At 66.7% G+C, this 50647-nt stretch carries 50 protein-coding genes (1 of these 50 running past the window's edge); 26 read left to right on the top strand and 24 right to left on the bottom strand.

Features of this window, described 5'->3' with window-relative positions; translation table 11 throughout:
* Window positions 1–26: 26 nt before the first annotated feature.
* Window positions 27–209 (bottom strand): hypothetical protein, encoded by a 183-nt coding sequence (locus tag ACFXHA_RS44760; RefSeq protein WP_379367438.1) that lies wholly within the window; start codon window positions 207–209, stop codon window positions 27–29.
* Window positions 210–459: 250 nt separating this feature from the next.
* Here ACFXHA_RS44760 and ACFXHA_RS44755 point away from each other — a divergent pair, with 250 nt between their 5' ends.
* Together ACFXHA_RS44755 and ACFXHA_RS44750 are read left to right on the top strand one after the other, a co-directional pair.
* On the top strand, window positions 460–1323 hold the full coding sequence (locus ACFXHA_RS44755) for a helix-turn-helix domain-containing protein (RefSeq protein ID WP_379367436.1): 864 nt from the start codon (window positions 460–462) through the stop codon (window positions 1321–1323).
* Between the two features lie 9 nt (window positions 1324–1332).
* Window positions 1333–1668: a DUF397 domain-containing protein gene (locus tag ACFXHA_RS44750; protein ID WP_379367434.1), complete on the top strand. Its 336-nt coding sequence runs from the start codon at window positions 1333–1335 to the stop codon at window positions 1666–1668.
* Between the two features lie 14 nt (window positions 1669–1682).
* Here the strand turns inward: ACFXHA_RS44750 and ACFXHA_RS44745 are convergent, their stop codons facing one another.
* On the bottom strand, window positions 1683–2720 hold the full coding sequence (locus tag ACFXHA_RS44745) for a polyprenyl synthetase family protein (RefSeq protein WP_379367432.1): 1038 nt from the start codon (window positions 2718–2720) through the stop codon (window positions 1683–1685).
* A gap of 190 nt (window positions 2721–2910) precedes the next feature.
* Between ACFXHA_RS44745 and ACFXHA_RS44740 the strand changes: the two genes are divergently transcribed.
* From ACFXHA_RS44740 to mtnK, 7 genes are all read left to right on the top strand, one after another.
* Window positions 2911–4263: a cytochrome P450 gene (locus ACFXHA_RS44740; RefSeq protein WP_379367430.1), complete on the top strand. Its 1353-nt coding sequence runs from the start codon at window positions 2911–2913 to the stop codon at window positions 4261–4263.
* A gap of 7 nt (window positions 4264–4270) precedes the next feature.
* Window positions 4271–5290: a terpene synthase family protein gene (locus ACFXHA_RS44735; protein WP_379367429.1), complete on the top strand. Its 1020-nt coding sequence runs from the start codon at window positions 4271–4273 to the stop codon at window positions 5288–5290.
* 25 nt (window positions 5291–5315) lie between these two features.
* Window positions 5316–5804, top strand: coding sequence for a DinB family protein (locus tag ACFXHA_RS44730; RefSeq protein ID WP_379367427.1), 489 nt, complete (start codon window positions 5316–5318; stop codon window positions 5802–5804).
* Window positions 5805–5920: 116 nt separating this feature from the next.
* The gene (locus ACFXHA_RS44725) at window positions 5921–7012 is read left to right on the top strand and encodes a substrate-binding domain-containing protein (RefSeq protein ID WP_379367425.1); all 1092 of its coding nucleotides are present in this window, start codon (window positions 5921–5923) and stop codon (window positions 7010–7012) included.
* Window positions 6999–8528 (top strand): sugar ABC transporter ATP-binding protein, encoded by a 1530-nt coding sequence (locus ACFXHA_RS44720; RefSeq protein ID WP_379367423.1) that lies wholly within the window; start codon window positions 6999–7001, stop codon window positions 8526–8528. The genes ACFXHA_RS44725 and ACFXHA_RS44720 overlap by 14 nt, the downstream gene beginning before the upstream one ends.
* Complete coding sequence (locus ACFXHA_RS44715) at window positions 8525–9556, top strand: ABC transporter permease (RefSeq protein ID WP_379367422.1); 1032 nt, start codon at window positions 8525–8527, stop codon at window positions 9554–9556. Before ACFXHA_RS44720 ends, ACFXHA_RS44715 begins: the two co-directional genes overlap by 4 nt.
* Window positions 9553–10734, top strand: a complete 1182-nt coding sequence (mtnK, locus tag ACFXHA_RS44710) for an S-methyl-5-thioribose kinase (RefSeq protein WP_379367420.1) — start codon at window positions 9553–9555, stop codon at window positions 10732–10734. The genes ACFXHA_RS44715 and mtnK overlap by 4 nt, the downstream gene beginning before the upstream one ends.
* A 4-nt stretch (window positions 10735–10738) precedes the next feature.
* On the opposite strand, the gene ACFXHA_RS44705 is transcribed toward mtnK, so the two are convergent.
* A complete protein-coding gene (locus ACFXHA_RS44705; protein WP_379367418.1) occupies window positions 10739–11164 on the bottom strand; it encodes a hypothetical protein in 426 nt (141 codons plus the stop codon).
* Between the two features lie 231 nt (window positions 11165–11395).
* Between ACFXHA_RS44705 and ACFXHA_RS44700 the strand changes: the two genes are divergently transcribed.
* Window positions 11396–12217 carry a glycosyltransferase gene (locus ACFXHA_RS44700; RefSeq protein WP_379367417.1) on the top strand — a complete coding sequence of 274 codons (822 nt, stop codon included), beginning with the start codon at window positions 11396–11398 and terminating at the stop codon, window positions 12215–12217.
* A 10-nt stretch (window positions 12218–12227) separates the two neighbouring features.
* On the opposite strand, the gene ACFXHA_RS44695 is transcribed toward ACFXHA_RS44700, so the two are convergent.
* The 7 genes from ACFXHA_RS44695 to ACFXHA_RS44665 form a co-directional block, all read right to left on the bottom strand.
* On the bottom strand, window positions 12228–12959 hold the full coding sequence (locus ACFXHA_RS44695; protein ID WP_379367415.1) for a hypothetical protein: 732 nt from the start codon (window positions 12957–12959) through the stop codon (window positions 12228–12230).
* A 120-nt stretch (window positions 12960–13079) separates the two neighbouring features.
* Entirely contained in the window at window positions 13080–14033 is a 954-nt protein-coding gene (locus ACFXHA_RS44690; protein WP_379367413.1) for a phosphodiesterase, read from the bottom strand.
* 177 nt (window positions 14034–14210) lie between these two features.
* Window positions 14211–15629, bottom strand: a complete 1419-nt coding sequence (locus ACFXHA_RS44685; RefSeq protein WP_379367411.1) for an MATE family efflux transporter — start codon at window positions 15627–15629, stop codon at window positions 14211–14213.
* Window positions 15626–16954: a cysteine synthase family protein gene (locus ACFXHA_RS44680; protein WP_379367409.1), complete on the bottom strand. Its 1329-nt coding sequence runs from the start codon at window positions 16952–16954 to the stop codon at window positions 15626–15628. Before ACFXHA_RS44680 ends, ACFXHA_RS44685 begins: the two co-directional genes overlap by 4 nt.
* Window positions 16955–16988: 34 nt before the next feature.
* A complete protein-coding gene (locus ACFXHA_RS44675) occupies window positions 16989–18362 on the bottom strand; it encodes a Y4yA family PLP-dependent enzyme (RefSeq protein WP_379367407.1) in 1374 nt (457 codons plus the stop codon).
* Window positions 18363–18524: 162 nt separating this feature from the next.
* A complete protein-coding gene (locus ACFXHA_RS44670) occupies window positions 18525–19487 on the bottom strand; it encodes an ornithine cyclodeaminase family protein (RefSeq protein WP_379367446.1) in 963 nt (320 codons plus the stop codon).
* 23 nt (window positions 19488–19510) lie between these two features.
* Window positions 19511–20494: a TauD/TfdA family dioxygenase gene (locus tag ACFXHA_RS44665; protein ID WP_379367405.1), complete on the bottom strand. Its 984-nt coding sequence runs from the start codon at window positions 20492–20494 to the stop codon at window positions 19511–19513.
* Window positions 20495–20832: 338 nt separating this feature from the next.
* Here ACFXHA_RS44665 and ACFXHA_RS44660 point away from each other — a divergent pair, with 338 nt between their 5' ends.
* From ACFXHA_RS44660 to ACFXHA_RS44635, 6 genes are all read left to right on the top strand, one after another.
* Window positions 20833–21564: a lytic transglycosylase domain-containing protein gene (locus ACFXHA_RS44660; protein WP_379367403.1), complete on the top strand. Its 732-nt coding sequence runs from the start codon at window positions 20833–20835 to the stop codon at window positions 21562–21564.
* A gap of 144 nt (window positions 21565–21708) precedes the next feature.
* Window positions 21709–22995: a phosphopyruvate hydratase gene (eno, locus tag ACFXHA_RS44655; protein WP_379367401.1), complete on the top strand. Its 1287-nt coding sequence runs from the start codon at window positions 21709–21711 to the stop codon at window positions 22993–22995.
* A gap of 51 nt (window positions 22996–23046) precedes the next feature.
* Window positions 23047–23679 (top strand): septum formation initiator family protein, encoded by a 633-nt coding sequence (locus ACFXHA_RS44650; protein WP_379367400.1) that lies wholly within the window; start codon window positions 23047–23049, stop codon window positions 23677–23679.
* Window positions 23676–24224 carry a DUF501 domain-containing protein gene (locus ACFXHA_RS44645; protein ID WP_379367398.1) on the top strand — a complete coding sequence of 183 codons (549 nt, stop codon included), beginning with the start codon at window positions 23676–23678 and terminating at the stop codon, window positions 24222–24224. Before ACFXHA_RS44650 ends, ACFXHA_RS44645 begins: the two co-directional genes overlap by 4 nt.
* A 31-nt stretch (window positions 24225–24255) precedes the next feature.
* Window positions 24256–25272 (top strand): exopolyphosphatase, encoded by a 1017-nt coding sequence (locus ACFXHA_RS44640; protein ID WP_379367396.1) that lies wholly within the window; start codon window positions 24256–24258, stop codon window positions 25270–25272.
* 133 nt (window positions 25273–25405) lie between these two features.
* Complete coding sequence (locus ACFXHA_RS44635; RefSeq protein ID WP_379367394.1) at window positions 25406–26872, top strand: peptide MFS transporter; 1467 nt, start codon at window positions 25406–25408, stop codon at window positions 26870–26872.
* Between the two features lie 24 nt (window positions 26873–26896).
* Here the strand turns inward: ACFXHA_RS44635 and ACFXHA_RS44630 are convergent, their stop codons facing one another.
* Entirely contained in the window at window positions 26897–27337 is a 441-nt protein-coding gene (locus ACFXHA_RS44630) for a hypothetical protein (protein WP_379367393.1), read from the bottom strand.
* Window positions 27338–27522: 185 nt separating this feature from the next.
* Here ACFXHA_RS44630 and ACFXHA_RS44625 point away from each other — a divergent pair, with 185 nt between their 5' ends.
* On the top strand, window positions 27523–27891 hold the full coding sequence (locus ACFXHA_RS44625; RefSeq protein ID WP_379367391.1) for a nuclear transport factor 2 family protein: 369 nt from the start codon (window positions 27523–27525) through the stop codon (window positions 27889–27891).
* 9 nt (window positions 27892–27900) lie between these two features.
* Here ACFXHA_RS44625 and ACFXHA_RS44620 read toward each other — a convergent pair whose 3' ends face one another.
* Window positions 27901–30666 carry an AAA family ATPase gene (locus tag ACFXHA_RS44620; protein WP_379367389.1) on the bottom strand — a complete coding sequence of 922 codons (2766 nt, stop codon included), beginning with the start codon at window positions 30664–30666 and terminating at the stop codon, window positions 27901–27903.
* A gap of 304 nt (window positions 30667–30970) precedes the next feature.
* Here ACFXHA_RS44620 and ACFXHA_RS44615 point away from each other — a divergent pair, with 304 nt between their 5' ends.
* Window positions 30971–32449, top strand: a complete 1479-nt coding sequence (locus tag ACFXHA_RS44615) for an MDR family MFS transporter (protein ID WP_379367387.1) — start codon at window positions 30971–30973, stop codon at window positions 32447–32449.
* A 55-nt stretch (window positions 32450–32504) separates the two neighbouring features.
* Here ACFXHA_RS44615 and ACFXHA_RS44610 read toward each other — a convergent pair whose 3' ends face one another.
* Window positions 32505–33260, bottom strand: a complete 756-nt coding sequence (locus tag ACFXHA_RS44610) for a sulfite exporter TauE/SafE family protein (protein WP_379367385.1) — start codon at window positions 33258–33260, stop codon at window positions 32505–32507.
* Between the two features lie 172 nt (window positions 33261–33432).
* Between ACFXHA_RS44610 and ACFXHA_RS44605 the strand changes: the two genes are divergently transcribed.
* Complete coding sequence (locus tag ACFXHA_RS44605) at window positions 33433–33849, top strand: nuclear transport factor 2 family protein (protein ID WP_379367383.1); 417 nt, start codon at window positions 33433–33435, stop codon at window positions 33847–33849.
* Window positions 33850–33869: 20 nt separating this feature from the next.
* Here ACFXHA_RS44605 and ACFXHA_RS44600 read toward each other — a convergent pair whose 3' ends face one another.
* From ACFXHA_RS44600 to ACFXHA_RS44590, 3 genes are all read right to left on the bottom strand, one after another.
* The gene (locus ACFXHA_RS44600; protein WP_379367381.1) at window positions 33870–34253 is read right to left on the bottom strand and encodes a DUF805 domain-containing protein; all 384 of its coding nucleotides are present in this window, start codon (window positions 34251–34253) and stop codon (window positions 33870–33872) included.
* Window positions 34254–34330: 77 nt separating this feature from the next.
* A complete protein-coding gene (locus ACFXHA_RS44595) occupies window positions 34331–34768 on the bottom strand; it encodes a hypothetical protein (RefSeq protein ID WP_379367379.1) in 438 nt (145 codons plus the stop codon).
* 119 nt (window positions 34769–34887) lie between these two features.
* Entirely contained in the window at window positions 34888–35475 is a 588-nt protein-coding gene (locus ACFXHA_RS44590; protein ID WP_379367377.1) for a TetR/AcrR family transcriptional regulator, read from the bottom strand.
* Between the two features lie 127 nt (window positions 35476–35602).
* Here ACFXHA_RS44590 and ACFXHA_RS44585 point away from each other — a divergent pair, with 127 nt between their 5' ends.
* Window positions 35603–36439: a CoA transferase gene (locus ACFXHA_RS44585; protein ID WP_379367375.1), complete on the top strand. Its 837-nt coding sequence runs from the start codon at window positions 35603–35605 to the stop codon at window positions 36437–36439.
* A gap of 9 nt (window positions 36440–36448) precedes the next feature.
* Window positions 36449–37609: an acyl-CoA dehydrogenase family protein gene (locus tag ACFXHA_RS44580; protein ID WP_379367374.1), complete on the top strand. Its 1161-nt coding sequence runs from the start codon at window positions 36449–36451 to the stop codon at window positions 37607–37609.
* 46 nt (window positions 37610–37655) lie between these two features.
* Here the strand turns inward: ACFXHA_RS44580 and ACFXHA_RS44575 are convergent, their stop codons facing one another.
* Entirely contained in the window at window positions 37656–38012 is a 357-nt protein-coding gene (locus tag ACFXHA_RS44575; RefSeq protein WP_379367372.1) for a hypothetical protein, read from the bottom strand.
* Between the two features lie 205 nt (window positions 38013–38217).
* On the opposite strand from ACFXHA_RS44575, the gene ACFXHA_RS44570 reads away from it, so the two are divergent.
* Complete coding sequence (locus tag ACFXHA_RS44570) at window positions 38218–38742, top strand: nuclear transport factor 2 family protein (protein ID WP_379367370.1); 525 nt, start codon at window positions 38218–38220, stop codon at window positions 38740–38742.
* Window positions 38743–38767: 25 nt separating this feature from the next.
* Here ACFXHA_RS44570 and ACFXHA_RS44565 read toward each other — a convergent pair whose 3' ends face one another.
* The 5 genes from ACFXHA_RS44565 to ACFXHA_RS44545 all read right to left on the bottom strand — a co-directional run bounded on the left by ACFXHA_RS44565 (window position 38768) and on the right by ACFXHA_RS44545 (window position 43932).
* Window positions 38768–40063, bottom strand: a complete 1296-nt coding sequence (locus ACFXHA_RS44565; RefSeq protein ID WP_379367368.1) for a M60 family metallopeptidase — start codon at window positions 40061–40063, stop codon at window positions 38768–38770.
* 180 nt (window positions 40064–40243) lie between these two features.
* Window positions 40244–41329, bottom strand: coding sequence for a hypothetical protein (locus tag ACFXHA_RS44560; protein ID WP_379367366.1), 1086 nt, complete (start codon window positions 41327–41329; stop codon window positions 40244–40246).
* Window positions 41326–41838, bottom strand: a complete 513-nt coding sequence (locus ACFXHA_RS44555) for a hypothetical protein (RefSeq protein WP_379367365.1) — start codon at window positions 41836–41838, stop codon at window positions 41326–41328. Before ACFXHA_RS44555 ends, ACFXHA_RS44560 begins: the two co-directional genes overlap by 4 nt.
* A 242-nt stretch (window positions 41839–42080) precedes the next feature.
* Window positions 42081–42926 (bottom strand): 3-hydroxybutyryl-CoA dehydrogenase, encoded by an 846-nt coding sequence (locus ACFXHA_RS44550; RefSeq protein WP_379367363.1) that lies wholly within the window; start codon window positions 42924–42926, stop codon window positions 42081–42083.
* A gap of 115 nt (window positions 42927–43041) precedes the next feature.
* A complete protein-coding gene (locus ACFXHA_RS44545) occupies window positions 43042–43932 on the bottom strand; it encodes an RNA polymerase sigma-70 factor (RefSeq protein WP_379367361.1) in 891 nt (296 codons plus the stop codon).
* Between the two features lie 163 nt (window positions 43933–44095).
* On the opposite strand from ACFXHA_RS44545, the gene ACFXHA_RS44540 reads away from it, so the two are divergent.
* The 4 genes from ACFXHA_RS44540 to ACFXHA_RS44525 all read left to right on the top strand — a co-directional run bounded on the left by ACFXHA_RS44540 (window position 44096) and on the right by ACFXHA_RS44525 (window position 46717).
* Window positions 44096–44614, top strand: a complete 519-nt coding sequence (locus ACFXHA_RS44540) for a carboxymuconolactone decarboxylase family protein (protein WP_379367359.1) — start codon at window positions 44096–44098, stop codon at window positions 44612–44614.
* A gap of 83 nt (window positions 44615–44697) precedes the next feature.
* Window positions 44698–44904 (top strand): hypothetical protein, encoded by a 207-nt coding sequence (locus ACFXHA_RS44535; RefSeq protein WP_379367357.1) that lies wholly within the window; start codon window positions 44698–44700, stop codon window positions 44902–44904.
* A gap of 96 nt (window positions 44905–45000) precedes the next feature.
* The gene (locus tag ACFXHA_RS44530) at window positions 45001–45744 is read left to right on the top strand and encodes an SDR family oxidoreductase (protein ID WP_379367356.1); all 744 of its coding nucleotides are present in this window, start codon (window positions 45001–45003) and stop codon (window positions 45742–45744) included.
* A 583-nt stretch (window positions 45745–46327) separates the two neighbouring features.
* Window positions 46328–46717 carry a hypothetical protein gene (locus ACFXHA_RS44525; RefSeq protein WP_379367355.1) on the top strand — a complete coding sequence of 130 codons (390 nt, stop codon included), beginning with the start codon at window positions 46328–46330 and terminating at the stop codon, window positions 46715–46717.
* A 57-nt stretch (window positions 46718–46774) separates the two neighbouring features.
* Here ACFXHA_RS44525 and ACFXHA_RS44520 read toward each other — a convergent pair whose 3' ends face one another.
* Both ACFXHA_RS44520 and ACFXHA_RS44515 read right to left on the bottom strand, forming a co-directional pair.
* Window positions 46775–47527, bottom strand: a complete 753-nt coding sequence (locus ACFXHA_RS44520) for an SDR family oxidoreductase (RefSeq protein ID WP_379367353.1) — start codon at window positions 47525–47527, stop codon at window positions 46775–46777.
* A 61-nt stretch (window positions 47528–47588) separates the two neighbouring features.
* Window positions 47589–50647, bottom strand: the 3' portion of a protein-coding gene (locus ACFXHA_RS44515) for a BTAD domain-containing putative transcriptional regulator (RefSeq protein WP_379367351.1). Its footprint extends 274 nt past the window's final position; only the last 3059 of its 3333 coding nucleotides appear in the window; its start codon lies beyond the right edge, outside the window; it ends in the stop codon at window positions 47589–47591.

Raw genomic sequence — 50647 nt, 5'->3', positions numbered from 1 at the left:
CCCCTCGGGTGCGCGCCACTTTCGCGTCAGCCCTTGCGCGCGGATTTCAGCATGCCCGACAGTCGGTTGAACTTCTCGAAATACCGTGTGGCATCCAGACTCCCGGGCATCAAGTCGGTCGAGTCGAAGGATTCGCCGTTGCAGAGAGTGACTCTTCCGGCGGACGTGACGGCGGCGATGGTGCAATCGATCTCATTCCTGCCTGTCATCCGAAATCGGACGGGTGCGCCGATTTGCACCCAATCGGGCAGTCTGATCATGCGCACCGCCGTGAGAAGTAGGGGTTGGCCATCGCGCGGTGCCTACCGTGCACGCGGTGGCGGTTAGTTAGTGGCACGTGCGCGAATTGGCCCGCTACCAGCGTCAATTGGGCATTTTGCGGGGTGCGGTCATCGGGGAATCCCCACCGCGCGACGCCCGGGAGGGGCAGTCCGATAACGGCAAAAGGATCGAGGTCAGATGGCACCGGTGTCTCCGGCGGTCGCTCGCTGGGAACTGATGTTGCGCATCAGTTCACGTGCTGAGGAACGCGGTGAGCGGACGAGCGCGATCGCCCGCGCGATCGATGTCAGCCCGCAGTATTGGTCGAAGTTGGTGAAGGGGCGGGGCGTACTGACCGAGCAGAAGCTGACGGCCCTGGTTCAGCTGCTCGAGTTCGATCCTGATGAGCACCGGGAACTTTCCGAGCTGCGTGAGGTCGCCAAGGGGCATGGCCCGTTCGCGGAGTACTCCGCATTGTTCAATGAACAGCTCATGCGTTTCTACGGTCTGGAGGCCGGAGCTCAGAGTGTGCGCAGCTTCGAGAGCACCGTCATACCCGGCCTGCTTCAGACCGAGGACTACATCCGCGCCCTGATGAAGGCCCAGGTGACCACGGCCAGGCCGACCGAGGTCGAGCAGCGTGTCAGCGCGCGTCTGCAGCGGCAACTTCGACTCGAAGATCCTGAGCCACTGGAGCTTTCGGTCGTAATCGGACAAGCTGCGTTGATGTACCGGGTCGGTGACCATGGCATCCGGCGCAAACAGCTGGAACACCTGATCGCGATGGCCGAGGGGCATCCAGACACGCTCGACATTCGGATCGTCCCATTTGAGGCCGGTGCGGCAATCGCAAGTCTCAATTCGGCGACGTTCCACCTGTTGAATTTCGCAAGCGCGAGGCTTCCCCAACTTGGATGGGTAGAGGGTGCCGCATATTTCGAGGTCGCCGATGACCGCAAGTGGGTCACGACACTTGACTACCTCTTCAACCAGATCCAAGTAGACGCGTTGGACCGTGATCGCTCTCTCTCGCTGATCAAGGAGATTGCCTGCGAGAGTTAGGGTGAGACTGTGAGCGCTAGCTTCTTCAAATCTTCATTCAGCGGTGGAGACGGTACCTGCGTCGAGATCGCCCACAGCGCTGACGATGTCCTCATCCGAGACAGCAAATACGCGGGTCCTCCTGCCGACCAGCCGATGCTCACAGTCGCTCCCGACCTCTGGCCCGCCTTCTTGGACCTCGTGCTGACCGACAACTCCGGTCGCATCCGAGAATGCCTGTCCGTCTACATCTCTGCGGACGGAGACGCGAAGCTCAGTGACACCCGGGGTGTCACGCTGACCTACAACGCCGCCGAATGGACAGCATTCACCAAGGGCGTCGCCAACGGCGAATTCAACCGCTGAGACGCGCTTTTCGCTCAGGCCCATCGTCGCCCAACAGCCTGCGCCAGAATCCTCAGATCGGCGGTCGAGATGTGTTCGGGAAGTGCCGCGAGTGCCTGCGCGATCCGGCGATCAGCTTCGGCAGTGGCGATCTGACGCGCTTCGCTCGCCTCCAACAATGCTGTCGCGCGCGCGATCTGCCGGCAAGTCAGCTTCGGCCCGGGGCGATACAACGCTGCCAACTCCGCAGCCACGTCACCGCCGCCGGCCAAGGCCAACAGCACCGGCAGCGACCGCTTGCGCCGGGCCAGATCCGCGCCGACGGGCTTGCCGGTAACCGCTGGTTTTCCCCAGATCCCGAGCAGATCGTCAGCGATCTGGAACCCCACCCCGAGCGCGCGGCCGAACGTTTCCAACGCCACTACCACCGAGATTTCGGCACCGGCGGCGAGTGCGCCCAGCGCGCACGCGGCACCCATCAGTGCCCCCGTCTTTCCGGTCACCATCCGCACATAGTCGGCCATCCCGACTGTGGCCTGTGTTTCGAACGCCAGATCCTCGTACTGGCCCCGGCACAATTCCACCGCAGCGGCCTCGAGGCACGCGACCATCGCCACCGCCGTCGTCGACGGCAGCTGCCCCGCGAGTGTCTGGATCGCCAACGCATGCAACCCATCCCCGATCAGCACTGCGGTATCGACACCCCACAGGCTCCACACCGTGGCGCGCCCGCGTCGCAGACGATCGCGATCCATCAGATCGTCGTGCACCAGCGTGAAATTGTGCAGTAACTCCACCGCTGCGCCCGCCCGCGCGGCCTGGCCCGGACTTGCCCCGCACGCCACACCCGCACACACCGCGAGCCCACCCCGGAAGCCCTTTCCGCCAGGCTGCGCCGCCACCGCGGTGCCGTCGGCATCCCACCACCCGAAGTGATAGCCCGACATCCGGGCCAAAGGCTCCGGCGCGGTCGCTACCACGTGCCGTAACACCGGAAGCCACACGGTGGCGGCCGCTGCCAGAAGGGCCTCGGGCCGGTGATCCTCGATCGACAAAGTCGTCACGTCGACCATCGCAGCCCCTCACAAACGAAACGGTCACCTCAGTGTAGAAACCCGCCCCACCCGGCACCATCCCGATTTACCATCGAAATGACCGAGTATCTATGCAGGACAAACACATTCACCACATCAGCGCACCGCGCGGTCTGTTCACGCTCGAGGACATCCACACGCTTTCAACGAATCGGGGAGATGGGTCATCGTGGAGGTCGGGTCGAAGGTGGTAGCAGCTAGCGGAGCCTTGCCGCTGATCGGTCACCTGCTTCAGCTGCGCACGGGCCTCGGGTTCCTGGAATCGCTACCGGCGCAAGGCGATCTGGTGGAGGTCCGTATCGGGACCTGGAAGGCCATTGTCGTCTGCGATCCGGACCTGACCCACCAAGTGCTCATCGACAATCGTGCATACGATATGGGTGGGCGGGTCCACGCTGGATTTCGGAAAGTCCTCGGCAATGGTGTGGGAACCTGTTCGTACCACGATCACCGCAGGCAGCGGCTGCTTCTCCAACCCGCCTTTCACAGCGGCCGTTTCTCTGGATACTCGCGGATAATGACCGAGCAGATCGCGCGCCTCGTGGGGTCATGGCACGACGGTCAAACCATCGATGTCTATGCGGAGGCGAGCCGACTCACCAGTCGGATAACGGCGAAGGCCTTGTTCGTCGCCGATTCGGCCGGACCCGCTGCGGCTGCCGTCGAGGAGTCGCTTGCCGACATCAACCGCGGTGTCCTTCGGTACGCGATCGCCCCTCTGCCGGACAATTTTCCTGCCCCCTGGAATCGTCGTTTCCACGGCGCTCTCGCTCGCGTTCGTAGTGCCGTCGATGCTGTCATCGACAGCTACCGCCGCAGTGGAATCGATTACGGCGACGTGTTATCGGCACTCCTTGCGGCGCGCGACGAAGCCGGTGACCCCTTGAGCGATGCGGAGATCCAAGACCAAGTCCTGACTCTCCTGACAGCCGCGATCGGAACGGCGGCAACGTCGTTGACGTGGGCGCTGCACCTACTGGCGCATCACCCGCACATCTTGGAGAGGCTACTTTCGGAAGTCGACGTCGTGCTCGAGGGGCGGATCGCGACCTGGAACGACCTGCCGCAGCTTCGGTTGACACAGCAGATCCTCAATGAATCCTTGCGGCTGTATCCGCCCGGCTGGATCTTCACCCGGACCGTCATGGTGGACACGACGCTGGCGGGAGTTCCGCTTCCCGTCGGCAGCGCGATGATCTACAGCCCCTACCTCATCCACCATCGGGCCGACCTGTTCGTCGACCCCGACCGCTTCGATCCCGATCGGTGGGGCGCCGATCAATCGACGCAATGGCCACGCAACGCGTGGATCCCCTTCGGGGCGGGCGCCCGCAAGTGCATGGGCGAGACCTTCGCACTCGCCGAGGAAACCCTCGCTCTCGCAACGATTGCCGCGCGATGGACTGTCCAGCCGGTCACCTTCCCTCCCGCACCGCTCAAAGCTCGACTCGGCCCGACACTGATTCCGCGAGAACCGCGCTTACGTCTTCATCAACGACACGGCACACCAGATTCGGAATGAGTCGGACATGCATATCCCCGAGCTGTACTGTCCGATTCCCTCATCGGTGGTCGTGAAGGATCCCGAGGCCGGGGAGGAACTGATTCGCTGGGGCGCGGATCAAGGGTTCTTCTCTTTGGACAGCGATGCGGCCAATTTGGTGCGCGCCATCGACATTCCGTTGTGGACCGCGCTGGCCCACCCGATGTTGAAAAGTGCCGACGATCGCTCCTTCCTCAACCGGTGGTGGACGTGGGGTGCCGTTTTCGAGATGCGATTCGATACCAATGCCGGCCAGGAACTCGACGGGTTCTTCGAGAAGTTCATGGACTCTACAGCGCGGACGCAGATCCGCATACTCAGCAATAATCCGCCGTTGCGTGATGGTGAAGACTTTTCCGAACCGATGGATCGGACACTGGTAAGTCTGCTGCGCGAGACCGAGCAGCGGTTCGGAAACCCGTGGAGGTCGCGGATCTCGCGGTCACTGCTCGCATCGGCCGAAAGCGGCGTCTGGGAGGCGCGAGCGAACTACCTGAGTCAGACACCCGACTTCGACCTCTACCAAGGGCTGCGGCGACACAGCTATGGTCAGACCTATATCACCGACTGCGCGATGATGGCGATGGGGATCGATGCGGAAGCCAAGTTTCTCCGGCACCCGGTAATCGAGCACATCCAATATCTGGTTGCCTTGTACGGAGGTTTTGTCAACGACCTGAACTCGCTCGACCGGGACCTCTACGCAAACAATCGATGCAGCTCGGTCATAGCGTATCGCCATCAATACGGAGTGACTCTCGACGAAGCCATCCGCGCGGTGGTTGACATGTGCAATGGCTACCTGCGATCGGTCCTTGCCATAGAAGCGGCAATGCCCGACTACGGAAAATACTCTTTCGATGACCAGGAAGCCGATCAGATCGATAGCTTCTTTTACATCCTCAAAATGCTGATGCGCGGCAACATAGACTGGTATGAAGTGTCGCCTCGCTATAACGGCGGCTGGAAGCCGGGCGGGCCCATCGACCCAGCGCCGTGGGGTTAGGTCAGTGACGGAGGGTCGTGCGGCAATGACTTGGTCGATACCGCGAATCACCATCGGCGATGAACGTCGAATGCTCGAGAACATGCTCGACCGCAACCGGGCCGAGTTGGTCAACACGCTGCGCGACCTGTCCGAGTCGGATGCCCGCCGCCGCCTCGTCGCCTCGGTGACCACTCCGATCGGACTGGTCAAGCATGCCGCGACCGCACAGCGGATCTGGTTCCAGCAGGTCCTCGCGGGTCTAACCGAGAGCGAATGCGACGGCGGCACAACGCCGGGCGATGCGAGCTTCCTCGTGGACGACACCGAAACCGTTGCTGACGTAATCGCCGAATTCGACCGCGGAAGCGAACGCGCCCGCCTCATCGCCGCCGACTACACGCTCGACGAGACCCGCACCCACTCCCGTCTCGGCGAGGTATCCCTCCGCTTCATCTACCTGTTCTTGATCGAAGACTTCGCCCGCCACGCGGGCCACGCCGACATCCTCCGCGAGCAAATCGAACACCCTTGAGGGCGGCTCCACGTCGTTGTGTCACGGGTTCGGATCACGTGGAGTGAATCGGGGGTCAGGGGTGGGGGCGGCGGGTAGTTTGCCGAGGGTTGCCCACCTAGTGTTCGGAGCTTGCTGTGACTCGCTTTTCGGCGGCTTTGGCCGTGCCTGCGCTCGCTGTTGTGTTGTTGGCGTCCGGGTGCTCGCAGTCGTCGTCGAATTCCGGTGCGCCACAGGCGACTACCCCGGCGGTGGTGCAGGCGACGGGGAAGAAGCCCGCGCCGTTCGACCAGGGCGGGGTGAAGGTTGCACTGGTGCGGCAGAGTGGGGCGGGGGATTACTTCGAGCAGTGGGGGAATGGCGCCAAGGCGCAGGCCAAGGCCATCGGGATCGATCTGAATGTCTATGACGCGCAGGCGGATAACGCGAAGCAGGCCACCGATCTGTCCACGGCCATCAATTCGGGGGCCAAGGCGATCATCGTCGATCACGGGTTTCCGGCGACCATCGCGCCGCTGATCGATCAGGCGGTCGACAAGGGGATCACGGTGGTGACCTACGACGTCGAGTCGAACAATCCGAAGGTGATCGCCACTCGACAGAACGACGCCGATATCGCATCGGTCGCTATCGGTGCGCTGGCTGCGGCGATCGGCAAGAACGTGCCGGTCGGGTACGTGAACGTGGCCGGGTTCGCGCCGTTGGACAAGCGGGATGCGGTGTGGCAGCAGGCACTTGGCGCGAACGGGTGGAATCAGGCGTTCAAGGTCGGCAAGGTCACCGACTCGACGGCCACCGACACCGTGCCGTTGGTGAGTGCCGCGCTGACGCAGCACGGTGAGGTGAAGGGGATCTTCGCGCCGTACGACGAGTTGGCCAAGGGGACGGTGCTCGCGGTGCAGAACAAGCATCTGGAGAGCTCGGTCAAGGTGGTGGGCGCGGATATCTCGAACGCCGACATTCAGATCATCACGGCCGACAACAGCCCGTGGGTGGCGACGGCGGGTACCGATCCTTCCGCCGTCGGTGCGGCGGTGGTGCGCACCATCGCGCTGCAGGTCGCCGGGCAGCTCGGTAAGCAGACTGTCGAGTTCCCGGCCGTCGCGGTGAGCCGGGATCTGCTGGTGTCCAAGAAGATTCAGAATCTCGACCAGTTGCGCGCGGCATTGCCGGAGCTGAATCTCGGCCAGGTCAGCGCCGCCGACTGGATCACCGTTGTCGCTCACTGACGGTGATGCGGCGGCGGTTTCGCTGCACGACGTCGGAATGTCGTTCGGCGGCAAGACCGTCCTCGACGGCGTGAATCTCGATATCGCGCCCGGAAGCGTTGTCGCGCTGCTCGGCGCGAACGGCGCGGGGAAGTCCACGCTGATCAAGGTGCTGTCCGGCGTGCACCCCGGTCACCGCGGGCAGGTGTCGATCGCCGGTGCGCAAGCGCGCCTGCACAGTCCACTGGCCGCGCGACGGCTCGGTATTCGCACCGTGCACCAGCACATCGCGGCAGGCGTGGTGCCCGGTCTGTCGGTGGCCGAGAACCTCGTGTTCGAGGAAATGGCGACCGGTCGCGGCAATCCGCTGTTGAGCGGGCGGGGAATTCTGTTGCGGGCCAAAGAAATCCAGTCAACCCTCGAACTGGACTGGGACGACCGCACGCTCCGGCGCGATGTCGCCGAACTCGGTATATCCGACCAGCAGCTGCTGATCCTGGCCCGCGCCCTGTCCTCCCGGCCCCGGCTGTTGATTCTCGACGAGCCCACCTCGGCCCTGTCGGCGGCCGAGGCGAGCCGCCTGTTCACGATCGTCGAACGCCTGCGCGCGGACGGCATCGCGGTCCTGTACGTCTCGCATCGACTCGGCGAAATCGATTCCCTCGCGGACCGATTGGTGGTGCTGCGCGACGGCCGGGTGACCGCCGACCTGCCGCGGCCCTTTGACTGGGACACCGCACTGCGGGCGATGCTCGCGACCGCGCACACCGCGACAACGCTGCGTCCCGTCGATGCCGGTCCCGGTGGCGGCGATACCGTCCTCTCGGTGCGCGGAGTGGCGCTGCTGCCCGGCGGTCGCCCGCAGGACCTGGACGTGCGCGCGGGTGAGGTGACCGGCATTGTCGGGCTGCTCGGCGCGGGCAAGACCGAGCTGGCCGAAGGGCTGTTCGGGGCAGCGCCTTTCGCGAGCGGAGCGCTCGAGTTGGACGGCAAGGCCTACCGCCCGCGCCATCCTGCGGACGCGATCCGCGCGGGCGTGCACCTGGTCCCGGAGGATCGGCACGCCGACGCGTTGATTCCCGGATGGTCACTGGCGCAGAACCTTTCGCTGCCGTTCCTGCGCTCGATCTCCGGTGTCACCGGCCTGATCACCCGCAGCCGGGAGGTGGAAGCGGCCCGCCTGACCATCGAACGGCTCGGCGTGGTCACCCGCGACGAGAACAGCCTGATCGAGGAGTTGTCCGGCGGCAACCAGCAGAAGATCGTGGTCGGCCGCTGGCTGGCGCACCGGCCGCGAGTGCTGGTGCTGGACGAGCCTTTCCGTGGCGTCGATATCGGTGCTCGCCGCGATATCGGACGCCAGGCCCGCGCGCTCGCGGGCGACGACGCGGCCGTGCTGGTGCTGTCCGCCGATATCGACGAGGTGCTGGAAGTCGCCGACCGGGTGATCGTGCTCGTCGACGGCGACATCCGACTCGACACCTACGAACCCGAGCCCGAACGCATCCTGCACGCGCTCACAGGAGATGTGCGATGACCACCACCGATCGACCGACACCCGTCGTCTCCGCCGCACAGTCCGGGGTGCGCGTTCGCGAAGGCGTCGTGAGATACGGCTTCATCGTCGTCACGCTGGCGCTGTTCGCGTACTTCCTGGTGAGCGAGCCCACCTTCCGCAATTCGGCGACCCTGCTCGATATCCTGCGCTACGTCTCGGTGGCCGCGATCCTCGGTCTGGGCGTCACGTTGACCATGGCGGCCGGCGGACTGGACATGTCGGTCGGCGCGGTCGCGGGCCTCGCCGTCTCGGTCGCGGCGGAAACGATGGTGGTGCACAACCAGATCGGTGCCGTCGCGGTCGTGGTGGTGCTCGCCGTGGGCGCGCTGGCCGGGTTGGTGAACGCAGCGTTGGTGGTGCTGCTGCGAGTGCCGGACATGCTGGCGACCCTTGGCACCATGTTCGTTATTCAGGGCTTGAAGCTGATCATCGTTGACGGGCAATCGATCTCGCCGGGAATGACGTTGTCGGACGGGACGACCGCGCCCGGTAAATTCACCTCCGGGTTCCTGTCCATCGATCGCGGCAGCGTCCTCGGAATCCCTGCGTCCGTATTGATTTTTGGCGTACTGACCGTGCTCGCCTGGGTATTTCTGGCCCGAACCCGCTGGGGGAGAGTGCTGTACGCGATCGGGGCCAATCGGGAGGCGGCGCGCCTGGCAGGAATCCGGGTCGGGGCGTACCGAAGTCTGGCCTACGTGCTCTCGGGCGTGCTGGCGTCGATCGGCGGGCTGATCCTGGCCGCCCGCATCGGGCAGGGCGATGTGTCCGCAGGTAATTCGCAATTGCTCGAGGCGGTAGCGGTGGCTCTCGTCGGCACCTCGGTGCTCGGGCGCGGCAAGCCGAACGTGTGGGGCACGGCCCTGGGCGCGGTACTGATCGGCATCATCTCCTCCGGTCTTACCATCGCCGGATTGCCTTACTACACACAGGATGTCGTACAGGGCGGAGTGCTGGTCCTGGCGCTGATATTCAGTTTCACACTGTCGGGAGGCAAGCGGCCATGACCGCGGACTATCGAATTCTGGAACCCGGCGATATCCCCGGCTATCTCCGTGAGCGCGGGATGTTCGACGGAAACCCCTTCGCGGACAGCGATATCGAAGTGCACGAAGTGTCCGACGGAAATCTGAACCGGGTGTTCATCGCCACCCCTCGCGACGGCCGCAGTCTGGCCGTGAAGCAGGCCCTGCCCTGGGTACGGGTCGCCGGACCGTCGTGGCCCATGAGCCCAACCCGCGCGACCGCGGAGGCTCGTGCCTACCGCAGGGTCGCCGCCGTCGCACCGGAAACCATTCCGGTGGTGCACGATTACGACGCCGAGAACTACGCGCTCACCATGGAGAACCTGTCGGACCTGCGGGTGCTGCGCACGGTCCTCAACGAAGGCGGCGGATTCGGCGGCGCGTCCACCGCGGTCGGCATCTTCGTCGCCCGTCTGGCCTTCGCCACCAGCGATTTCGGAATGTCGTCGGCGGAACGCAAGGCGCTGATCGCGGAGTCTGTGAACCCTGAACTCTGCAAGATCACCGAGGACCTCATCCTCGCCGAGCCCTACGTCGGCCACGAGCACAACCACTGGCACGAATCGGTCGCCGACCTCGCCGCTGCCTACCGCGACGACCGGGAACTACGCACCGAAATCGCCGACTTGCGCCACACTTTCATGGCCGGTGCGCAATCCCTGGTCCACGGCGACCTGCACACCGGCAGCATCATGACCGGCGACCGCGACGGCACGGAAGTGGTCCGCATCTTCGACCCCGAATTCTCCTTCGTCGGTCCCGTCGGCTTCGATCTCGGCCTGTACTGGGGCAACGTGATCGTTGCGGAGACGCGCGCCCGCATCCTCGACGGCCCGGCCGACCACACGCACGAGATCGCCCGCACCTGGCAGGCTTTCGAATCCGAATTCCGTGCGCTCTGGCCCACCCGCCTCGACACCTTCTTCGACGACGCCTACCTCGATCGCTTCCTGACCCGTGTCTGGACCGACGCCCTCGGCTACGCAGGCGCCGAAATCATCCGTCGCATAGTAGGTTTCGCCCACCTCTCGGACCTGGACTCGCTCCCGGATCCAGGCCCCGCCACCCGCCGCGCACTACTGATCGGCCGCGAACTGGTCATCCACCGCGCCGATCTCCCCGACCCCCGCGCCGTCCGAAAGCTCATCGACCAGTACTAGCGCCCTACTTCAGGAACAGGCTGGTGGTCCACTGGCCTCGTTCCTGGGAGGGCGTGGTGACCTTGGTGAACAGGTGGGTGGCGGAGTCCGGGTCGGACAACACGATCCAGGCATGGCTGGTGTTGAAGGTCCCTGCGGCGCAGGAAGGCTCGCAATTGTTCACGTGATAGGTGCCTTCGCCCACCGCGACGTCGTTACCCCACACCTGCCAGGTGATATCGGTCAGATACTGGTGTGCGGTCGAGCATCCGTTATCCAGTTTGACCGGTTTGAATGCGGGTGCGCGGCCGGGGCAATCGATGACCTGGGTGTCGTTCGTGCCCTTCTCGGCCATGACCGGTGTCGCACCGGCGCTGGGCGCCAACATCATTGCCACCGCGCCGAGCCCGGCAGCCGCAACCGTGCTACGTGCCACAATCCGATTGATCATCACTGCGGATCCCTCCATCGAGATTTCGGCCACTCGGCCGGAATGTGTCTCGACGGTAGAAACCGGCGCTTGGCAGGGACTATCGGATTTCCAATGGCACGAAGAGGAATGCCAGTATTTATCACGGCTTGCTGGAGTCGGGGCCCCGCTGCAGGATCGCTGCAACATCTTTCGCCGCACGAAAGCCTTTGACTCCCAATGACTGTCCCCGCAAGACCGATTCTGTCCGTCGTGATCCCGGTATTGAACGAGGCGCAGAGCATCCGGGCCACGCTCGACCGGCTCACGACGCAGGACGCCATCGACGAAATCGTGGTGGTGGACAACGGCAGTACCGATGAAACCCCCGACATTCTCGCCGCCTACGCGCTCGACAATCCGAAGGTGACGGTGGTCGACGAACCCGAACGCGGGGTCGCGCGCGCCCGGAACTCCGGATTCGACAAGGCGCGTGGTGATTTCATCGCTCGCACCGACGCCGACACCATCGTCGCCCCCGACTGGGCCGAGGTGATCCGCAGCAACTTCACCGACCACCCGGAGTACGCCGCCCTCACCGGAATCACCACCTACTTCGATTCCCCGGTCGGCTTCTTCCTCGACCTCGGCTACTGGCTGCAAGCCAAGCGTGGCCAACTCGGCGGCCGCGTCGGCAATATGCACGGCCCGAACATGGCCATCCGCGCCACCGCCTGGGATCAGGTCCGCGCCGACACCGCCACCCGCCCCGATGTCATCGACGACCTCGACCTGGCCCTGTGCCTCACCAAGCGCGACCTGCACATCGAGCAACTGACGACGATGCGCGCCCAGACCTCGTCCCGCCGTCGCCGCACCAGCCCCGCCAAGTGGTGGCGTTTCCAGCTGACCGGCCTACGAATCATCGCCGATCACGGCTACAAAGTCCTGCCCTACCACCGCGTGATCATCACCGGCGCCTGGCTCTCACACACCATCCAATGGCCGATCTACCGCCTCTGGGATTTCGACCGCCGCCGCTACACCCTCCGCCCCGGCAAGGAACGCCTCTACCCCCTGACCCCGACCCCCTAACCCCGAATCCTCAAGCCTCGCCCACAAGCACGAACCCGTCCTCGTCCAAGTTCAAACTCGCCGTCCTGTCATACGCGGTTGTCGCCGGTTTCCACACCCCGCCGATCTCGACCGCGGCTCGTCGCACCTCGCGCAGAAACCCGTTGAGCCGCGAGCCATTGAGACGCGCGAGAAATGTGTTGTCCAACAACCCGTATCGCCGCAAGGGATGGTCGACCCCAGGCTGGACCCACGGGAAGAAGATATCCGTCGTAACGGTGAACTGAGCCCACGCCGAATGAGTCGATCCGGGGTACGCCTCGCTGTCGGCGGTAATGCTGAACGGAGTGTTGTCGTAGTACTCGGACAGTCCTGCTCGAGGCCCGACATCGGTCATGCGGTTCATCCAGTCCTTGGTGAGCCTGCCATCGGCACCGGCGAAACACAGCAAGGTCGACGTGTGAATGCCCGCGTACTCGCCGTCGATTCGATCGAGTGCGAAGCCGACGGGTATCCCGTCGTTGACCGGCTCGGTCCGCTGCGGATGTGCCCGGATGAACTCGGCAAAAGACCCGTCGCGTAGCCGCGAGTACCCGAACGCCTCGACCTCGTCCACGCGCAGCACCTCGTACCGCTCTCCCGCGGTGAGCACGACGTCCTGCCACACCAGCAGCGCCGCAGCCGTCGGCCAGACGGGGAACTCGACAGCCCAGTACTGGTATTCGAGCGTCTCGTAGCTGTTCCAGCTATTGGCAAGGTGCACCGAAACTCCCGAATTGATTGCTGGTCCGCCTCGTGGCCGCGTCAGCGCAACCAGGGTGGTCTGCGGATTATCCGGGGGCGGAAGCGGTTTCGGTGTGCGATATCGCGGTTCGGTGACCCCTCACAGAACTGTCTCGCCGTCGGACTCGGAGGCCTCGGTCCGGCGGCGGAGGACGTGTGGGATGCGAGCCGCGGGGGGGATGACGATGCCGGCGTCGGCGAGGCGGGCGGCGGCCTGCTCGGGGGCGGCGGGCTGGCCGACGGTGGGGCCGTGGCCGATGGGGACTACCGAGTGGACGATGGTGTCCGGGTAGATGTGGACGTAGTTGAAGGCTTGGGCGCCGTCGCGGCCGCGCTGGCCGCCTTCGGCGGCGGCCATGTCCTGGCTGTAGCAGGTGGCCGAGGCCACCGAGACGGGGATGCCCGCGAAGGTGGCGTTGCTCGAAAGATGTAGGTGCCCGGCCAGAATCGCGCGAACATCGCTGCCGTCGAGGACGTCGGCGAGGCGGCGCTGGTCGCGTAGCTCGACCAGGACGGCCAGATCCTGCACGCACGGGATGGGCGGGTGGTGCATGGCCAGCACGGTGCCGAAGGGGGCGGGTTCGGAGAGCACGTCACTGAGCCAGGCCAACTGGTTGTCGGTGATCTCGCCCCAGTGGTGGCCGGGGACGGTGGTGTCGAGGGCGATGACGCGCAGGCCGTCGAACATGTGCACGGCGTCGAACGGTGCGCTGGAAGGCTTTTCGCCGAGCAGGTGCTCACGCAGCGTGCCCCGCTCGTCGTGATTGCCCGCGACCCACACCACGGGCGCGCCGATCCGCTCGGCCCACGGCTCCACCAGATCGCGCAGCTTGCGGTACGCGTCCGCCTCGCCGCGGTCGGTGAGGTCGCCGGTGAAGACGATGGCGGTCGGCGCGATGCGGCTGGCCTCGGCCTGCCCCAGCAGGCTCTCGAGCCGCGCCTCGGCGTCGACCGCACCGTAGAGCTCGGTGTCGGCAGCGATCAGATGGGTGTCGCTGAAGTGGAAAAGCACGTGATCCGGCTTGGGATACTCGGCCACTCGCGTGATGTACACGGACATCCTCCCCGGCGTTGGTGTTGCGCCGTTGCTTGCCAACTTTGTCGTCACAGCTTTGCGATGCTGACGATTGCGCTTGCCGATATCGTCGCCAGAATAGCCAAACCCGTTTCTTTCAGGTTGCCCGCGGCCAGTGACGGCATGCTTGCGAGAAGGTGAGGTTTGGGTGTCGGGCTAATGCCCCGGGCTACCCGCCAGCACCGGAAGATGTTCCTGTTCACGCACATGCAACAGAGCGCGGAATCGACGCAGCATCAAGGTAGCGGTGGTGGCGAGACCGGCCGTCAACCCGAGCCAGACGCCTACGGCACCCAAATGCAAGGGGAAGGCGAACAGCAACGCAGTGGGCAATCCCACACCCCAGTAGCCGACCAGGGAGAGCCGGAACCCGGCCTTGGTGTCCTTGAGCCCCCGCAGCAGACCGACCGCAATGTTCTGCGCGGCGTCGAAGAACTGCAGCGCGATCGCCACCCACAACAGGGTGTGCGCCACGTGCTCGGTCGCGGAGTCACCGTCGGTCAGCAATGGCCGCAACACCCAGTTCGGGACCAGCACATAGACGACACCGGTGACGAGCGCGACCACCAGCGCGTACTTCAACGCCACCCGCGCCACCGCCCGCGCATGCGCGAACTCCTCACGCGCCACCGCCCGGCTCACCAGGATCGACGCCCCGTGCGAGAGCCCGATCGCCACCTGGAACACGATGTACACGATCTGATAGACGACATTGTGGGCGGCCAGCGCCGCCGCCCCGATACTGCCCATCACCAGCGCCAGCACCGAGAACATGCCCGCCTCGGACCCGTAGGTGAGCGCGATCGGCGTCCCCAGCCGCAGCTCCTCCCACACCGTCGCCCGATGCACCGGCCACATCCGGACCGGCAGTGTCGCACCGAGTTTCGGGTCGCGCCGCACCATCGCCCAGAACACCCCGAAGGTGATCAGGAAGACCAGCGAGGTCGCCACGCCGACCCCGGTCAAACCCAGCGCGGGCAGCCCCGCCCAGCCATGGATGAGCGCCAGCGCCAGCACCAGGTTCAGCGCCACCGACCCCACGGTCACCAGCAACAGCGCCTGCGGCCGCTGCATCCCGACCGTGTACTGCCGCAACACCTGAAACCACAGGCACGGCAGCAGCCCGGGCGCGAGCGCCACCATCATGGGCCGCGCCTCCGACAGCACCGCGGCGTCCTGCCCCAGCCATTGCAGCGCCCACCCGAGCCCGATGAGCAGGGCCCCGCCGAGCACTCCGGCCAGCGTCGCGATCAGGAAACTCGACCGCACCACCTCCCGCACCTGCGCCTCGGACCGCCGCCCCTGCTTCTCGGCGCGACTCACCACGGTCGCCACCTGATTGCCGGTCCCGGTGATCAATCCGACGCACATGGTCCGAATCTGGTTGAACAACACCAGCGCCAGCCCACCGGCGGCCACCTGCCGCACCCCGAGCGTCCCCATCAACGCGATATTGGTGGTGGACACCGCCACCTGGGCGAGCTGGGTCAATGCGATGGGCGTCGCCAGCGAAGTCAGCTGCCGCCCATCGGATTGCCGGTGCCGTCGATCGGATTCCCGCGGCGTCCCACTCATTTCGCGGGAGCTCCGTCCCGATCTGTCGCCGCGTCGGGCATCAGGATGGTGTGCGTGTTCTCGTCCCGGCGCAGGCTCGCGAGGAGCTGCGCCACCATGGCGGCCTGATCGGTCAGCCGCTGGCGATGCTTGCCCAACGCCAGGCAGAGCTGATCCTCGGTGCCGCCGAGCAGATCACCGATCTCGTTGGCGGACAGGCCGACCGCGGTCAGGGCATGGACCAGTCCGGACTGCCGCGCGAGCTCCGCGCCGTCGGCGCTGTCGTAGGACAGCGCGGTCTCGAGATGCCGCATCAGTTCGATCTCGTGCGGATCGACGCGGTGTGGCGGGCGATGCTGCCGCACCAACTCCACGATCTCGCTCTCCCGGGTCCGGTCGAGCAGGTGCCGGTCGTTCATCCACTGATCGTCGAACACCGTGTCCAGGTACTTCTCGCCGTCGTCGTTGATGATGACGACCACGTTCGAATGCGCCGGAAACTCCTCGAGCCGCTCCAGCGCCGCGAGCACCGAACTGCCCGACGAGCCGCCGATCAACAGTCCCAGCTGCGCGGCGAGCGCCCGGGCGGTGGCGAAGGCGTCGACATCGGACACCTTGATCCGATCCCGCTCCTCGATCAGCCGCAGATCCTGATCCACATGGAATCCGGGCGACGCCCCCTCCGGCGTCCCGGTACCGGACTGCCAATAGTCGTGTGCGGGCGGGCCGAACGCGATCGAGCCCTCGGGTTCGACCCCGACCAGCCGCGGATCGCAGCCGCGATCGCGCAGCCCGCGGGCTGTCCCGAACAGTGACCCGCCGGTCCCGACGGCCCCGATCAGGATGTCGACCTTCTCGAGGTTGTCGAGCAGCTCCTCGGCCAGCGCGTAATAGCCGACCCCATTGGCCGGATTGTCGTGCTGCGCCGGGAAATACGCGGTCGGACCTTCCTGCGCGGCCAGCTCGGCCGCGCGTTCCTCTCGGGCCGAGGTCGACAGCCCGTCGTCGCCTTCCTCGGACACGAACACCAGCTCGGCCCCCATGGCGCGCATGCCGTTCAACTTGGCCGCGGACGCGTGGTGATCCACCACCGCGGTGAACCGATACCCGCGTTCACGCGCCACCACGGCCAGACCCAGTCCGGTATTGCCCGAGGTCGATTCGATGATGTGCCCGCCCGCCGGCAGCGCCGCGCGCCGCTCGGCGTCCAGCACCATGGCGCGCGCCATCCGAATCTTCGCGGCTCCGGTCGGGTTCATGGTCTCGAGCTTGAGGAACAGCCGGGTCCCGGTGGCACGGCTGACGGCTAGCTCGAAAAGTGGTGTCCGTCCGATCAGCTCAGACACCCGCCTGGCGATAACCGGCATCGAAGGCTTCTCCTTAGGAGGATCGTGGAGCGCGGGTCGGGGATGTTATGCCGCGTCGGGCGTCGCGCGGATCGGGCTCGCGTACGCAATCGAATTGTGGTCCACCCGCCGAATAACTCAACACAACCTTAGGCGGTACGGGCAATTCGTGAAATTCCGACTCGTTGGAGTCCATCTGATATCCGGCCGTATTCGGATAGACGAGCAGATCGTCGACCACGGCGGCGCGGGGCAGTGGGATGCGCCGCCAACTGAGCATGTCGGATTCCAGGCAGGAGGCACCGCCGACACAGGTCGGGGTGGTGGATCCGTTCCGCTCGGGCCAAATGACCGGGTCCGGAAGGTATTCGGTGTTGAACCATTGTTCGGAGAGGCTGAGGCTGGTGCCGTCGACGGTCAGGATGTCGTACGGAATGCCTTCCGCCTCCCGGGTTTTGATGCCCTGAACCCGGAATACGGTGCTGCCCGCGCGATCCAGCAGGGCACGGCCGGGTTCGATCGCGAGGCGAATGTTCTCCGCCCGCAACCGATCTCCCAGCCCGTCGTACTCGAGAATGGCGGTCAGCATGGCCGGACCGGGCGACGGGGAGTGATAGGGGTAGTAGGAATCCCGGCTGAAGGCGTGCCCGCCGTGGAACCAGGACGGATTCGCACCGTCGAGAAAGGCTTCCCACTGTTCTGCGGCAAGGTAATTCACACTGAAGCCGCCCCCGATGGAGAGAAGATCGGCATCGTGCCCGTGTGCGCGGGCGTCGAGGCACCGGTCGATCAGGCTCGCCGCCAATTCCGCGCGCGGGGCCACCCCGTAGCCGCCGAGGTGGAAACTGAAGCCCCGCAACCGAACCGCCGCGGGGTCGAGCCGGTCCCAGACGCTGTCGAGCTCCGCGCCGGTCATCCCGAATCGGCTGGTGGAATCGGCGGGCAGCACCCGCAATACGATGCGCGCCGGAGCGCCGCTGCCGCGATGGTGCACGAGGTAGCCGAGCCGATCGAGTTCGCCCGGACCGTCGATGGCGATGGTGGCGTTCACATCGGTGGCCAGCAGCAGCAACTCATCCGACTTGGCCGGTCCGGTGACCATCACGTCGGTGCCCCGGATCCCCGTGCGAAGGGCCGATTCGAGCTCACCCGCGCTGGCGACGTCCACTCCCGCACCGGCCTTGGCGCAGGCGGCCGTCACGCACGCGGATTTGTTGGCCTTCTTCCCGTAGTAGATGAGGCCGTCCACCCCGCTACCGGCGAATGCGTTCTGGAACCCCCGGATGTTCTCGATGATCTGCTCGGGAAACATGACATGGAACGGGCCTTTGACCTCACGGGCGATCTTCCGCAGCGGGCCGTCGTCGGCCAAAAGCCTTTTCTCCCATTCGAGTCGATCCGCGCGCATCGGTGAAGCGGTAATTCGGGATATATCCGTCGAAACGGACGAGGCTTTCCCGGTGCTGGACAGGGGAGTTCCTTTCGTTGAAATGCTCCTGGCACACAGATCAGCCTGAGTCTTCCCTAGTTCCCGTTGACGAACGGGCCGAATGATCGAACGAGTTGTGCCTCAATCCCAGAGCGACACCTCGGTGCCGCGGCCCTCGGCGATGGCCCGATTGGCGAGGGCGTGCGCGACGGCGATATCGGTGAGAACCAGTCCGCTGTTGTAGACGAAAATGCGTTCGTCATCGGTGAGCCGGCCCACCGCACGATGATCGAGAATCTGCGGTAGCTCGGCATCCACCCGGCGTAATCGGCCGTCGGGACCGGCCATATCGGTGCCCGTCAGCGCCATCTGCTCGGCACTGGTCGCGACGACGCGATCGGCCTCGGTCAGCGTGGAGGGGGCCAGGCCGTAGCCGACCAGCACCACGGTCGCGCCCGGTGCGACATCCTTCGCGTCGATGGCCACCCGGGTACCCGGTCCGGCGGTGGCCAGAATGACATCGGCCTCGCGCGCGGCGACGTTCGGATCGCTCACGATCTCCAGCTCGGCCTGCGGATGATGCTGCAGCAGTTGCTGATACACCGCCTCCAGCCCCTCGGGGTGGGTGCCGTAGAGCATCAGCCGGTTGAGCTGCGGATTGGCGGCCAGCAGATGCGGCAGCGCATTGCGGCCCTGGGTGCCGGTACCGATCAACAGCACGCTGCGGGCGCCGGGGCGGGCGCATTCGCGCACCAGCAGCGCCGACACCGCGGGCGTGCGCAGCGCCCCGACCCGGGCGCAATCCATCAGGGCGATGGGCGTGCCGGTGGCATCGTCGTAGAGCGAGATGGTGGTGAAGTAGCGCTTGTTCGACCGATCGTGATGCGGGTCGAACTTGTAGCTGGTCTTCATGGCCACGACCCGGCGGCGGCCGTCGCGGCCCAGCATGGCGTAGGCCACCGACCAGCCGTCGGGATGGGCCACGCTGAGCTTGCGCGGGTTATCCGAATCCCCGCCCGCCAGCGCGAGATACGCGTCCTCGACGGCGCGCACCACCTCGGCGGGGGAGATCGGGACATCGGCCAGATCGCTGCGGGACAGCACCCGTAGCGGGGTTAGTCGAGCATTCACGTTCTGTTTCCTCGGCTCGTGCGGAACGGTGCCACCACCCGCTGGCCGTACCCGTCCTCGGCCGCTTCCGCCGTACGCGGGCGCTGCGGCAGCCGGATGTTCACCCGCTTGAGCCAGCGGTCGGTGCCGTCGTAGCGCGGGGTGAAGGGCACGCGTCCGTGCACCACCACGTCATTGTCCACCAGCAGCAGTTCTCCGGGGGCCAAAGCGGCGGTGATGCAGACCCTTTCGAGCTCGGCGGCCAGATGCCGGTAGGCCGAGCGGAATTCGGGGTCGGCGTCGTCGAGCGGGGTGTATGCGGGGTCGAAGCGCAGGGTGAGCTGCCCCTCGTCGCTGCCGAGCGTGGCGATCGGCGGTGCCGGGGCATCGTCGAAACCGGTGCCGTAGGAGACGTCCGGCAGGATGGGCAGCCGCGGTCGCAGCAGCGTTTCCCGTTGTGCCGCATCGAGTTCGGTATTGCGCACCGAGGACACCGTGGTCCCCACCCGGTCCGGGTTGCGCAGGCAGCCCAGCATGAGCAGGTTGGCGCGATCGGGGTGGAAGGCGTCCTCGGTGTGCGGGCTGAGCAGGGTGGTGCTGCTCGCCCCGGACTGCTCGTGCTCGTGTCCGGGCGTCGGCACGATGTTGTTGACCAGCCGCCCGCCCTGTTGACCTTCCCAGCCGAAAGGCTCGCCGGCACAGCGGGCCAGCAGCAGCATGGCGACGTCGAGTTCGAAGGAGGCTGAGCGGTGCGCGCGGTCCCCGGCCTGGGCGGCGGCGGTGCGCCAGTCGTAGGGGGTGTGCCCGAGTTCGTCGTCGCCGATGGCGAGTGGACGGATGATCGTGACGCCCGCGGCGGTGGCGGGCGGGCGCATGGCCTCGTGCACGACGTCGGGCAGGCGCCCGTACTTGGCGTCGATGTGGCGCAGCAGGACCGGATGCGAGAGCGTGGTGGCTATCTCCGGATGCGCGCCGATTGTGACCGCGATCTCAGCAGCCATGTGGCGGATGGCGCGTCCGGCCGATTCCGGCAGATCGCGTCGTTCGATGTCCGAGGGGTGAAGCGTGTGACGTTCGGAGAGAACGCTTTTCACCAAGGGAAGGGCCTTCCTGGCTCGGTGGTGACGTGGTGATCTAGCTCCGGCCAACGACCGTATTCGGCCCCGGTTAATTTGGCAAGGCTTACCTAAAGGCGTGTTGAAGAGATAGCTGATAGGTATCAGACGGTAGCCGGGAGATTAGCGGAACCGGATTGCTCGCCGCGACTCCCGGCGAGCCGCGTTCACGTTCCTCGCCGCATGAGCGATCCATCTGGATGATGAGAGGAGTGCGAAGACGAATGGCCGACCTCCGGGCCCCGATGACCCGCGCCGGCCTACTCGGCACGGTGGCCTTACTGGCGTTGCTGACCGGTTGCGGCGCAGTACATCTCACCCCCGTCCCCGACGACATGCCGCCACCCGTCGGTGCCCCGACACCCGCCATCAACCTGGATGCGCCGGGGCGCAGCGCGATTCAGCTCGAGAGCTGGGCGCAGGAACAGCACTCCGCGACGGGGATTCCGGTGGTCGCCTTGGAGGCATACGGATACGCCGCGGCCGTCATGGCACGGTCGAAGCCCGAATGCGGTATCGGCTGGACGACACTGGCGGGCATCGCGAGCGTCGAGAGTCATCACGGTTCGCACGGTGGGTCGCACCTCAACGACGACGGCACCGTGACACCACCGATTCGCGGACTGGCGCTCGACGGTTCGCCCGGGCGCGCACGGATCCTGGATACCGGTTCGACCGACGCGAATCCGATCTATGTCCGGGCGATGGGGCCGTTCCAGTTCATCCCCGAGACCTGGCAGCGCTGGGGTGTCGACGCCAACGGCGACGGCAAGATCGACCCGGACAATATCGACGACGCGGCGCTGACGGCCGCCCGCTACCTCTGCGCGATGGGCGGCAACCTGACCACCGTCGACGGTTGGCAGAAGGCCTTGCTGACCTACAACCAGTCCACGACCTACATGGACACCGTCCGCTACCGGGCCGCCGCTTACAGCGTGGGCCGCAAGGTCTGAGCCGGTCCGGGCCCGGAAGCTGGTTTATATGTTGTGGCCACGCCGATGGGGGGATGTGGCGGCCTGATCACGGCACAGTAGGCTCGTCAGCGCACGGGTTCGCCGTGCGACCTGCCGAGTCAGCAGCCGAAGGAGTGTCGTTTCGTGGCCATCATCGAACAGGTCGGAGCTCGCGAGATCCTGGATTCGCGTGGCAACCCCACCGTCGAGGTCGAGATCGCTCTCGACGACGGCACCCTCACCCGCGCGGCCGTGCCCTCCGGCGCGTCCACCGGTGAGCACGAGGCCGTCGAGCTGCGTGACGGCGGCGACCGCTACCAGGGCAAGGGTGTGCAGAAGGCCGTCGAGGGCGTCCTCGACGAGATCGCCCCGGCCGTGATCGGTCTCGACGCCGTCGAGCAGCGCACCGTCGACCAGACCCTGCTGGATCTGGACGGCACCCCGGACAAGTCGCGCCTGGGCGCGAACGCCCTGCTGGGTGTTTCGCTGGCGGTGGCCCGCGCGGCCGCCGAGTCCTCGGGCCTGGAGCTGTTCCGCTACGTCGGCGGCCCGAACGCCCACGTCCTGCCCGTCCCGATGATGAACATCCTCAACGGTGGCGCGCACGCCGATTCCGGCGTCGACGTGCAGGAATTCATGATCGCCCCGATCGGCGCGCCGACCTTCAAGGAGTCGCTGCGCTGGGGTGCGGAGGTCTACCACACGCTGAAGTCGGTGCTCAAGGCTCAGGGCCTGTCCACCGGTCTGGGCGACGAGGGCGGTTTCGCGCCGTCGGTCGCCAACACCCGCGCCGCGCTGGACCTGATCGCCTCGGCGATCGAGAAGGCCGGTTTCAAGCTGGGCAGCGAGATCGCGCTGGCGCTGGACGTGGCCGCCACCGAGTTCTACACCACCGGTGAGGGTTACAAGTTCGAGGGCAAGCTGCACACCGCGGCCGAGATGTCCGACTTCTACGCCGGGCTGCTCACCTCGTACCCGATCGTCTCGATCGAGGACCCGCTGTCGGAGGACGACTGGGACGGCTGGGTCTCCCTGACCGACTCGATCGGCGACAAGGTGCAGATCGTCGGCGACGACCTGTTCGTCACCAACCCGGAGCGCCTGGAAGAGGGCATCGCCAAGGGTGCCGCCAACGCACTCCTGGTGAAGGTCAACCAGATCGGCACCCTGACCGAGACCTTGGACGCGGTCGACCTGGCCCACCGCAACGGCTACAAGACGATGATGTCGCACCGGTCCGGCGAGACCGAGGACACCACCATCGCCGACCTGGCCGTGGCCGTCGGCTCCGGCCAGATCAAGACCGGCGCCCCGGCCCGCTCGGAGCGCGTCGCCAAGTACAACCAGCTGCTGCGCATCGAGGACGCCCTGGGCGACTCGGCTCGCTACGCCGGTGACGTGGCGTTCCCCCGTTTCGCGTTCGAAGGCTGACATAGTCGAAGGCTGAGAAGGCAACGGATCGGCTGAATTTCGAGGTGTGAGATGACAGAGCGACGGGCGCGCGGTACCAGTCCGGCAGGACGAGGGGACCGCCGCCCGTCGCGCTCGTCGCGTGCCACCCCGAAGAAGACGACGAAAACGGCCCGGTCGGAGTCGGGTTCCGGCACCGCCGGGCAGCGGGCGAGCACGCGCCGCACCGCCGCCAAGACCGGTCGCGGCGCGAATTCCGAACGGCACGAACGCAAGATCCTCGGCCTTTCCACCGGCCGGGCGGTGCTGCTGGCCGCGGTGCTGTGCGGGCTGGCGCTCACACTCGCGGTGCCACTGCGCACCTATTTCACCCAGCGTTCCGACGCCCACGAGCTGGCCCTGCAGCATCGCCAGCTGGAACAGGACGTCGCGGGACTGCGTGATCGCCGTGCCCAGCAACAGGATCCGAACTACATCCGGGCCGAGGCACGTGATCGGCTGCGCCTGGTGATGCCGGGTGAGACGCCCTATATCGTGCAGATCCCCGATATCGAGCAGCCCGCCATCCCGCCCCCGGCCACCAAGGCCAAGGCGCCCGACCCCTGGTACACCCAGGTGTGGCACAGCATTTCGTCGCCACAACCGGCCGCCGCCCCCAGTACCCCGGCGCCCCCGCCGCCCACTCCGGAAGGACAACCCAGGTGACCGCAGCCGAGAACGAACCCAGCGAGCGCGATCTCGCGATCGTCGCCGAACAACTGGGCCGGACTCCGCGCGGCGTACTGGCCGTGGCCTACCACACCCCCGACGGTCGGCCGGCGGTCGTGAAGACCGCACCCAAGCTGCCAGACGGCACCCCCTTCCCGACCCTCTACTACCTCACGGACCCGCGCCTGACCGCCGAGGCGAGCCGCCTCGAGACCACCGGCCTGATGCGCGATATGTCCGAACGCCTCACCCGCGACCCGGTATTGGCCGCCTCCTACCGCGCCGCGTACGACAGCTACCTGTCCGAACGCAACGCCATCGAGGACCTGGGCACCGATTTCGCGGGCGGCGGCATGCCCGACCGCGTGAAATGCCTGCACGTCCTGATCGCCCACTCCCTCGCGAAGGGCCCGGGCCTCAACCTGCTCGGTGACGAGGCCGTCGCCCTCGCCGCCGATCACGGTCTGCGCGGCACCGCGATCCCGGCCGACTGGCCGAAATCCGAGGAATACAACACCGATTCGCCCACCGACGGCGAATAACAATCTCACTAGTCGAATTCAGAGGTCAGGCATGAGCAACGCGGAATTCGCCCAGAGTGCGGCCGGTGCCGGGAGCGCGGCGGCCGAGGGACACGAGCGGATCGCCGCGGTCGATTGCGGGACCAACTCGATTCGACTGCTGATCGCCGATGTCACGCCTGACGCGGACGGCAAGCCGCATTTGATCGATGTGCATCGGGAGATGCGGATCGTGCGACTCGGGCAGGGCGTGGACGCGACGGGGGCGTTGAATCCCGAAGCGATCGAACGCACTCGGGTGGCGCTGCACGATTACGTGGAGCTCATGCTGAAGCACGGGGTCGCGCGGGTGCGGATGACCGCTACCTCCGCGACGCGGGATGCGTCCAATCGTGAGGACTTCTTCACCATGACCGCTGCCGAACTCGGCCGGGTGGTGACCGGGGCGCAGGCCGAGGTCATCACCGGTGACGAGGAGGCGCGGCTGTCGTTCGCGGGCGCGGTCGGCGAACTCTCCAGTGCCGATGGGCCTTTCGTGGTGGTGGATCTCGGCGGCGGGTCCACCGAGGTGGTGCTCGGCGACGCCAACGGCGTGCAGGCCGCGTACTCGGCCGATATCGGCTGCGTGCGGATCACCGAGCGCTGCCTGCACGGCAATCCGCCCACCCGCGAGGAGGTCGCCTCGGCGCGGTTCTTCGCCTCGGAGCGGCTGGCCCAGGCGTTCGGGGTGGTGCCGGTGGAGCGGGCGCACACCTGGGTGGGCGTGGCCGGGACCATGACCACGATCGCGGCGGTATCGCTGGATCTGCCCGAATACGATTCGGAGCGCGTGCATCTCACGCGCTTGCCGCTGTCGCAGCTGCGCAAGGTGTGTGATCGGCTGATCGGCATGAATCACGACGAGCGGGCCGCGCTCGGGCCTATGCATCCGGGCCGGGTCGATGTGATCGGCGGTGGCGCGGTAATAGCCGAAGTGCTTGCCGACGAGCTGGCCCGGCGGGCCGGGATCGGCGAGCTGATCGTCAGCGAACACGACATCCTGGATGGCATCGCGCTGTCCATTGCCTGATCAGGGCACTTATCAAGCAGATTGAGGGCTTTTGTCCTTCGCCCTGCTCGTCCTGGGCTTTCCCCGAGCAATTGTGACGTAGGTTAACACCTGAGGTTGCTGTCAGATTGCGCAATATGGGAAGGTCTCGGGTATGTCAGGAGTAGCTAACCCCGCGAAACCGGCCACCGAACGGACCTTGTTCGGCCACCCCATCGGTATCGCGAATCTGTTCGGTGTCGAGCTGTGGGAACGATTCTCGTTCTACGGCATGCTCACGATTCTCGGCTACTACCTGTACTACACGGCCGCCGACGGCGGCCTCGGCATCTCCAAGTCCACCGCCACCGGCATCGTCGGCGCGTACGGCGGCCTGGTCTACCTCTCGACCGTGCTGGGCGCGTGGATCGCCGACCGCATCCTCGGCTCCGAACGCACAGTCTTCTTCGGCGGCGTCATCGTCATGGCCGGCCACATCGCCCTCGCGATCCTGCCCGGCCTGACCGGTGTCGGTGTGGGTCTGGTGCTGGTCGCGCTCGGCTCGGGCGGGTTGAAGGCGAATGCCTCCTCGTTGCTGGGCACCCTCTACGACAAGGACGACCCGCGCGCGGACGGCGGCTTCACGCTGTTCTATCTGGGCATCAACCTGGGCGCGTTCGCCGGTCCGCTGATCACCGGACTGCTGCAGGACCACGTCGGCTTCCACTACGGCTTCGGCGCGGCCGCCGTCGGTATGGCCATCGGCCTGACCCAGTACGTGGTGTTCCGCCGCAATCTCGGCGAGCACGGCCGTGATGTGCCGAACCCGCTGCCGCGCACCGCGATTCCCAAGGTCGTTGCGGCCTTCGCCGCCATCCTGGTGGCCATCGCCGTCGCCTGGGCGGTCAAGCTGGTGACCCTGTCGAATCTGCCCGACGCCACCACCGTCGTGATCGTGGCCGCCTCCATCGCCTACTTCGCCATCATGCTGACCAGCGAGAAGGTGACCGCGATCGAACGCACCCGGGTGCGCGCGTACATGCCGTTGTTCGTCGCCAATGCCGTGTTCTGGTCGCTGTTCCAGCAGATCTTCACCGTGCTCGCGGTGTACTCCGATGAACGCATGAACTGGTCCATTTTCGGCTGGACCGCACCCTCGAACTGGATCGGTTCCATGGAGCCGGTGTGGATCATCGCGCTGTCGCCGCTGTTCGCGATCATGTGGACCCGCCTGGGCCGCCGGGCCCCCAGCACGCCGCGCAAGTTCTCGCTCGGCGTGATCGGCATGGGCGCGGCATTCCTGCTGTTCACCCTGTTCTCCGGCAGCCACGGCAAGTCGGTGTCGTTCGTGATCGTGTTCTTCATCCTGGGCGCGTTCGCGATCTCGGAGCTGATGCTCTCGCCGATCGGCCTGTCGGTCACGACCAAGCTGGCCCCCAAGGTCTTCCGCTCGCAGATGATGGCCCTCTACTTCTTCTCCGTCGGCATCGGCACCTCGATGTCGGGCGTCCTCTCGAAGTTCTACGACCCCTCCCACGAGCTCGCCTACTTCGGCATCACCGGCGTGGTGGCCATGGTCGTCGGCGCGTGCGTATGGGCCGTAGCCCCCTGGATCAGCCGCCACATGGAAGGCGTCCACTGAGCCCCGGCGCCACAACGGGTCCGGCTATTTCAGTAGGTGCAGGCACAGCATGGGAATCGGCAATCCCGAGGACTGACCTGGCATGAAATCCGTCCTGGTGTACACGATGTCGGAATCTGGAGATTGTCGGCAATCGATGATATCGGGCATGGGTGAGACCTCCCTGACCTCTGCCTGAGCCCGCGGATCGGTGCAGGGCACCACAGCGATGTGGGGGTTTTGCGCGTCAGGTGCAATGCGGCCGTTGACATTCCAGACGCAATCCCCCACCACGGGTTGAGGCTCGGCAGGCACCGGGAGAAACCCCAAGTCGTTGGAAAGGTCGTGGGGCTTGGTGGCGAACGAAGGGTACGTGTGTGCGGTGAGATTCCCGTCGGATCGGCTGCTACCTATCACCAGTTTCGCCACCACCGCCGTGACTGCGAGCAGGGATGCGCAAACCACGACGCCTATGCCGATACGCATGATGCGCGACTCTCTGCGGTACAACGATTCCCCCGTACGTAACTCCCAATCGCGTCCACTCTCTCACGGCAGAGTCAGACGGGTGCCGGACACCGGTCGTCAGTACTTAAGTACGACAGATTCCGGGGCGCTCGAATCTCCATAACGTTGTTCTCATCAAGTTCGAAACAACAAGGAGAACGGCAATGAGCGACATGAACGAGCTGGTCGAGCGCTACCTGACCGCCTGGAACACCACCGACGCCGCTGCCCGCGCGGCCCTGGTGGCCGAAATCTTCACCGCGGACGCGGAATACACCGACCCGCTGGTCTCGGTCCGCGGCCACGCCGGCCTCGACGCCACCATCGCCGCGGTCCAGGGCCAGTTCGCCGGCCTCGAATTCACCCTCGGCGCACCGGTCGACACCAACCACCACATCGCCCGCTTCACCTGGCACCTCGGCGCCCCCGGCGCCGACCCGCTGGTCATCGGCTTCGATGTGGCCGCCATCGCCGAGGACGGCCGCATCGAACGCGTCTACGGCTTCCTCGACCAGGTCCCCGCCGGCCTCTGAGGCCGGATGTCACCTCAGCTGCGCGGCAAGCTCTTTCAGCTCGCCGCGCGAGGTGACACCGAGCTTGGGATACGCCTTGTAGAGGTGATAGCCCACGGTGCGGTGACTGAGGAACATCTGAGCGGCGATATCCCGATTCGACAGCCCCTGGGCGGCCAGCCGGACGATCTGCAACTCCTGCGGAGTCAGTCCGGTGGCCGCGTTCGGGGCTGATTCGGCGTTCGGGGTGTCGGTGGATTCGGCCGCTCCGGCGGCCGTCAATTCGTTTCGGGTGCGGCGGGCCCAGGGGGCCAGTTCCAGTCGGTCGAAGACCTCGAGAGCCTCGTACAGCTGGGTGCGGGCCTCGGATTTGCGGCGCGCGCGGCGTAGCCATTCGCCGAACAGCAGAGCGGTGCGGGCGAATTCGATCGGGCGGGATTCGCGGTCGTGGGTTTCGAGCGCCTTCAGATAGAGCTCTTCGGCGCGATCGTCTTCCAGTAGCGCGCGGCAGCGCAGTGCGAGGGCCGCCGCCCAGGGCTCGCCTACCGATTGCGCCCAGCCTTCGAAGTTCGCGGCGGGGACGGCGGCGCGGTCGGGGGCACCGAGCCGGACGGCCGCCTCCACCAGGTCGGGAATCGAGCGGGTGGCGCAGATATGGTGGTTGAAAGGGGATTTCGTCAGGCGTTCGAAGCGGGACAGAGCCGCTTCGGCGCGTCCGGAGCCCAGTTCGAGCAGGCCCAGTGACCAGTGCGCCCACGGCGCGCCGGGGGCGGTCGCTCCCGGGGTGTCCCCGGTGAGCCCGAGTTCCGCATACGCCCGGCACTCGTCCTCGTCCCCACGCAGGGCCGCCAAATGTGCCAGGACACTGCTGAGTTGACGCACCCACTGCTGTTGCCCGGTGTCGCGCGCGAGATCACGGGCCTCGATCGTGGTGGCGCGCGCATCACGCAGCCGCCCGGTGAATATCTCGGCCTCGGCGGCGAAGAACAGCACGGTCGGCAGTCGACCGGCCGCACCGGCCGCGCGATACCCGGCCTCCAACGATCGGGCGAGTTCCGAGGCGGGCCCGTCCTGCCCGCGCGAGAGCGCGATCCCGCACAGGATCAGCAGGACTTGATCGGAGACCGTTCCCCGGGTGCGGATTTCGCCGAGAATGTCGTCCAGTGCCAGGGGAGTACCCGGGCCGCGACCGAAGAGCCCACCGATGAAACGCACCACCGGTGTCACCGGCAAATCGTCCGAGAGTTGCAGCTCGGCAAGCTGTTTCAAGACTTCCCGCAGCTCGGCCTCGCCCAGGTACCACCCGGTGTGCATGGCCTGCACCAGCATGTCCGCCGCCTGCTCGGGCGCGGTGGCCGCGATGCTCGCCGCCGCGTCGGTCAGCAGCCGATGCGCGTCGGGGAACTCGCCCTGCCAGAACCGGGCCAGCGCCTGCACCTGGGAGAGGCCGGCGCGCAACGCTTCCGAGTCGACCTCGCGGGCGGTCCTGCGGGCCAGCTCACCGGCGCGTTCCAGCTCACCCGACTCCAGGGCGGCCTGCGCGGCGAGCGCCTGCCGCCGGGTCCGATCCTCGGTGCGATCGCTGAGCCGGGCCGCGCGTTCGTAGGCGGCGGCCGCGGCCCGGAACCCGCCGCGTTCGCGGGCGCGAACGGCATTGCGCTCCAGGGCATCCGCCACCTCGCCGTCGGGTCCGACGGCGGCCGCCGCGCGATGCCAGGCCCGCCGGTCCGCCTGCTCGGGCGCGTCCAGGGCATCGGCCAGGGCGCGGTGCACCGCCATTCGCAATCCGAGCGGGGCCCGTTGGTACACGGCGGCCCGAATCAGCGGATGCCGGAAGGTGATCGGCGAATCGATCCCGACGCCCCGATGCAGCAGACCGGCGGCCTCGGCGGGTCCGAGGTCGTCCACCCCGGCTCCGAGGGTGGTGGCGGCGCGCAGGATGACGGCGGGTTCGCAGCTCTCGTCGACGGCCATCACCGTCAATAGGGTCCGGGTCGCCTCGGGCAGGCGGCTGATCCGGCCGTGGAAGGCCAGCCGCAGCCGATCGGTCAGCGGCAGTGCGCCGGCACTGAGATCGGCGGTCGGCTCCGCCGCCATGGCAATCGGCAACTCGCGCAGGGCCAGCGGATTGCCCTGCGCCTCGGCCAGCAGCCGATAGCGCACCGTGGGGGTGAGCGCGTGTTCGTCCAGCAGCGCCGCCGACGCCTCGGGTGACAATCCGGTCAGCCGGGTTTCCGGCAGACCGGTCGTTTCGAACGAGCCCTCGCCCTCGCGCACGCCGAACAGCAGCGCCACCCCTTCGGCATGCAGGCGGCGGGCCGCGAACAACAGTGCGTGCTGGGAGGCCCGGTCCAGCCATTGCGCATCGTCGACGACAACCAGCAGCCCGCTGCCGTCGGCGTACTCGGTGAGCAGCGACAACACGGCCAGGCCGGTGAGCATGGGCTCGCCGCCGCCGGGGCCGAGGCCCAGCGCGCCGGTCAATGCGACCCGTTGCGGTTCCGGCAAACTCGGCAACCGGTCCAGGGCGGGCCGCAGCAGCAATTGCAGCCCGGCGAACGGCAATTCGGCCTCGGCCTCGATGCCGGTGCCGCGCAACAGTCGCAGGTCACCGGCGTGCGCGGCGGCGTCGTCCAGCAATGCGGTCTTGCCGATGCCCGCCTCGCCGCGCAGCACCAGCACCGCGCTGTGCCCCTCGCGCGCGCCCGCGATCAAGGTCTCGAGTGTCTGCTGTTCGCGCTCGCGTCCCCGGAGCGGCGGAACCTGTTCGGCGACTGCTGTTCTTGGATCGGGCACGGTCGTTCTCACATCCTCCATCGGTCACCATCATGGCGGTTTCCGGTCGCGGCGGACGTGATCTGGCTCACCAAGCGATCTTGATGATAGTGATATCACCTGTTGGGGGCCGGTTTTCGTGGGGTGGGCTGGTTGTCGAGCCCCGATTAATCGGGTGAAATTTGTCGGACCCCGACGGAATACTGGGTCGCGACCGATGAGTTGTGCGTGCTGTCCCCGTCTGTATCGGTGTGGCACCGGACAGTGCAGCCGCCGACATCGGGCCACGTAACCCCTCGAACACGATCACCCGGAGGTTCTTCCGATGCCCGACATATCCGCTAGCTCGACCAAGCAGCGGACGCCAACCGTCATCCGGTTGTTGGTGCTCGCGACCTTCACGGTGATCTTGAACGAGACCATCATGATCAACGCGATCCCGCGTCTCATGAAGGATCTGCACGTTTCCAGCGAACTGACCGCCCAATGGGTTTCCACCGCGTTCATGCTCACCATGGCAGCGGTCATCCCGGTCACCGGTTGGTTCCTGCAGCGGGTCACCACCCGCCGCGCCTATGCCATCGCCATGGGCACCTTCCTGGTCGGCACCGCGCTGGCCGCGGTCGCGCCGACATTCGCGGTGCTGCTGGTCGGCCGCGTGATCCAGGCGGGCGGCACCGCGGTCATGATGCCGCTGCTGATGACCACGCTGATGACCGTCGTCCCCGAGAACGATCGCGGACGCGTCATGGGCAATGTCACCCTCGCCATCTCGGTGGCTCCGGCCATGGGCCCGGTCATCTCCGGCCTGGTACTCCAGATCGGCTCCTGGCGTTGGCTGTTCGTGCTGGTGCTACCCATCGCCGCGGCGGTGACGGCGTTCGGCCTGCGCAATCTGGAGAATGTCGGTGAGCCGCAGCCGGGTTCGATCGACTGGCTCAGCGTCCTGTTCGCGGCCTTCGGTTTCGGTGGGCTCGTGTACGGCCTGAGCAAGTTCGCCGGCGGCAGCACGGCCGTTCCGGCGCTGATCGTCGCCGGTGGCGCGGCCCTGATCGCCATCTTCGCGTTCCGGCAGATTTCCTTGCAGCGCAAGGGCACTCCGCTGCTGGACCTGCGGGTCCTGCTGGCCCCCACCTACACCAAGTCGCTCATCCTCATGGCGGTGGCCTTCCTGGCCATGATGGGTTCGATGATCCTGCTGCCGCTGTACCTGCAGAATCTGCGCGAGCTGACCCCGCTGAAGACCGGTCTGCTGGTCATGCCCGGTGGTTTGGCGATGGGTCTGCTCGGCCCCACCGTCGGCAAGGTCTTCGACCGGTTCGGCGGTCGCGTGCTGGTGATTCCGGGTGCGATCGGCATTACCGCGGCCCTCGCGGGCTTCACCCAGCTGTCGCTGACCTCGCCGTACATCCTGCTGGTGGCCATGCACGTGCTGCTCATGGTCTCGCTGGCCGCCACTTTCACCCCGGTCTTCACCCTCGGCCTGGGCGCGCTGCCGATGCACCTGTACTCGCACGGCAGTTCCATGCTGGCGACGCTGCAGCAGGTGGCGGCGGCGTTCGGTACCGCGCTGGTGGTGACGGTCATGACCTCGCGGGCCAAGGATGTGGCCCCGACCGTCGCCAACCCGCTGGAGGCGCATCTGTCCGGTATGCGGATGGCGTTCGCGGTCTCTGCGGCACTGTCCATCGTGGTGATCGTGATGGCCGTGCTGCTGCCCAGTCGTTCGGCGACGGGGCATCACGGCGCCGAGATCCCTGATGTCGTGGACGACGCCGAGCTCCCGGAGCTGGTCAAGGACTGACACGTCGGTCAGAGCGAAGCGCCCGCGGCCTCACGCCGCGGGCGCTTTCACGTTGCTAGACCGCGAATTTCACCGCGAGGGCGATACCGCATCCGGCCGCGATGACCCGCAGGCTGTTGCTCGGCAGTCGTCGCGCCACCACTGGGCCGACCCGCCCGCCCAGCAGGAAGCCCAGGGCCAGCGGCGCGACATAGGCCCAATGCACCGGACCGTAGAACGCGAAACCGATGGCCGCAGCGCCGTTCGCGCACATCGAGGTGATGCTCTTGACCGCATTCGCGCGCTGCGGAGACCACTGCGGGTACATGGCCGAGATGAGGGCGAGGATCAGAATCCCGCCCGCCGCACCGAAATACCCGGCATAGATGGCGGCGACGAACAGCAGCACCCCCAACAACCGGTTGCGCCAGACTCTTTCGGAGTCGCTCGTGTGCTGCCACCGGCGCGCCAGCTGCGGCTGCGCCAGCAGGAATACCGAAGCCCCGCCGATCAGGAACGGCACCACCACCTGGAAGGTCGACGCGGGCGCCACCAGCAGCAACACGGCCCCGATCGCCCCGCCGACCGCCGCGACCACCCCGAGTCGGACCACCGTGCGCCGCGTTCCCGCCAACTCCTCGCGCGACCCCGCCGCCGCACCGACACCGGTGAAGATCAGCGCCACCGTATTGGTGACATTGGCGGCCACCGGCATCAAGCCCATGCCCAGTAGGGCGGGATAGGAGACCAGCGAGGCCAGACTGACCAGCACACTGACCAATCCCGCCGCGAAACCCACCGCGATCAATTCGACCGCCTCGACCAGGGTCACTGCCGTTCACCGGGCCGGGACCAGCAACACCCAGCGCTCACCCGGACATCCTACGAATTCGTTCGGACCGTCCGGCGACCGCATCCCCGGCCGTCGGCGATAACCGTTCCTTATCGCTACGACCGTGAGCTGCCCATTGGTCCGCCCGTCGATCTCCGGTGAACTGAATGCCATGAGCAGCACAGCAGAAACCCGCACCGTGATCGAGAACTACATCACCGCCCTGCGCACCGGCGAAGCCGTGCCGCGCCGCGCCGAGTTCTTCGCACCCGACGCCACCTGGACCCTGATCGGCGACCTACCGACCTCCGGCACCTGGGTCGGCCCCGACCAGATCTTCCACGGCTTCCTCCCCGCCATGCTCGCCCGCTTCGACACGACCAAGCCGATGAGCCAGGAAGTGCGCGGCGTATTCGCCGACGGCGACCACGCCATCGCCGAATGGACCACCTGCGCAACCACACTGGCCGGCGAGGACTACGCCAACGACGTAATGATCAGCTTCCGCGTCACCGACGGCCGCATCGCGGAAGCCCGCGAATACTTCGACACCGCCTACGCCGCCCGACTTCTCTTTCCCGCGAGCTGATTTCGACGATCCGACCCGTGTCAGTAGTAGGTGGGTTCGTCGAAGTCGATGGAGGCGCGGTTCTTCGGGTCCGGCCCGTATTGGTTCGGGCCGTGGGTGCCGTCCATCATCAAGACGCAGAGCAGGGCGAGGGCACCGAGGTAAGGGATGACGACGATCAGCGACAACCAACCGCTGTAGCCGATGTCGTGCAGCCGGCGGACCTGCACGGCCAGGGAGGGGATGAGCAGACCGAAGAGAACGACCAGGAGCAACAACGACCCCGCCGTTCCGTTCAGCACCGCACTGACGATGATGAGCAGGTAGTAGAGCAGCGAGAACCACCAGAACTCACTACGCGTCGCCCGCCCACGGAACGTGGCGTACTGCGACAGCACACTCTTGACAGACGCCCCGAAACCCATGAACCCTCCCCGGAAAAGCAATCGAACCCGGGTATTTATTCACGCCCTGCCGGGTGCCGCAACTCGGGGCCGGTCGGTCAACCCAAGTGGGGGAAGTGCTTTCGGGCGGTGATCACCGGGGAATTCGGGGTCAGTTGGAGGACGGAGACGGTGACGTCGGTGGTGGAGCCGGATTGGAACTTGGTGGACTCGCCGAATAGTTGAAGCAGCTGAACGGGATTCACCGCGACCGTGGCCTGTTGGGGCTGGCCGATGCAGATCGCGGGGGCGAGCGCGGTGCCATTGACGCCGGGCCCGTTGATGCCCGGGGCCAGGAAGGGTGTTTCGCGCACCGTGACCGATAGTTCCGCACCCAGTCCGGGGGCGCATTGGTAGGAAATGCTCACCACGGCATCGCCATTGGACGCCGTGGCGGTATCGACGGTGAGGGGGGCGTCCGCAGTGGCCGTCCCACAGGTCAGGGCGGTGGCGGCGGCGAGTGCGCCGAGAGCTACGACGAGATTTGTTGCGCGCACGGGGGAGTCCTTCAATGCCATTGGCCTGCACGATTTTTCGAGATTCGGCGGTGGCTCGGGAGTGAGAATAGCGGATAGCGAACCAACCGTGACGATTTTTTGCGGGTTTCGCGGACCCGTTATTCCTCGACAGTGATTGTCAGCCGGGGCTTTCCGGTTTCGCCGGCTCCCGCGACCAGCTGCCACACCGAATCGATCATCGGGGCCAGCAGCAGTTCGCCGAACTGGCGCACCAGGACGGCGACGATCTGGGTGGATTCGCGACGGGTGGTCGACGCCAGACCCTCTTCGCGCAGTTGCAGTACCTCGCTGCGGGTCAGTTCGACCAGGCGCTCGAGGAACTTCATCTGGGTGGGCTCGGGTTCGAGGACGGCGCGGCGCAGGTAGTTCACCACCGCGGGATTCTCGCGCAGCATCTCGCGGACGGCTTCGTCGCGGGCGGCCGCGACCTCGGCGGCGGTTCCGGTGCTCGGCACGGAATGCACGGCTTGATAGAAGAACTGACTCACCAGCTCGTCGACCGCGTCGCGCAGGCCCGCTTTGGTCTTGAAGTGGTGCTGAACCAGGCCGAGGGTCACCCCGGCCTCGGCGGCCACCGCGCGCAGTGAGACCCGGGATTCGCCGAATTGGGCGAACAAGTCCATGGCGGCATTGCGAATGCGCGCCTTGGCGGTCAGGTCGTCATTGGTCGCCCGTGGATTCAGCATCGCCCCTCGACTGGTTGGTGATCGGGTCAGTCTACGTCGCGTAGTGATAGCTGGTCTTATGCACAGAGAAGCCTACTGTTGACCCGTCGACTATACAGCCGTATCGTTCGCTGTTATGGAGGTTTCAATGCCGCGCCCCCTGGACGGCGTCGAGGTGGTTTCCCTGGCCGTCAACCTGCCCGGCCCGCTGGCCGCCGCCCGGTTGGCCGAACTGGGTGCACACGTGACCAAGGTCGAGCCGCCCGCCGGCGACCCGCTCGCCGCCGCCGCGCCGGAGTGGTACAGCACGCTCATCGCCCCGCAGACCGTCGTCACCCTCGATCTCAAGCAGGAGGCGGACCGCGCCAAGCTCGACGAGCTGCTGGCCACCGCGGATCTGCTGATCACCTCGATGCGGCCCAGTGCGCTCGCCAAACTCGGTCTGGCGCAACCACAGGAGCGTTTCCCGCGACTCTCGCTCATCGAAATAGTCGGGCACGCAGAGGATCCCGAGGTGCCGGGCCACGATCTGAACTATCAGGCGGTACACGCCACTCTCACCCCGCCGCACATGCCGACCGTGCCGGTCGCTGACATGCTGGGTGCGGAGCGGGCCGTCTCCACCGCCCTGGCCGCACTGGTCGCGCGGGCGAACACCGGTGCGGGACAGCCCTATCGGGTCGCACTCGAGGAGGCCGCCGCCCGCGCCGGTGACGCCGTCCGGTTCCGGCTGATGGGTCCGAACGCCATCCTCGGCGGCGCGTTCCCCGGTTACGGGATCTACGAGTGCAAGGACGGGCACATCGCGCTCGGCGCCGTGGAACCGCATTTCTTCCTGGGCACCATCGCGCTCTTCGGTGCCACCGGCGACCACGAGAGCCTGCGAAACGCCTTCGCCGACAGAACCATTGCCGAACTCGAGGCCCTGGCCGCCGAACACGACCTACCGATCAACGGCCTGCACGCCCCCGTCACCGGAAAGTAGAGAACAACGATGTCCGAACTCTTCCCCGATTACGTTCCCGTCTGGGAGACCGATCAGCATCGCGAGCTGCGCAAGCACGCGCGGGAGTTCTTCCGCAAGGAGGCCGCGCCCAATCGCGAGCGCTGGACCAAGCAGCACATGGTCGACCGCGAGTTCTGGAACAAGGCCGGCGACGCGGGCCTGCTCGGACTGGATCTGCCCGAGGAATTCGGGGGCGCGGCAGGCGATTTCGGCCTGCAGGCGGTGGTTCAGGAAGAGCTGGTCTACGCGCACGACAACGGTTTCGGCTTCTCGGTGCACTCGCCGATCGTGTCGCACTACATGTACCACTACGGCAATGAAGAGCAGCGGGCGAAATGGCTGCCCGGCATCATCAGCGGTGAGCTGGTGCTGGCCATCGCTATGACCGAGCCGGGCACCGGGTCGGACCTGCAGTCGGTGCGCACCACCGCGATTCGCGAGGGCGACCACTACGTCGTCAACGGCTCGAAGACCTTCATCTCGAATGCGACCCACTGCGATCTGCTGGTGATCGTGGCCAAGACCGACCCGTCCAAGGGCGCGGCCGGCGTCTCGCTCATCGTGGCCGAGACGAAGGACCTGCCGGGCTTCGAGCGTGGCCGGGTGCTCGAGAAGATGGGCCAGCACGCACAGGACACTCGCGAGCTGTTCTTCTCCGATATGCGGGTGCCGGTCGCCAATCTCCTCGGCACGCAAGAGGGTTTGGGTTTCTACCAGCTCATGGAGCAGCTGGCGCGGGAGCGGCTGATCATCGCCAGCCTGTGCTCGGCGCTGGCCGAGGCGGCGGTGCTGGAGGCGCTGCGCTACTCCAAGGAGCGTGAGGCGTTCGGGCGGCCGATCGGCAAGTTCCAGCACAACGCGTTCACGCTGGCCGAGGTCAAGACCGAGGCGCTGGCCATCAAGACCCTGGTGGATTACGCGATCAAGCAATACATCGACGGCAAGAACGACCCGTCGACCGCCTCCATGGCCAAGCTGTTCGCCGCCGAGACCAGCGACAAGATCGTCGACCGCTGCCTGCAGCTCTTCGGCGGCTACGGCTACATGATGGAATACCCGATCGCCAACATGTACACGGGTTCGCGCGTGAACCGCATCTACGGCGGCACCAGCGAGATCATGAAGGAAATCATCTCCCGCTCGCTCTGAATCCCGGTCTGTCGCAGGCGGACCGGGCGTGCCCGGTCCGCCGCGCTCACAACGCCATGAACCCACCCACCACCACTGCGACACCGCCGCCCCACTCCAGCCATGTCTTGTGTTCGTGCGCGGTATGGTTCGCCTTGTCCTGCATCTGTGAATAGCTGAACGATCCGCTCACCCCGTGCTGCGTGGAGAAGATCTCGCAGGTGTCGGACGTCCCCATTTTCTTCCCGTCACACGTGGGGGCACCGTGGTCGACGCCAGGCAGCGAATGGCCCCACAGCCATGCGCCCACCCCCGCTGCGATCAACAGCCACCCGAGCCCCGATCCGCCCTTTTTGGTATCGGCCTGTCCAGTCACTGATTCCCCCCCGGTCTTGCGTTCGATCTCGTCTTCGGTGCCGGTCATCCGGCCGTCTCGACGGTAGGCGGCAGCGCCCGGCCGAATCATCACCGGCGCCGAGGGATCGACGAATCACCGCAGTTCAAAGTGTGTTTCCGTGCCTGCGCCGGTTTTCCGGTGCGGAAAACCTGGGCGGGGCATTGGCGTGGATTGTCCGGTATTGGCGTTCGGTGCGCCGCTCGTCCGCCGCCGCCGGTTATAGGTTCGGTTCATGTCGGACAAGCAGAACTCGGGTGTGACCGATCGGGCACTGGCTGCGCCTGCCCACGATGTGCCGGCCGTATTGGCCGAGATGCGGGATCGCATCGAAATCGCGGACGCCCTCTATCGTTTCGCGCTGGGGCAGGACCGCAAGGACAAGGAACTGTTCGCCTCGGCCTTCACCGTGGACGCCGAGCTGGATTTCCGGCCCGCCGCCGCTCGATGGGGTGCCCGCCCGCCCCTCATGACCGGGCGGAACGCCATCGTCGACACCATCCTCGCGATGTTCACGGGCCGGGTGAACACCACCCATCAGGTCACCAACCCGCGCATCACCATCCAGGGCGACACCGCCCACATGACCGCGCTGATCGAAGCCCAGCACCTGCTCATCGACGCCCCGGAAACCCATGCCCTGCTGAAGAATCCGTACATCCTCGAAGTGCACCGCGACGGCGACCGCTGGCTCATCCACCGCATGCGCATCGAAAACACCTGGTACACCGGCGATCCCACCGCCATCTTCGGCGGCTGACCCGCAGCTACTGACCGCCGAGTCGCTAGGAACGCAATTCGGTGAGATCCGGACGGCTGGGCGGCAGGCCGAGTGCTGTGATGGCGGCCCGCACCGACTCGCCCGGCCGCAATCCCCACGCGGTGAAGAAGCCGGTGAGATCCGCACCGGACGCCTTGCTCGACGCCCACATCAGATAGTCCTTGCCCGTGGGGATTTCGCTGTTCGGCGCGGTGGACCGGCGGCGGGCGAGGCGATGCAGGTTCGGATAGAAGTCGTCGCCGTAGCCCAGTCGGAGCTGCTCGAACATGACCAGCATGGTGAAGAAGCCGGCATTCGGGATCGGCGGGTGGTCCGCGGCCAGCGCGTCGTAGTCGCGCTGATCGTCGGGGAGGGCCAGAAACTGTGCGGCCGTGTCGAATTCGGTCTCCGCCGTCAGCCGCGAAGGCTCGCCGAAATGCCGTTGCACGGCTAGCGAGTAGATATTGACGGTGACCTCGGTGACGGCGTCCCATTCCCAGGCCGACTGCTGATGCATATGGCCGAGTTCGTGCCACATGCCCCAGGAGGTGTGCAGGCCGTCGACGGTGAGGATGCCGTCGAGCGAATCGGACGGGTACTGCACCCGATAGCTGGTGGCGTTCGGATTCTCGCCCGGATTGCCCTGGGACACGTAGTACAGCAGCGGGCTGCGGCGGTCGGGGGAGTCGTCGTCGGTCTCGCCGCTGATCGCATCCTCGACGCCGATGATCTCGTCGTAGGTGCGTAGCAGCTGATCGATATCGCCGTGCAGGTACTGGCGCGCCGCTGCGGCGCTGAGGGTGAATACCGCGCGCTCACTTGGCAATTGCACGGGCGCCGAGTCCTCGGCGGCGGCCAGAGCCTGCTCCCACACATCGAGCGGCTGCCCCAGCCGGTGGAACGGCAGCTCCCGGACGGACGGCCCGAAGCTGACCAGCACCGGCTCGTCCGATGCCTGGCCGGTATGGCGGATGTGCAGCGGACCGCCCTCGGCATCGGTGACGGTGAACCGCTTGTCGGTCAGCGGGTGCACCCGCGGATCGGTCGGGCCGAATCCGGGCGCACCGATCACCAACTCCACATGCGGACCCGGCCGGTCGACCTCCACGAAGAATTCGGTGCCCGCGGGAATGGCCCGGCCGGTCGGCTGGAATCCCGCGAGACTGAAGGTCCGCCCCAGGCGTTGCTGCTCGCTCTCCTCACTCGGCAACGCGGAGATCGAGATTCCGTTCGCGATGTCCACGGGCGGTGTGGACTTGTCGGTCGAACAGCCCGCCAGCGCCGCGGATCCCACGAGGGTGAGAAAGGTGCGGCGCTTCATCGAGTGTCGCTCGCCGGTCACCGTCCGACCGCTGCGGCCCAGACGGCGCTCAACCCGCCGTCCCACACCGCGTCGAGGCCGTGCACCACGGCGTAGAAGGCCGGGCTGTAGGCGAAGGCATTCATGACCGAATTCATTCCCTCACAGAAGGCTTGGCTCACGGCACTGTCCGCCTTTCACTCAATTCCAGTAGGTGGGTGGACGATTCGGGAAGCCGTACAGGGGCAGTCCGGTATTGAAGCCGGTGCCGACGTCGCGGGCGTGCTGGATGGTGGCCCGGGAGCCCGGAACGCTGCTGTGCCCCTGTGACATCGTGGTGGTGGAGAGCTGGATGTTGAGCGGGAACAGATGCGGCTGATCCACGTAGAAGGTGAACGATAGGTCATCGCAGTGCGCGGACACCGTACGCGGAAAGTCGAACGGGCCGATCTGTTCGGCGGGTTCGGAGATCGAATCCCAGTCCGCCTGTTCATAACTCCGCGGTTCGCACATGGTCAGTGCCCCGTCCGCGGCGGTGTGCGCGAGCAGGCCACGGGTCTTGCCGTCCGCCTCGGGGAACACGAACATCTGATCCGCCGATCCGTCCGGATTGCCGGCCTGGGCGTAGTCGTAGCCGACGTGTCCCGGGCCGAGCAAGAACCCGCCCGCCATCCGTTCCTGTTCTCCCACCCAGTGATTCACCTCGGTGAACTCGCTGTGCCCCGGAAACTTGACCCGCCCGTTGATATCGGCGGTCGCGATGGACGAGGCCCAGAACACCTTGGTGCCATCCCAATCCACCGGATCCATCGCCGCCCCCGGATGGGTGTTGGAGTACCAGAGGTCGGCGATCGTATCCATATTGTCGTAGGTCAGATGCCACGCCTGCTTCTCGTCGACCCACGCGAAATGCAGGATGGCGCTGTCGAGCGTCGGAGCCTCGGTGACATGCACCGGACTGGCCGGATACTCGACCAGGTTTCTGTAATTGCCCTGCGGATCATTGAGATTCAGATTGTTCATGTACCCCCACTTGACCCCGGCCATCCCGTGATTCAGATAGGTGAACTGAAACAACCCGAGACCGTGGGGATCCTGCGCGTGGAACCACCCGAAATCCAGAATGTATTGTCCCGCAGTCATATCCTGTGCCGTCGCGGGCCGCAGCGGCGTCGGCACATCGTCGATGGCACCCGCCAAGCCGCCCGAGCCGACGCTCGAGCCGATCGAAACCGCCACCACCGCAACGATTCCGGCCAACTGGCCGCCCAGGCGAGCCGCACTCACCCTTGGCCGCCGTTCATCCCGTCCGTGGGCTGCCCGCCACCCATGCCACCGCCGTCAGGCTGGGTAGTGGGTACGCCGCCCGGTTGCCCGCCGCCCATCCCGCCGCCATTGTCCGGCTGACCGCCACCCATGCCGCCGCCGTTATCGGGTTGCCCGCCACCCATTCCGCCACCGTTGCCGGGTTGTTCGCCACCTGGTGACGTGACGGGCACGCAGACCCACTTCACGCCGGTCCACTGCCATTGCCCGGTGACCATGGCGTCGTAGGGGCACGGATCTCCGGCCCTGTGGTCGGCCTCGCCCGCTGGTTTGGACGTCACCGGAGGCTGCACCGGACCGCTGGTGGAACTGGGCGACGGCCGGACAGCGGAGGTCGGGACGGTCCCGGCGGTCGTCGTGGTGCTCACGGCCGGAGCGCTCGAGGACGAGGTCGTTTTCTGATCGGACTTCCCGTCCGAGCTCCCACACGCGGTGACCGCGACGGCCGTCCCGGCCATTATCGCGGTCATGCCCGCACCGACAATAATTCGAGAAATATTTCCGCTCAGAGATATTCGGCTCTGCGATCGCACACTGAAACCTTTCATCGCGCGGCATCGTCGAGATGCCGGGAAAAGGTGATTCGCGGGATTTCCTCGCTACCGTAGTTTCTCGAATGAGCTGCGGTTCGGAAGAGCGCCCGTGTCGCGATCGAAACTTTTCCGGCCGCCACTCGGGCGGCCGGAATTGTCTGCGACTGAAGCGATATGCCTCAGTAGGTGTAGAAGCCGCGGCCGGTTTTGCGGCCGAGGTAGCCGGCGTCGACCATGCGGCGCAGCAGCACCGGCGGCGCGTACTGGGCCTCGCCGAATTCGGCGTAGAGGGATTCGGCGACGGCGAGGGTGACGTCGAGGCCGACGGTGTCGGTCAGGCGCAGCGGGCCCATGGGGTGGGCGCAGCCGCTGACCATGCCCTCGTCGATGTCCTCGGCGCTGGCGAAACCGGTCTCGTACATCCGGATCGCGCTGCACAGGTAGGGGATGAGCAGGGCGTTGACGATGAACCCGGCCTGATCCTTGGATTCGATGGTGCGCTTGCCGAGCACGTCGCGCGCGAACGCGGTCACCTTGTCGACGACCGCGCGGTCGGTCTTGAGGGTCACCACGATCTCGACCAGCGGCAGCACCGGCACCGGGTTGAAGAAGTGCACGCCCACCACGCGGCCCGGGTTGGCGGTGGCGTTGGCCAGCCGGATCACCGGGATCGAGGAGGTGTTGGTGGCCAGGATGGTCTCGGGGGAGACGATGGCGTCGAGCTTGGTGAAGAAATCGGCCTTGAGCGCCTCGATCTCCGGCGCGGCCTCGATGACCAGCTCACGGTCGGCGAAATCGTCGATCGACGTGGTGAGGGTGACCCGCCCGCGCGCCGCATCGGCGTCGGCCTGCTCGAGCCGGCCGGACTTGACCGCCCGCGCCAGGGACTTGTCGATCCGGGTCTCCGCGGCCGCGGCGGCCTCGGCGTCACGTTCCAGAATCAGCACCGAGCTGCCCGCGCGTGCGGCCACCTCCGCGATACCGGCACCCATGGTTCCGCCGCCGATCACACCAATACGTTCCACTGTCGACCTCTCCTCGTACTCGAGTTGTTCGACCCCATCTTTCCGGCCCGCCCGGACCCACTCTCACCTGGGCGGGCATTGTGAAGTTGGTAACCGGCCCGGGAACGCGGGGTGCTCAGCGGTGCAGCGGAGTCGCCTGCTCCAGACGAGTGAGTTTGTGTGGGTTGCGGACCGAGTAGAGCGCCGTGATCCGGCCGTTGTCGATGCGCAGGGCCAGCACGGTATCGATCCGGTCGTCGAGACTCAGGACGAGCGCGGGGTGGCCGTTGACGCTGGCCGCCCGCGGGGATCTGATGGCGAGGTTGCGCAGTCCCGCGGCCAGCAGAGCCGCGACCGCGCGGGCCCCGACAATGGGGACGAGCGCGGCCTGGGCGACCCCGCCGCCGTCACCCAGGAAGACGACATCGGGGGCCAGAATGTCCAGCAGGTGTTGCAGGTCACCGGTATCGACCGCGCGCTGGAACGCGTCCAGGGCCGCACGGGTGTCCGCGGCGGACACCACGCCGCGGGGGCGGCGGGCGGCGACGTGTGAGCGGGCTCGATAGGCGAGCTGCCGCACCGCGGTCGCGGATCGGCCGACGGCCTCGCCGATCTCCTCGTAGTCCAGGTCGAAGACCTCGCGCAGCACGAACACCGCGCGCTCGATGGGTGTCAGGGTTTCCAGCACCAGCAGCATGGCCATCGAAAGGTGTTCGGCCAGTTCGATATCGTCGGCGACATCGGGCGCGGTGAGCAGCGGTTCGGGTAGCCACGGGCCGACGTAGGACTCCTTGCGGCGGCCCAGGGCGCGCAGCCGGTCGAGCGAGCGGCGGGTGACGATCCGGACCAGATACGCGCGCCGGTCCTGCACGGTGTCGAGGTCGACGCCGGTCCAGCGCAGCCAGGTCTCCTGCAGCACATCCTCGGCGTCGGCGGCGGAGCCGAGCATCTCGTAGGCCACCGTGAACAGCAGATTGCGGTGTGTGACAAAGGCTTCGGTGGCGGGGTCCGGTGTCGTCGCTGTCATGGTGCCTGCTTTCTCTGGACGGTCTTGTCCACTCGACGCCGGACCGGGCCGGTTCGTAACACGGATTCCGGATGGTTCACCTCACACTCCGGCGGCGTTACGGCCGTCCATCGGCGGTCGTCTTGTGGTCATCCAATGCAGCACCGAGAGTGAGGATCACCCCATGGAACCCCGTTTCGACCTGAACGCCAACGAGCTCGGCGCCAAGATCGGCAAGCGTTTCGCCAATACCAGCATGGCCATCCTGCAGTCGCCACTGCCGAAGTCCCTGATCGAACTCGTCGAATTGCGCGTCAGCCAGATCAACGGCTGTGGATTCTGCGTCGACGCCCATGCCAAGGAGCTGGCCGCCGCGGGTGAGCCCGCCGTGCGCATCAACCTGGTCGCCGCCTGGCGCGAGTCCACCGTGTTCACCGACGCCGAGCGGGCCGCGCTGGCCTTCGCCGAGGAGGGCACCCGCATGGCCGACGCCGCCCACGGCGTCTGCGACGACACCTGGGCGTTGGCGCGCAAGCACTTCGACGACGACCAGCTCGCCGCGCTGGTCTATCTGGTCGCCATGATCAACGCGGCCAACCGGTTGGCGGTGATCACCCGCATCAAGGGCGGCAGCTATCAGGTCGGCGCGTTCGAGGCCGCGGGCATCAAGGAACCGGAAATTTCGGGTGCGGGCGGGCACTGAACCCGCAAGGAACCGGGTGCGGTCGGCGTCGCGATACCAGGATCGAGCTTCTGAGCCACAGATTCGGCAGAAGAGGCAAGGTCATGGGAAGCAACGGCGGAGAACTCTGCCTCTCGTCTTTCGACGTGCGTTGGTCGTTGGCGGATTCCGCGTTCATCGCTCGATCCGACCGGCACCCGGGTCTGGTCGCTCGTGACGAGTGGTCGTCGCTGGCGGCGCTCGAAGGTCTGATCGAGCTGCTCGAGCAGCAACGGCCGCACGATCATTCGGTCGATCGCACGGCCGCGTGAGGCTGGACGATTGATCCGATGACAGCCGGGTGACAGTGTGATCGCCGAGGGTCGTGGCCGCCGGAATCGTTCCGGCCTCGAATTCCAAGGAGCATCATGCGAATCGCCGTTGCCGGGGCATCCGGGCATATCGGGGCTTTGACCGTGGCAGCGCTCGGCAAGGCGGGCCACGAGGTGGTCGGCATCAGTCGTGCTGTCGGCGTGGATCTTTCGACGGGCATCGGCCTCGATGCGGCATTGACGGGCGTTGACGCGGTCATCGATGTCACCAATGTGACTGCGGCCGAGGAGGATCAGGTGGTGGCGTCCTTCGCTGCCGCCACCACCAATCTGCTCGCCGCCGAGCAGCGGGCCGGCGTCCGCCATCATGTGCTGCTGTCGATCGCCGGTGTCCATCGGGTCGAGGGCAATGCGCACTACGCGGGCAAGCGCGAGCAGGAGCGACTCGTCTCCGAGGGCGTGGTGCCGTGGACGATCGTGCCCGCCACCCAGTTCCACGACTTCGCCGCCATGGTCACCGGCTGGACCGAGACCGATGGCGTCGCGACGATCGCGCCCCTGCTCGTGCAGCCGATCGCCCCCGCCGACGTGGCCGACATCCTCGCCGAGATCGCGGTGGGAGCGGCACGCGGGCGATACCGCGAAATCGCAGGCCCGGACCCGCAGGACCTGGTCGACATGGCCCGCCGAACCAATCAGGCGCGCGGTCACACGGTCGAACTCGTGCCGACCTGGTCGGGCCTGTTCGGCCCGGAAATGGCGGGAACGGTACTGCTCCCCGGCGCCGACGCCCGGATCGCCCCGACCTCCTTCGACCGATGGCTGGCCGACCAACACTGAGCTGCCTTGCGGCGGCCCGCCCATTGCAGCAACGCCAGGCCGATCAACCCGATCAAGGCGGTGGCGATCCCGATCTTCCATCCCGGTGGACGCCACGACACCGTCAGTTCGGCATTGCGGGTGTTCGCCGGGATATCCACGGCGACAAAGGTTCCGCCGAGTCTGACCCGAGAAGTGCAGTCGGCACCGCAGACAGGTCGGCGCCGGCTCGTCGCTGATATCCGTCATCCACTGCGAGCAGCGGCGGCAGCGGGTGGCGACCGACGGGCTCGTACAAACGATCAGGCCGATCACGAGCATCGCGAAGGTGGCGACCAGATAGCAAGAACATGCACTAAGCAACAGTTGTCATCTGCTCCAATCTGGTACGGGAAGATCGGTCCGACGGCTGCCGTCGACCGTGCATGGCCGACGCCGCCCACGGCGTCTCCGGCGACACTTGGTCGTCGGCGTATTCCGCGTTCATCGCTCGATCGGACGGCCGCATGAGGTGTTTCCCGCCAGGGTAGATTTGCGTCCGCACGCTGTGTTCGGCGTGATGATCCTGGTTAGGGGAGTTGCTTTGGTAAGGAATGCTTTTCGCGTGGGGGTGCTGGCGGGTTCGCTGGTGTCGCTGGGGATGATCGGTTCGGGAACGGGATTCGCGGCCAATTCGGGTAGTGCCATGTCGCCCGCGCCGCAGCCGCCGAAGGTGACACTGATGCCCGGCGGAGTCGTGCACGTCGACGCTCCGGCCGACGGTTCGTCGTGGCACTGCAAGGGGATGAGCATCGTTCCGCTGGTTTCACTGACGGCCGATGTCAGCACCAAGGCTCCGGTCTCGACCGGCTCGGCAATGATCGACTCGGTGCACTATGTGCCGTCCGTCGACCTCCCGTTCCCGGCCAACACGATGGTGCTGTGGGAATGCGACAGCTCTGGCGATGCCGATACCACCTACAAATCCGAGGGCACGCTGCAGACCCTGCCCTGACGAGCATTGCTTGCGGCGGCCGGAGGTTCGACGAATCTCCGGCCGCCGCGGTGGTTTTCAGCCCTGGACCGTGGGCAGTACGACCAGGTCGGCGATGTTGAGGCGGCGGGGGAGGGCGACGGTGTGGGCGATGAGGTCGGCGATGTCGGAGGCGGGGAGGCTTTGATTCTGTTCGCGCCACTCTGCCAGTGCCTCGAACTGGTCGCGGTCTTCCATGCCGTCGCCGAGTTCGGTGGTCACCAGGCCGGGTTCGACATTGTGGACACGCAATCCGCGCGGGCCGAACTCGGCTCGCAGGATTCGGCTCAGGTGTGAGACGGCGGCCTTCGTCGCGCCGTAGACGCCGTAGTTGGGGAACACCACGTGGGCGCCGATCGAGCTGATGTGCACCAGGTCCGCCGGTTTGCCCTCGGCTGCGGCCGCGAGCAGGTCCTCGGTGAAGGCGCGGCTGGTGTAGAGCAGCCCGTTGACGTTGGTGGCGATCATCTGATCCCACTCCGCGGTGTCGGCGGCCTCGAAGGGCGCGGGCAGCATCACCCCGGCATTGGCCACCACCAGATCCGTGCGCCCGAGCTCCGTGCGGACGACCTGCGCCGCCGCCAGCACGGAATCCTGCTCGCGCACATCGGCTTCCACCGCGATGCCGGAGATCTCGGCGGCGAGCTCCTTGATGCGTTCGGCGCGGCGCGCGACCAGCGCGACGCGTGCGCCGTCGGCGGCCAGCCGGCGGGCCGTCGCCGCGCCGATCCCGCTGGAGGCGCCGGTGACGACCGCGACGCGGCCGGTGAGAGGGGCGTTCGAGACAGTCATGACTGCTGTGCTCCTGTGAGTCGGAAAGCCGGAACCATTCCGGCCGAACGACTCTCGGCGATCACACTGTCAACCGGCTGTCACCGCACAGCAGGGGTTCGGCCGCGGTTGCGGGGCCGCGGTCGAGCAGGTCGATGATCTGCGCGTCCCCGGTGGCCGTGCCGACCGCGCACTCGGCGGCGAAGCGCTCGGGAGTGAGCGCCGCGCGTGCCCCTTCCCGTGCGCGGCGCAGATCCGCGCCGACGAGCCGAATTCCCGTGCGCTGGTTGATGCGTTCGACCACGCCCACGATCCGGGCCGCCTGCTCGAAAGCCCCATGGGCCACCGCGAGCACGGCGTACCCGGCCGCTATTGCGGCCAGCAGCACGGGGAAGGCCGGTTGGGCCAGCGCCCGGGCGGGCGCCAGTTCGCGGGCGGCGTCGTCGAGCAGGCCCGCCTCGGTCAGGGCGGCGGCGTAGAGCAGCAGGTGCTCGACCGGGTCGATGAGGCGGATGGCATCGTGGGGGACCAGTGGTGCGGGTCCGGGCGGGAGCAATGGCCCGGGCAGTTGCCGGAACAGGGCGATCGCGCGCTGCGGATCACCACGCAGCGAGGCCAGCTGCGCCTGATTCGCCGCCAGTGATTGCCGGACGACCGGGGCGAGCCGCTCCGCGGGCAAACCTTGCGCACGGTCGAGATACTGTGCGCCACCGTCGATGTCGCCGGCGAACAAATGCATTCCGGCGGCCTGGCTCAGCACTCCGACCTGTTCGGAGACGCTCAACTCGTCGACGAGCAGGTCCACGGCCCGCGCGATGATCGGGGCGGCGGTGTCGAGGCCGGAAAACCTGAGGTGGAAGCGAGCGCAGGCGATCAGCGCCCGGGTGTGCGAGCGCGGATCTCCGTGTCTGCCCAGGCATTCCACCGCCGCCTCCAACATGGGCAGCCCGGATCGTGGTGTGTCACCGCCGAGCGCTTCGTAGCTTTCCAGCAGCAGGGCGTTGCCGCGCAGCCAGTTGTCCTCGGCCGCAGTGCATTCGGCCAAGAGCCTACTGTCTCCGTCGACCTTGCTGCGCAGCGCCAGTATCAGCACGAAGATCGGATGCGGCGGGTGGGCCTCGGCCATGGCGATACGCACCAGCCGTTCGAATTCGACTGCGTCACAGTCGATTCGCATCCACCAGATGCCGAGCACCTGGGGCGGCAGACCCGCCGCGTACCGGGAGGCCAGATAGGCTCCGGCGCAACCGTCCGGAGGACGATCGCCGACCAACGCCAGCACCTCGTCGCGGTAGGCGGTGAGGACTTCGTGATATCCGCACAGCATCCAGAACCATGCGAGGTTGCCGTGCAGGCGAAGTGCGCGTGCGCTGTCACCGGTGCGGATCGCCCAGCGCAGTGCCGCCTCCAGGTTGCCGTGGTCGGCGGACAATCGGCGCAGCCAGTCGTGTTGGGCCGGGCCGAGCAGCCCGACCGCGGCGGCATCGGTGAATTCGATGGCGTAGTCGGCGAACGTGCGGGCCATCAGGTCCGACCGGCCGGAGATCTCCAATTGCCCTGCGGCATAGGCTCGGATGGTTTCGGCCATGCGATAACGCTCACCGTCGAACTCGATCAGCGACTTCGCCACCAGGGAGGCGAGGACGTCGATCGGGTCCGCGCCGCAGGTCCGGATGATCGCGTCCAGCGTGGCGCCGCAGGCGAAAATCGAGAATCGCCGGGCCAATTCGGCTTCCGGCTCGGTGAGCAGCTCCCAGCTCCAGGCCACCGCCGCCAGCAGGGTCCGATGACGCGGCACGGCATACCGGGCAGAGCTGGTCAGCAGTCGGAATCGGTCGGTGAGGCGGGCGGTGATCTCTCGCAGCGGCAGGGCCTGCATACGCGCGGCGGCCAGCTCGATGGCCAGCGGCAGCCCGTCCAGGCCGCGCACCAAGGCGCACAGATCGGCGCAATTGTCCTCGGTCAGTGCGAAATCCGGGCGGACCGCCGCGGCGCGATCGGTGAACAGCCGCACGGCGGCCGAGCTGTCGGCCTCGGCGCGAGTCGCGTCGGCGGCGGGCAGCGGCAGGGTCCGTACCGGATACAGACGCTCGCCGTCGATACCGAGCGCCTCGCGGCTGGTGGCCAGCACCGTGAGCAGCGGAAGGCGTTGCAGCAGTGCGGCGGTCGCCTGCGCCGTGGATGCGGCCACGTGCTCGCAGTTGTCGAGCATCAGCAGCATCCGGCGGTCGCGCAGTGTGTGGCACAGGGTTTCGAGCCAATCATCGCCGGGGTCGGGCTGGTCGAGGTGGCCGAGCGCGGTCAGGATGGTGCGGCCGACCGTGGCAGGGTCGGCCCGGTCGGGTCGCTCGCGATCCAGCACCGCGAGTTCGACGAAGACGCGGCCGTCCGGCCAGTCATCCGCGTGCGCCTCGATCGTTTCGGTGGCCAGCCGCGTCTTCCCGACTCCGCCGGTGCCGACCAGGGTCACCACCCGACACGCGCCCAGCATGCGTGCGACCCCGTCCACATCGGCGCCACGCCCGACAAAACTCGTGAATCGCCGAGGCAGCGTCGCGGGTATGGGCCAGTTTGCCGAATTCACCTGTCCAGCAGTCGATTCGGTTCCCACACCGATCGTGTCGGAAGACGCGCGGGCGGCAGGGAAGATCGGCGTCACGGCTCCTGCGTCCGTCTGCGCCACCCCATCCTCCGACGGCGCGAACCGGACCTCGGCCATGGCCTCGCGCAGCACAGCGGCGGGCGCGGTGCCCAACTCGGTGTGCAGCAGTTCCTCGATACGCTCGAACATGCGGATTGCCTCGGATCTGCGGCCGACCGCGTTCAGTGCCGTGATCAGCCGGGCGGCGAGCGTCTCCCGGAAGGGGTGCGCGGCCGCCTCGGCGGCGAGTTCGTGCAGCACCTCGCCACTGCGGCCGAGCAGGCGATACGCGTCCGCCCGCAGCTCGATCGCGACGAGTCGTTGATCGGTCAACTCCAGTGCGAGAGTGTGTAATCCGGGTGATTCGGCGACATCGGCCAGCGGGGCGCCACGCCACTCGGCGAGGGCCGCGTCCAGCCGTTCGGCCGCCTGCCCGGCTTGCCCGGCGACCAGGAAGGCGCGGCCCGCGGCGAGCGCGGCGGTGAATCGGTGGACATCCG

The sequence above is a fragment of the Nocardia sp. NPDC059240 genome (assembly GCF_042753865.1).
In the GTDB taxonomy this organism is placed as follows: domain Bacteria; phylum Actinomycetota; class Actinomycetes; order Mycobacteriales; family Mycobacteriaceae; genus Nocardia.
Note: the sequence above shows the minus strand (reverse complement) of the source record. Positions and strands in the feature narration are given on the sequence as shown.

Bases quoted from the DNA above. Each gene is read 5' to 3' on its own strand.
- ACFXHA_RS44650 (WP_379367400.1), top strand. From the start codon at position 23,047: ATGACAGAGCGACGGGCGCGCGGTACCAGTCCGGCAGGACGAGGGGAC.
- ACFXHA_RS44605 (WP_379367383.1), top strand. From the start codon at position 33,433: ATGAGCAGCACAGCAGAAACCCGCACCGTGATCGAGAACTACATCACC.
- ACFXHA_RS44580 (WP_379367374.1), top strand. From the start codon at position 36,449: ATGTCCGAACTCTTCCCCGATTACGTTCCCGTCTGGGAGACCGATCAG.
- ACFXHA_RS44570 (WP_379367370.1), top strand. From the start codon at position 38,218: ATGTCGGACAAGCAGAACTCGGGTGTGACCGATCGGGCACTGGCTGCG.
- ACFXHA_RS44665 (WP_379367405.1), bottom strand. From the start codon at position 20,494: ATGGCTGCTGAGATCGCGGTCACAATCGGCGCGCATCCGGAGATAGCC.
- ACFXHA_RS44640 (WP_379367396.1), top strand. From the start codon at position 24,256: ATGAGCAACGCGGAATTCGCCCAGAGTGCGGCCGGTGCCGGGAGCGCG.
- ACFXHA_RS44715 (WP_379367422.1), top strand. From the start codon at position 8,525: ATGACCACCACCGATCGACCGACACCCGTCGTCTCCGCCGCACAGTCC.
- ACFXHA_RS44730 (WP_379367427.1), top strand. From the start codon at position 5,316: ATGACTTGGTCGATACCGCGAATCACCATCGGCGATGAACGTCGAATG.
- ACFXHA_RS44735 (WP_379367429.1), top strand. From the start codon at position 4,271: ATGCATATCCCCGAGCTGTACTGTCCGATTCCCTCATCGGTGGTCGTG.
- ACFXHA_RS44540 (WP_379367359.1), top strand. From the start codon at position 44,096: ATGGAACCCCGTTTCGACCTGAACGCCAACGAGCTCGGCGCCAAGATC.
- ACFXHA_RS44530 (WP_379367356.1), top strand. From the start codon at position 45,001: ATGCGAATCGCCGTTGCCGGGGCATCCGGGCATATCGGGGCTTTGACC.
- ACFXHA_RS44705 (WP_379367418.1), bottom strand. From the start codon at position 11,164: ATGATCAATCGGATTGTGGCACGTAGCACGGTTGCGGCTGCCGGGCTC.
- ACFXHA_RS44745 (WP_379367432.1), bottom strand. From the start codon at position 2,720: ATGGTCGACGTGACGACTTTGTCGATCGAGGATCACCGGCCCGAGGCC.
- ACFXHA_RS44575 (WP_379367372.1), bottom strand. From the start codon at position 38,012: ATGACCGGCACCGAAGACGAGATCGAACGCAAGACCGGGGGGGAATCA.
- ACFXHA_RS44630 (WP_379367393.1), bottom strand. From the start codon at position 27,337: ATGCGTATCGGCATAGGCGTCGTGGTTTGCGCATCCCTGCTCGCAGTC.
- ACFXHA_RS44600 (WP_379367381.1), bottom strand. From the start codon at position 34,253: ATGGGTTTCGGGGCGTCTGTCAAGAGTGTGCTGTCGCAGTACGCCACG.
- ACFXHA_RS44635 (WP_379367394.1), top strand. From the start codon at position 25,406: ATGTCAGGAGTAGCTAACCCCGCGAAACCGGCCACCGAACGGACCTTG.
- ACFXHA_RS44565 (WP_379367368.1), bottom strand. From the start codon at position 40,063: ATGAAGCGCCGCACCTTTCTCACCCTCGTGGGATCCGCGGCGCTGGCG.
- mtnK (WP_379367420.1), top strand. From the start codon at position 9,553: ATGACCGCGGACTATCGAATTCTGGAACCCGGCGATATCCCCGGCTAT.
- ACFXHA_RS44535 (WP_379367357.1), top strand. From the start codon at position 44,698: ATGGGAAGCAACGGCGGAGAACTCTGCCTCTCGTCTTTCGACGTGCGT.
- ACFXHA_RS44555 (WP_379367365.1), bottom strand. From the start codon at position 41,838: ATGACCGCGATAATGGCCGGGACGGCCGTCGCGGTCACCGCGTGTGGG.
- ACFXHA_RS44625 (WP_379367391.1), top strand. From the start codon at position 27,523: ATGAGCGACATGAACGAGCTGGTCGAGCGCTACCTGACCGCCTGGAAC.
- ACFXHA_RS44755 (WP_379367436.1), top strand. From the start codon at position 460: ATGGCACCGGTGTCTCCGGCGGTCGCTCGCTGGGAACTGATGTTGCGC.
- ACFXHA_RS44615 (WP_379367387.1), top strand. From the start codon at position 30,971: ATGCCCGACATATCCGCTAGCTCGACCAAGCAGCGGACGCCAACCGTC.
- ACFXHA_RS44590 (WP_379367377.1), bottom strand. From the start codon at position 35,475: ATGCTGAATCCACGGGCGACCAATGACGACCTGACCGCCAAGGCGCGC.
- ACFXHA_RS44675 (WP_379367407.1), bottom strand. From the start codon at position 18,362: ATGCGCGCGGATCGACTCGAATGGGAGAAAAGGCTTTTGGCCGACGAC.
- ACFXHA_RS44685 (WP_379367411.1), bottom strand. From the start codon at position 15,629: ATGAGTGGGACGCCGCGGGAATCCGATCGACGGCACCGGCAATCCGAT.
- ACFXHA_RS44545 (WP_379367361.1), bottom strand. From the start codon at position 43,932: ATGACAGCGACGACACCGGACCCCGCCACCGAAGCCTTTGTCACACAC.
- ACFXHA_RS44760 (WP_379367438.1), bottom strand. From the start codon at position 209: ATGACAGGCAGGAATGAGATCGATTGCACCATCGCCGCCGTCACGTCC.
- ACFXHA_RS44660 (WP_379367403.1), top strand. From the start codon at position 20,833: ATGGCCGACCTCCGGGCCCCGATGACCCGCGCCGGCCTACTCGGCACG.
- ACFXHA_RS44585 (WP_379367375.1), top strand. From the start codon at position 35,603: ATGCCGCGCCCCCTGGACGGCGTCGAGGTGGTTTCCCTGGCCGTCAAC.
- ACFXHA_RS44520 (WP_379367353.1), bottom strand. From the start codon at position 47,527: ATGACTGTCTCGAACGCCCCTCTCACCGGCCGCGTCGCGGTCGTCACC.